The sequence below is a fragment of the Pseudomonas sp. Irchel s3a12 genome (genome assembly GCF_900187485.1).
Classification (GTDB): Bacteria; Pseudomonadota; Gammaproteobacteria; order Pseudomonadales; family Pseudomonadaceae; genus Aquipseudomonas; species Aquipseudomonas neuropathica.
In genome coordinates this window covers 1-56075 of sequence record NZ_FYDN01000007.1, presented here as the reverse complement: position 1 = coordinate 56075, position 56075 = coordinate 1, and the positions used below count along the sequence as shown (strand labels likewise).

Sequence of the window (56075 nt, the reverse complement as noted above, 5' to 3'; positions counted from 1 at the left end):
GAAGAGGGTGGTTACCTGACTGAGGCGGTGCGTCGCAAGCCTTATTCGGTGATCCTGCTGGACGAAGTCGAGAAGGCGCACCCGGATGTGTTCAACATCTTGCTGCAAGTGCTCGAGGATGGTCGCCTGACCGACAGCCATGGCCGTACGGTGGATTTCCGCAACACCGTGATCGTCATGACTTCGAACCTGGGGTCGGTACAGATCCAGGAACTGGTCGGTGATCGTGAGGCTCAACGTGCTGCAGTCATGGATGCGCTGACGTCGCACTTCCGTCCGGAGTTCATCAACCGGGTCGACGAAGTGGTGATCTTCGAGCCTTTGGCGCGGGATCAGATCGCGGGCATTACCGAGATCCAGTTGGGCCGTCTGCGCAGCCGTCTGGCCGAGCGCGAGCTGAAGCTGGAACTCAGTCCAGAGACGATGGATAAGCTGATCGCCGTTGGCTACGACCCGGTGTATGGCGCACGTCCTTTGAAACGGGCAATTCAGCGCTGGATCGAAAACCCGCTGGCGCAGTTGATCCTCTCGGGTCACTTCATGCCGGGCGACACGGCAACCGGCACTGTCGAGAACGACGAAATCGTTTTCAACTAAGCCTGAGCGCCAATGAAAAAAGGAGGGCCCCACATTGTGGGGCCTTTTTTTTCGTTAGGCTGTTGAACTCAAAGGAAAAGGCTTGTAAAGTGCGCCCCGCAGTCAGTCGCCAAGACGGTCTCAGCTCACTGAGTTGAAATCTGAAATAAGTTGCAAATCATTAACTTGAAAGCAATTTAGGGGGTTGACAGAGGTGTTCTAGGTTGTAGAATAGCGCGCCTCAGACACACGAACGCAGCGATGCGAACGAGTGGCTAGATGCAGTAAGTTTCACCGTTGTAAATTGAAATATGTAGTTCCGTGATAGCTCAGTCGGTAGAGCAAATGACTGTTAATCATTGGGTCCCAGGTTCGAGTCCTGGTCACGGAGCCAATTTCAAGCCGGGGTATAGCGCAGTCCGGTAGCGCGCCTGCTTTGGGAGCAGGATGTCAGGAGTTCGAATCCCCTTACCCCGACCATTTTTGGGTCGTTAGCTCAGTTGGTAGAGCAGTTGGCTTTTAACCAATTGGTCGTAGGTTCGAATCCCACACGACCCACCATTTTTGAAACCAGTTTGCGCTGGGATCGAATCTTAAGATCAGAGGCCAAAAGCGCTGATCGAAGAAGGCGATCTTTGAAAGGTCGCCTTTTTTTTACCGGGGTATAGCGCAGTCCGGTAGCGCGCCTGCTTTGGGAGCAGGATGTCAGGAGTTCGAATCCCCTTACCCCGACCATATTAAAAATCCTCGTATCGAAAGATACGGGGATTTTTTTTGTCCGACAAAAACTCATTTCCCCTTCAGGTCATCATACAACCTGCCGATAGCCCGCTAACACGAGGGGACTGCCATGGCTTTCGCCCCTTGAATCTGGCCAATACAAGAATAAGGGCGTTCGTCATGTTGCTTCGTCAGTTGAATATTGCTCCCCGGGCGGCCCTGGGGTTCGCCTTGATCGCGGTGTTGGTGGCCTTGCTCGGCGTGTTTGCGCTCGGGCAGATGTCGAGTATTCGCGACAGTGAAGTCGCGGTGGAAAATCAGTGGCTGCCGAGTATTCGTGGCGGCGACGAGATTCGCGAGATCATGCTGCGCATCCGCACCATCTCGCTGCGCATGGCGCTGGATCAGGATCCGGCCAACATTGCGACTTACCGCAGCCAGATGGACACCCGCGACAAGGAGCTGAGCGAGAAAATCGCCGCCTACGACAAACTGGTCAACACCCCGGAAGGCCAGCAGCTATATGACCAATTCAAAAAGACCTTCGCCGCTTATCGCAGCGGTATCGCTCAATCCTTCGCCCTCGCCGAGCAAGGCAAACGTGATGAGTTGACCCGGTTGTTGCTGGTCGACATGAAAACCGTCGTCGATGGCTCCGGCAAACAACTCAACGACCTGGCAGACCTGTTCGCCAAACAGGTCGCCGCCGAAAGCCAGAAGTCCGCTGCGCACTATGAAAACTCGCGCACGATTGTCAGTTTGTTTATTGCGTTGGCCGCGCTGGCCACGGTGGCACTGGCGATGATGCTCACCCGCAGTATCGTTCGTCCGCTCAGCAGCGCCGTCAGCGCAGCAGAAAGTGTCGCGCAGGGGGATCTGACCCGGCCGATCGAAACCCATGGCAACGATGAAGTCAGTCGCTTGCTCAAAGCCTTGGCGACCATGCAGCAAAACCTGCGAGAGACGCTGCAAGGCATCAGCGGTTCGGCCACGCAGCTGGCGACCGCTGCGGATGAACTCAATGCGGTGACGCTCGACAGCACCCAGGGACTGCAACAACAGAACAACGAAATCGAACAAGCCGCGACGGCCGTCAACCAGATGACGGCAGCAGTGGAAGAGGTCGCACGCAATGCGGTGTCGACGTCTGACGCGACCCGTCAATCCAGCGAGTCGGCGCATCTGGGCCAGGTGCGGGTCAGTGAGACCGCCACGGCCATCAATGCACTGGCCAGCGATGTGCAACAGACCGGTGAGTTGGTGCAATCACTGGCCAATCAATCGCAGGACATCGGCAAAGTGCTGGACGTGATTCGGGCGATTGCCGAGCAGACCAATTTGCTGGCGCTCAACGCGGCGATTGAGGCGGCGCGGGCCGGTGAGAGCGGGCGAGGCTTTGCCGTAGTCGCCGATGAAGTACGCGCGCTGGCGTATCGCACGCAGCAATCGACGCAGGAGATCGAGCAGATGGTCCAGGGCATGCGCAGCGGTTCGAGCCTGGCGCTGGATTCGATGCAGGCCAGTACCGCACGGGCAACGACCACGCTGGCCTTGGCTGAGCGTGCCGGTGAGGCGCTGCAAACCATTACCGCGTCGGTGCATGAGATCCATGAGCGCAATCTGGTGATCGCCAGCGCAGCTGAAGAACAAGCGCAAGTAGCCCGGGAAGTGGATCGCAACCTGGTGAATATTCGTGATTTATCGGTACGTTCTGCCGCAGGTGCTGACCAGACCAGCGCGTCCAGCCATGAGTTATCGCAACTGGCCAATGCCTTGCAGGGCATGGTACGGCGCTTCCAGTTGTAAACGGGCAGACGTGAAAAAGCCGCGTTTCTTTCAGGAGAAGCGCGGCTTGTTTTTTATTGTCGATCAGGCGCCGTCTTGGTCTTTCAGGTGTTCGAACAGGCCTTTCGGCATCTTCTTGCCGTTGGCCTCAAAGTTGGCCTTCACGTTGTTGTAGGCCTCTTGCTCGTCGATGAAACCGTCATGGTTGGTGTCGATCTTGTCGAAGTCGGACTTCGGCGCGACTTTCAGAAATTCGGCGCGCGAGACCTTGCCGTCACCATCGCTGTCAGTCTTGGCCATCGAAGCATCGCCACATTTGCCTTCACCGCATTTGCCTTCCGGCGCTTTCACCGAGGTTTCCGCCGAGGCAACCATGTAGCCCTGCGCCAGTGGCTGAGCGGCAAACACCGAACCGGACAACATCAGGCCGCCCGCCAGCGCGGCGCCGATCAGGCCAATGGATTTTTTACCGAGGGTCGAAGTACGGGACATTTACATTCTCCTGGGCTGCACTGCGCAACCACACGTTAAGGACGATTGCCTGAGCAGGTGTTGCTCGGGTGTGGCCATTAAGCGGTGGCGGTGTATCGCGACTGTGTCGCGGAGCGGGGGAGTTTGTAAGCGAAGGAGGGAAAAGCGGGGCGGGGATACAGTAAGAAACAGATCTTTCGATCAACACAAAACATTGTGGGAGCGAGCCGGCTCCGGGCAGCGATCCGACGAAGAGGTTGTATCAGTCGACATTTTTGTCGTTTGACACGCCGCATTCGTCGGATCGCCGCCCGGAGCCGGCTCGCTCCCACAGGTTTTAGTGCAGTTTCAGACGCGGTTCAGTACCACGGCCAATCTTGCTGCCCAGCATCAGCATCGCTGTGCGGAATGGCCCGTACAGCGCCATCTGGTGCATGCGATACAGCGACACGTAAAACATCCGCGCCAGCCAGCCTTCGAGCATCACGCTGCCGGTCAGGTTGCCCATCAAGTTACCCACCGCCGAAAAACGCGACAGCGAGATCAGCGAGCCGTAGTCGGTGTACTTGTACTCCGGCAAGGTCTTGCCTTCGATGCGCAGTTTCAGCGATTTGGCCAGCAGCGACGCCTGTTGGTGTGCGGCTTGGGCACGCGGCGGCACATTGCGATCGGTACCCGGTTGCGGGCACGCGGCGCAGTCACCGAAAGCAAAGATGTTCTCGTCGCGGGTGGTTTGCAGTGTCGGCAGCACTTGCAGTTGATTGATGCGGTTGGTTTCCAGGCCGTCGATGTCCTTGAGGAAACCCGGCGCGCGAATGCCCGCTGCCCAGACTTTCAGGCTGGCCTTGATCTCGTTGCCATCGGCGGTGATCAGGCTGTCGGCGGTCACTTCGCTGACCGAAGCGTTGGTCATCACGTTGACCCCGAGTTTTTCCAGGGTCTTGTGCACCGGCCCGCTGATGCGCTCCGGCAGGGCGGGCAACACCCGTGAACCGGCTTCGATCAGGGTGATGTGCATGTTTTCCGGTTTGATCCGGTCCAGGCCATAAGCCGCCAGTTCATGGGCGGCGTTGTGCAGTTCTGCCGCCAGTTCAACGCCTGTGGCGCCGGCACCGACAATCGCCACGCTGATCTGCTCGACCACATCGGTTTGCCCGGCGTGTGCACGCAGATAGTGATTAAGCAATTGCTGGTGGAAGCGCTCGGCCTGTTTGCGTGTGTCGAGGAACAGGCAGTGCTGCGCCGCGCCCTGAGTGCCGAAGTCGTTGGTGGTGCTGCCGACGCTGATCACCAGCGAGTCGTATTGCACTTCACGTGCAGGCACCAGTTCTACGCCGTTTTCGTCGTAGGTGGCGGCGAGCTGGATTTTCTTCTGTGCGCGATCGAGCCCGCTCATGCGCCCTAGCTGGAACTCGAAGTGGTTCCATTTTGCCTGGGCAACATAGTTGAGTTCGTCTTCGGAGGAGTTCAGCGATCCGGCGGCTACTTCGTGCAGCAGGGGCTTCCAGATGTGCGTCAGGTTCGCGTCGACCAGCATCACACTGGCCGTGCCGCGCTTGCCCAGAGTCTTACCCAGACGGGTAGCCAACTCCAGACCGCCGGCGCCGCCGCCGACAATAACAATACGATGGGACATAGGGATAACTCGCAAGGTTTTTAAAGGAAATCTTTGTCGTCATTACCCAAGCGAGCGCCAGGCTGCTCATAGCGTCAGGTAACTGATAAATCGGCTCAACAGGCCCAGACCAATGGTCACTGCCAGCACCAGCACGAGGAGCATCCACGGCCGGAAAGGCCGGCGCTCGACTCGGTGTTGGGACAGTTGCAGGTACTCTTCGACATGTTTCTGGTCTTCGGGGTTCAGGCGGCTGGTCATATTTGCCTCGTCAGGTAGACGTTGCTGAATGGGCAGAAGCTACAGCGGTTTTTATCCGGGGTTGAACGCAGCATAGCCGCTGTCCGGAACCGGTTCGACGCTCACCCGATCTTCGAGGCGAATGATCCCGCTTTGTAACACCCGCGCGGTAATTCCGCCATGGCCGCGCACCGCTTGAAAGGTGCCCGGGCCGAGGTTGTTCTGCAGGCGTGCGCAGGGCTGACACCAGCCCGTGGTTTCGAATATTGCCTGACCGATGCGAAAGCGCCGACCCTTGAGGCTAAACAAATTGATACCGCTGATAACCAGATTGCGCCGCAGATCTTCAGGCCTGACGGGTTGATCGTCGGGGCGACCCATCAAGGCGCTGATTACCGCCAGATGTTCCCACTGGATCAGGGTCACCTGTCGCGCGTTACGCACACCGGGACGGGCGTGATCGCCGGTCAGTCCAGCTTCCAGCCGCGCCTCGACGGCATCGAGTTCGATCATCGGCCCGCGCGACTCGGGGCGCACGCCAATCCAGCGCACACATCCGGTCTGCGGTACATCGGCGATCAATTGCTGAAGGGGGGTCACAGGCTGATTCCCACATCAAAAACGATGCTGCGACCGAGGTTGCTGCGCAGAAAATCCGGCGCGTCCGGGTGGGCGAACAGCACGCGGGCGAAGGTCGGGCCGACGAGCGACAGCGAGCGCCAGCCCTGACGTAGGTATTCGGTGGGCGGGGGGAAATGGCTGTTCAAATCCAGTACTTCTCGTTTGAGGCTGGCGAAGGCGATGATGTCCAGTTCGCCGAGATCCATGCCGCGCTCTTTGTAGTTGTGTGCTTTTTTGCGCAGGGTCGGCGCCAGTCGCAGCAGGAATTCATTGGCCGGGATTCGTTTCGGCTTGGCTTCACGGCGGACCAACTGACTGAGAGAAAACGCGCTACGCCGCCGCTGCAATTCATCGCGCCATTCGTCGTTGAGCCGGCGCCCCTCGTCGAGCACGAAGAATACCTCGAAATTGGCATCGCGAAACAATACGTCCGGCGGCTCGCCGGCCGGCGCGAATTCGTCGGCGCGGTAGGGAATGTTCAGGCCTTGCAGCAGGCGCTGGCAAACCCAACGCTCACGCTCCCATTTGCGGGCATTGGACAGAAAGGCGTTGGCCTGCTCGGCCGCGATGGTCAGCAGGCGTAAATAATCTGAGTCATCCATAAGCCCAAGCTTAGCGTTCAAATGCGACAAGCTGAAAGCGTTCCGCGGCAAAGTGCATCAGTGGGTAGTGGAGAAGGGCGGTGTAGACTCATGGAAATCGATTATTTGCGCCAAACCGTGAGGACTCATCGTGAAATTTCGCTGGCTGCTGCTGTTTGCTGTTTTTCCGCTGTGTGCCCATGCACTCGAAACCGGTGAGCGTCTGGCTCCCTGGACGTTGCTCGATCAGTACGAGCAACCCTTCACCCTCGACAACAGCACCAACACGCTGCTGGTGGCACGGGATATGGACGGCGCCAAGCTGATCAAGGAAGCGTTGAAGGACCAACCCAAGGGCTATCTGGAGGCCCGTCACGCGGTGTTCGTTGCCGACATCCAGCGCATGCCGGCGCTGATTGCCAAAATGTTTGCCGTACCGGCCATGCGCGACTACCACTATCGGGTCATGCTGGATCGAGAAGGACGGGTTGCGTCGCGCTATCCCGGCGCGGAAGGCCAGGTGTTGTGGTTGCAACTCAAGGACGGTCGATTGCTCTCGCAACGTGAGTACGCCAACGCGGGTGATCTGCGCGAGGCACTGGAGAAGGCGCGCCCATGATCGGCGTTGAGGTGCTGGCGACCGAAAGTCTGTTGCTGGGCTGGCTGATTTATCTGCCGGTGCTGCTTTGGGCGATCGTGCGGGCGCCGTGGGTCGAGTTGTTCAGCGACAGCCGGCGTCAGCATCTGCTGTTCGGCACCGTGTTTGCGTTGTTTCTCTTGTGGTTGATGCGCAGGGATTTCGACACAGGCGTGTCGTATCACTTCCTCGGCATGACGGCGGTAACCCTGTTGCTGGACTGGCCGCTGGCGATCGTTGGCGGACTGGTGGCGCAAATCGGCCTGGTGCTGCTCGGGCGTCAGGATCTTGCGGCGATGGGGGTCAATGGCGCCTTGTTCATTTTGCTGCCGGTGCTGGTCACCGAGTGCGTGGCAATCCTTGTCGAGCGTGCTCAACCGCGCAACCCGTTCGTGTATATCTTCTGTTCCGGTTTTTTTGCCGCCGCGTTGTCGGCCTTGTTGTGCCTGATCCTCAGCCTGACGCTGCTGTGGTACGACGGCCTTTTCGCCATGCCGGAGTGGCTGGAAGACTTCATCGGTTACGTGTGGCTGATCATTTTCCCCGAAGCGTTCATCAACGGCATGATCATCAGTGCGCTGGTGGTATTCAGCCCGGAGTGGCTGGAGACCTTCAACCGCACGCGCTACCTTTCGGCGCCGTGGAAGGACGACGATCCGAAGTCTTGATCCACATCAAATCCGCCACGCGCGGGAAATTTCATGCTCACGCAAATCCCTTCAGGAGCAGCGGCATGAGTGTTTACGAGTGGGCAAGGCAGGAGACCCGGCAGAGTCTGGACATGGCGCAGGAGGTGGGCTTTGACCCGGGGTTGAGTTTGCGTGCCTTGCTCAGTGCGGTGGTGCAGCAGAGCAAGGCCGTGCGCAACGCCGAAGACCTGGCCGACGAGTTGCGCTTTCTGGCGGAAAACCTCGACGACGATCAGGACTACGGCTTTATGCGGCCCTGATCGAGATCAGTGACGCGGATCGAAGTCGCCGGAAAACAGTTCGTCCTCGGCATCCGGTGCGACCGGAATCTTGTGTTCTTCCGACGCCCAGGCGCCGAGGTCGATCAGCTTGCAGCGATCAGAGCAGAACGGCCGAAACTTGTTTTCGGGGATGAATTCCACGGGGGCGCCGCAGGTCGGGCATTCAACGGTGGGGATCTGGCTCATGCTTGGCCTCCGGATAAAGTCAGGTAAAAGTGATGCAGACGCTCGACTTCGCTGTGCAGCCAGGCGAGGTCGCGGTCGTTGACGACCACGTCGTCGGCGCGGCTCACACGCTCTTCGCGGCTCGACTGGGCCTTGAGGATCGCCTGAACCTGCTGCTCGCTGGTCTGGTCACGCTGCAAAGTGCGTTCGATCTGCAATTGTTGCGGAGCGTCGATCACCAGAATGCGCTGGGTCATCGCGTATTGCCCGGATTCGATCAGCAGCGGCGACACAAGAATCGCATAAGGCGATTTTGCCTGCGCCAGGTGATGAGCGATTTCCTCGGCGATCAACGGATGCAGCAGGGCTTCGAGCCAACGGCGTTGCTCCGGCTCTTCGAAGATCAGTTTGCGCAGGGCAGCGCGATCCAGCGTGCCATCGGCCTGCAACACGTCGGGGCCGAAGTGTTCGGCAATCTTCGCCAGCGCCGGGCGCCCCGGTTCAACCACCCAGCGCGCCGCGTGATCGGCATCCACCACGTGGATACCCAGATCAATGAAGTGCTGAGCCGCCGCGCTTTTGCCGCTGCCAATGCCGCCGGTGAGGCCGAGAATCCAGGGTTTTTGCACAGGGGTATTCATTTCAAACCGACAAACTGCCAATAGAAGGCGGTTATTTGACCACCCCAGAGCAAGGCAATCCAGCCGGCAATTGCCAGATAAGGGCCGAAGGGGATTGGCGTCGAGGTTTTTTGCTCTCGCAGGCGCAACAAAATCACCCCGATAATGGCGCCGACCAGTGATGACAACAGAATCGTCAGCGGCAGAATCTGCCAGCCGCCCCATGCCCCCAGCAGCGCCAACAGCTTGAAGTCACCATGACCGATGCCATCCTTGCCGGTCAGCAGCTTGAACAGCCAGAACACTGACCACAGCGCCAGATAACCGGCCACCGCGCCCCACAACGCATCGTGCAAGGTCACGAACAGGCCGAAACTGTTGACGATCAACCCCAGCCACAGCAACGGCAACACCAGCACATCAGGCAATAGTTGATGCTCGGTGTCGATCAGACTCATCGCCAGCAGACCCCAGGTGAGGACGATCAGCAAGCACGCCGGCCAACCGAAACCCAAGTGCCAGGCGATGAAGGCCGAGAGCAGCCCACAGGCCAGCTCGGTCAACGGATAACGTTTGCTGATCGGTGCGGAGCACGCTGAACAGCGCCCACGCAGCCACAGATAACTGAGCAGGGGAATGTTTTCCCACGGGCGAATACGGTGGGCGCAATGCGGGCATTCGGAGTGCGGCAGCATCAGGTTGTAGACGGGTTGCGAGGCTTCGCCGGGCAAACCGAGCACATCGTGTGCCTGCTGGCGCCAGTCGCGTTCGAGCATTTTCGGCAGGCGCCATATCAGCACATTGAGGAAGCTGCCGACCACCAGGCCCAGCAGCAGGGCGGTGCCGACAAACGCTAGCGGATACACGGCAAACAGTTCGTCGATAGGCATGTCAGATCGCTGAGCCGAGTTGGAAGATCGGCAGGTACATGGCCACCACCAGCCCGCCGACGATTACCCCCAGCACGACCATGATGAACGGCTCCATGAGGCTGGTGAGGTTGTCGACCATGTTATCCACTTCTTCCTCGTAAAAGCCCGCAACCTTGTCGAGCATGTCATCCAGGGCGCCGGACTCTTCGCCAATCGCGGTCATTTGCACGGCCATGCTGGGAAAGACCCCGGTGCTGCGCATCGAGAAATTCAGCTGCATACCGGTGGACACGTCCTGGCGAATGCGCAGCACGGCTCGCTTGAAGACCACGTTGCCGGTGGCGCCGGCCACCGAGTCAAGCGCTTCGACCAACGGCACACCGGCGGCAAACGTGGTGGACAAGGTTCGAGCGAATCGCGCCACGGCGGACTTGTACATCAGCGTGCCCACCAGTGGCAGTTTCAGCAGCCAAGTGTCTTTGCGATCGCGCAGTGCCTGGGAGGTTTTCAGCGCGTGGCGGGTGCCGAAAATGGCCGCGACCAGCGCAGCGAGAATGGCCCACCACCATTGCTGCATGAATTCCGACAGGCTGATCACCATCAGGGTGAACGCCGGCAGTTCGGCGCCGAAACCGGAAAACACTGACTGAAATTGTGGCACTACTTTGACCAGCAGAATCCCGGTGACAACAGCCGCGACCAGCACCACGGCGGTGGGATAGGTCATGGCTTTCTTGATCTTGGCTTTGAGGCTTTCGCTTTTTTCCTTATAGGTCGCGACGCGTTCGAGCAAGGTGTCGAGGGCGCCGGACTGTTCGCCGGCATCGACCAGGTTGCAATACAACTCGTCGAAATACTGCGGTTTCTTGCGCAGGGCTGCGGCGAAGCTGTTACCGGCCGCGACCTCCTGTTTCACGTCGTCCACCAGTTTGCGCATGGCCGGGTTATCAAAGCCTTCGCCAATAATGTCGAACGACTGCAACAGCGGTACGCCGGCTTTCATCATGGTCGCCATCTGCCGGGTGAACAGGGCAATGTCCCGGGCCTTGATGCGTTTGCCAAAGCTCAACAATGACGCGGATTTCTTGCGCACCTTGCCGGGATTGATCCCCTGTTTACGCAATTGTGCCTTGATCAGCGCCGGGTTCTGTCCGCTCAATTCACCGGTGACTTTGCTGCCTTTTCTGTCCGTGCCTTCCCAGGCATAAATACTGATTTTTGCTGCCTTGACCGCCATGTTCAGTCCTTGGTGACCCGGTTGATTTCTTCAAGACTGGTGATGCCTTGCATGGCCTTGTGCAGTCCGGAGGTGCGCAGGTCGTCGAAGCCGTCGCGGCGCATCTGCAGGTCGATTTCCAGCGAATTGCCTTCGGCCATGATCAAGCGTTGCAGCTCCGGTGTGTTTTTCACCACTTCATAAATCCCCACGCGTCCTTTGTAACCGCCGTTGCAGTGATCGCAACCGACCGGCTCGTAGATCGTGAAATGGCCGATGCGTTCCTCGGGGAAGCCTTCCTTGAGTAAGGTTTCGCGCGGGATCTCGATGGCTTTTTTGCAGTGGCTGCACAGTTTGCGCGCCAGGCGCTGGGCGATGATCAGGCTGACCGAGGTAGCGATGTTGAAACCGGGAATACCCATGTTGTGCAGGCGCGTCAGGGTTTCCGCAGCGCTGTTGGTGTGCAGGGTCGAGAGCACCAGGTGACCGGTCTGCGCAGCCTTGATCGCAATCTCGGCAGTTTCCAGATCACGAATCTCGCCGACCATGATCACGTCCGGGTCCTGACGCAGAAACGAGCGCAGTGCCTGGGCAAAGTCGAGCCCTTGCTTGGGATTGACGTTGACCTGGTTGATGCCTTCCATGTTGATTTCCACCGGGTCTTCGGCGGTGGAGATATTGATGTCGACGGTGTTGAGGATGTTCAGGCCGGTATACAGCGAAACGGTTTTACCCGAACCGGTCGGCCCGGTGACCAGAATCATGCCCTGTGGCTGCTTGAGTGCGGCCATGTACAGGTCTTTCTGCTCTGGCTCATAGCCGAGCGCGTCGATACCGATCTGCGCGCTGGACGGGTCGAGAATCCGGATCACCACTTTTTCGCCCCACAGGGTCGGCAGCGTGTTGACCCGGAAATCGATCGACTTGCTTTTCGACAGGCGCATCTTGATCCGCCCGTCCTGAGGTTTGCGCCGTTCCGAAATATCCAGGCTGGCCATGACTTTCAGGCGTGCGGCGATGCGCCCGGCCAATTGAATCGGCGGTTTGGCAACCTCGCGCAGGATGCCGTCGGTGCGCACCCGCACCCGGTAGTTTTTTTCGTAAGGCTCGAAGTGCAAGTCGGAAGAGCCACTCTTGATCGCATCCAGCAACATCTTGTGCACGAAGCGCACCACCGGCGCATCGTCGGCGTCGAGCCCGCCGATGGCGTCCTGCTTGCTGTCGTCGACGGATTCGACATCGACCCCGTCGAGATCGACATCGGCCATGTCCTCCAGACCGCTGGTGTGGGTGTCGAAGAATTTCTCGATGGCATCGGTAAGTTTGTCGTCCTCGACCAGAATGGCTTCGGTGCTCAGCCCGGTACTGAACTGGATGTCGTTGATTGCTTGATGATTGCTCGGGTCGGAAATGCCCACGAACAGCTTGTTGCCGCGACGCCACAAGGGCATGGCGTGATGCTGACGCACGAGTTTTTCGCTGACCAGACCTTTGGGCTGGGTTTCCTTGTCCAGGCAGTTGAGATCAAGCAAGGCCATGCCGAAATGCTCGGAGGCGATCTCGGCGACCTGTGAGCTCTTGACCAGTTTGTTCTGCACCAGATAGCTGACCAGCGACAGACGATTGCGTTGGGCCTGTTGCCAAGCTTGCTGGGCGCTTTTTTCCGTGAGCAGTTCGGCCTGGACCAATTGCTTGGCCAGACCGCTCAGAGCGATGTCATTCATGGGGATTCCGCACGCTTGCCGTTCATGACTTATAGCCTAGTCAAGTGACAGCGCCAAACACGGCGGGTGCAGGTGACAAAAAGTGTCAGATAGTGCGGTTGCAGGTTGTAGGAATTGGCGTTGCAAGCGCTTCGCGCCCCAATGGGCGGGTCTTGAAGGCATTGGCATGGCCTATGCTGCGTCACTTTCAGATCATGAGATTTCGACTCATGCATGGAGCGTGTCTATGAAAAAACAACAAGGGTTTACGCTGATCGAACTGCTGATCGTGGTGGCAATCATCGGGATTCTGGCGACCATCGCCTTGCCGCAGTATTCCAAGTATCAGGCGCGGTCGAAGGTGACGGCGGGGCTGGCGGAAATCAGTGCGATGAAAGTGCCGTTTGAGGATGTGATCAATCAGGGCACCGATCCTACCAATACAAACGTGGCTGGCAGTGCAACTGTTTTAACCTCCAACTGCTCAGTGTCTGCAACAGGTACCGCATCTTCGGGTGCAGGTTCGATCGTCTGCACGATTAAAAATGCGCCAGGTCCGGTGCTGGATAAAACCATCACGCTTACTCGTTCCTCCGGAACCGGTGCGGGCGTATGGACTTGCGGTACGACCGTTGCACCGGACTATTCGCCAAAAGGATGTACTGCCAGCGGTACCTGAGTTGTTGATGGACTGCCAAATGCCCCGCAATGCGGGGCATTTTTCTTGGTTCACACTTCTAAAAAGCTTCAATAATTTCAGCGTCTTAGGAACTTTCCCAAAAACCGCAACTTGCATGCGAACATTGGCCAGTTCATGCAAATTGCATGATTTCGGAAATTGGTGATATCTGTAAGTTATTGATTATTAAGAATATTGTTCGTTCGAAAAAGTTGGCACAGCGTTCGCAACTACCTTGGTAACCCTGCTGACAAGACAACCAGCAGACTTTCCAGAAAAACAGGAGTTACTCGTATGAAGAAGTTCGCTATCACTGCCGCTGCTGCTACCGCGCTGACCCTGACCATGGCTTCCGGTGCATTCGCACAATCCACTCAGGCTACCCAGGCTCCAATGACTCTGGCTGCCGGTGAAGTCACCCAGGCTAAAGAAGCTACTTCCGACACTTGGATCACTACCAAAGTCAAAGCTGACCTGGTCACCGAAAAAGGCATTCCAGGTACTGACATCAAAGTAGAAACCAACAAAGGCGTTGTATCGCTTTCGTCGACTACTGCTGTAACTGAATCGCAGAAAGACGTTGCTGTTGCGATCGCTAAGAAAATCAAAGGCGTTAAAGCGGTCTCCGCTGACGGCCTGAAAGCCGAGTAAGGCATGACTTCTCGCCTGGACCGGGAGAAGACGCGACAGACGGGCCGAGCAATACGTCTGCCGCAACTTTAGAGTTCATGCGAACGGTCACACGGATGTGACCATTACGGGCCCCGGCACTTGTGTCGGGGCCTGTTCTATTTCAGGGACGAAAGAATCAAATGGCACCACAAAACAACTGTAGGAGTGAGCCTGCTCGCGATAGCGGTGTATCAGCCGATTAATGTGTTGACTGACACACCGCTATCGCGAGCAGGCTCACTCCTACAGGGGGGATCGGTTTCGGGTCAGTTACCGCGTTTGCTGTTGATCTGCCGCAGGCGATTGCCTTCGAAGCGCAGGTATTGGTACATGCCGTTGCTCGGTCCGTAGGTCCACTCCTCGACCTGAAACTCTTCGCGGCGATTGGCGCTGCGCTTGTAGCCCAACACATCACGGCTGACCGGCTCACCGCATTTCTGCAGGACTTCGCTGGGCCGGTCGCCAAGGCTGATCAATTGACTGCCGCAGCGCAGCGTATCGGACGCCGAGGCGTGACTGGCCGCGAGCGTCATTGCGAGCAAGGCCAGCCACTTTAGTTTCATCATTCGGCGTCCAGATGCATTTGCGTGACCACGCGGCCATCGCTTTCGGCCTCGCCCAGGTTGGCGTCGATGAAGTACACGCGGTCGTCTGCCAGTTGGCCTTTATCGACCAGATAATCCTTGATGCTGCTGGCACGGTCCTGACCCAGCTGACGCAGCAGCACATCGCTGCCACTCCAGAACTGGATCACGCCTTCACGCATCTTCGCCGTGCGTTCTTCCTTGCCCAGATCCTTCCATTCGGCTGGCGGCTGGGTTTTCAGACGGGTGCGGTAAATGCCTTCGAGCAGTGGACCTTTTTCGCTGTCTGGCACTTGCAGCAACGAAGCTTGGGCCGGGACTTTATCGCCGCGACGTTGGAGCATCTTGTAGTAGTTGTACTGGTATTCACGTTCCAGACGTTGCTCGGCGAGTAACGGGCCGTCACTGCTTTTGGCGGCAGTGCCTTCGATCTCTAGACGCAGTGCCGGACGCTCCTTCAGCGCTTGAGACAGTTTGATCAGCGCCGCTTCGGCATCCTTGCTCAACTCGCTGGAACCCGGAGCAAACGACACGGTGCCAAGGTCTTGCGAACTGCCACCACTGATCAGCCCGCCAATCATTTTGAAGGGTGCGGCAGCGGCTTTGACGATGAGATTGCGCAGGGTCTGCCAGACAATCGGCATCACGCTGAATTGCGGGTTGTTCAAGTCGCCGGTCACCGGCAACTCGATGGAGATCTTGCCGTCGACGTCCTTGAGCAAGGCAATCGCCAGTTTCAGTGGCAGGCTCACAGCATCCGGGCTGTCGACTTTCTCACCGAGCTGCAATTGCTCGACCACCACTTTGTTTTCGGCTTTTAGCTGGCCCTTGGTAATCAGGTAATGCAGGTCGAGGTTGAGCCGGCCCTTGCGGATGCGGTAACCGGCGAATTTGCCGGAGTAGGGCGTCAACGTGGTCAGCTCGACGCGTTTGAAACTGGTGGCGATGTCGAGGCTGGCCATCGGGTCGAACGGATTGACCGCGCCCTTGATGGTCACTGGAGCATAGCGATCGACCTTGCCTTTGATGTCGACGCTGGCCGGTTTCGCCTGACGGCTGTCGATGGTGCCGATCTGGCCGTTGAGCTGCTGCACGGCGGTGGCGAAGTTCGGCGTCAGGCTGAAGTCGGCGAAGTTGGCCGAACCGTCGTTGATGGCGATGCCGCCGATGTGAATGCCCAGCGGTTTCTCGTTGCTGGCCGGTTTCGCTGCTGCGCTTTTGGTGCCGCTGTCGGCGGGCTGCGGGATCAGCAGATCATCGATGTTGGTGGTGCGATCATCGTTGATCATGAACCGCACATACGGCTGGAACAGGTTGACCTTGTCAATCGACAGGCTGTCGCCGTGCTGATAGTTCAAGCCTTCGACCACCACCTGCTGCCACTTGAGGAAATCGCGGGTTTTCAGGGTGTCGAGGGTGTGCAGTTGATCGATCTGCGCGCGCCCGGTGACGCTTAGGGCCAGCGGCTCGGTGCTCTTGAGATTGACCTTGAGATCACTGCCGAGCATGCCGCTGCGCAGTTCCAGGCGAATGAATGGGTTGATGTAGGACTGCGCGACGCGCAGGTCGATGTCCTGGGTTTTTACATTGAGCTGGGCGTTGACCGGGGCGAGATTGACCGTGCCGTCAGCCGTGATCTTGCCTTGTTTGCCCACGCCGCTATCGAGCTTGAGCTTGAAGGGCGAGCCGTTGAGGCTGTCGAAATCCTGCAGATCGACATTCAGCGGGGTGATGTCCAGTGCTACTGCCGGTTTGGCCGAGCGGTCGGCCAGATGCACGGTGTAATTGCGCAATTGCACGTCTTTGAGCAGCACCTGCCACGGTTTGCTCGGCGCCGGTGGGGTTTTCGGCGAGTCGGCAGCTGCCGGTGTGTTCGCCGGTTCGGCAGCCGCTTTGGCAGCCGGTTTCGATGGCTGGCTGGCAAACAGTTTCTGCCAGTCGAGTTGGCCGTCGGCTTCGAGCGCCGCCCAGGTTTCCAGTTTGTTGCTGCGGATCTTGCCGACTACGACTTGTTGTTTGGCCAGATCCACCGAGGTCTCGCTGACGTCGAGGCGTTCAAGTTTCGCCAGTGGCCGCCCGTCCGGAGCCTTGATGGCGAATGGCGCGATGCTCACTGCGACATTGTTCAACTGCAGTTCGGTTTCTTTCGACAGATTGAGTTTGTATTCGCTGCTGAGGCTAATCACACCATCTTCGAGTACCAGCGGTACCGAGTCACGCACGTAGGGCCAGAACGCTTTCATCTTGCCGTCAGTGACTTTCAGGGTGCCTTCGGAGGTGAACGGGATCATGCTGAAATTGCCGCTCCAATCGATCCGGCCACCGGCGGGGCCGATGGCGACCAGGGTCATGTTGGCGCTGTCTTCGGGCAGGGTGCTGAGGTTTTTCAGCTCGAAGCTGAGGTCATCGTAGAGAAACTCGATGGGTTCGCTGGGGCGCACGTCCTCAAAGTGCACGACGCCGCCGGCCAGTTTGATGTTGTCGATGCGCAGTGGGAAGGGCTTGGCGTCCGGGTCGGCCGGTGTCGGCTCGCTGGCCGGGACATTGAACAGGCCGAGCAGGTTGAGCTTGCCGTCTTTGGCGAAAAGGATTTCGGTCTTTGGCTTGTCCAGCTCGATGTTCGCCAGATGCAGAGCTTTGGTCCACAGACTGTCGATTTGCAGGTCGGCGTACAGGCGATCGAAACCGACCTGCTCCTTGCCCGGCTCGCCGATCACCAGTCCCCACAAGGTAACTTCAAGGCTGAACGGGTTGAGCTCGATACGCTGGATATGCGCAGGCACCGTTGCGTAATTGGCCAGTTGTTGATTGGCCACACGCAGGGCGATGCCCGGCAAAATCAGAAACCCCAGCAGGCTGTAGAGGGCCAGAGCAGTCAACAAGGCGCCAATCGCGCGAATCAATCCTTTGGGCATGTGCGGCTTCATCTGTCTGAATCGGAGTGCCTTGGAGTATGGCACGCGATTCTGGTTCCGAAGTACCTCGCGTGGGGCAGGATTGTTCAGATTTGTCTCAAAACACAGAACCCCTGTGGGAGCTGGCTTGCCAGCGATGAGGGAATACCAGTCGACAACTTTGTTGACTGACCCACCGCAATCGCTGGCAAGCCAGCTCCCACAGGGTTGTTTATAGCTGGAGGATCAGGGTTTTCAGCGGCGGTTGCTGATCCATCGACGGGAAGTCGGCGCCTGGGGTCATCACGCTCCACTCACGCACCGGTCGCCCGGCCTTCTCGGCGCAGCGCAGCACTTGCTCGCGCCAGTCGTCCATGCTGACTTTCGCCAGATTGTTGCAGCAGATCAACACGCCATTGTCGGCGGTGGTCAGCAGGGCCGGTTTGAGCAGGCTCTGATAGTCGCGCAGCAGGTCGACGGTGCCGAATGCGCTCTTGGCCCAGGCGGGCGGGTCGAGCAGGACCAGATCATATTGGCGCTGATCGAGGCGCTGGTAGCTCGGCAGTTTCTGTCCCCGGCGCTGACTGATTGGCAGACCGGCGAGTTGCCGGATCGCCGGAAAGTAATCGGACTGAATGAACTGCATCTCGGGCAACTGCGGATTGAGCAGACCGTTTTCGCGACCGACCGCCAGATTACCCTCGGCGAAATCCAGGTTGCACACTTCGCGCGCGCCACCTGCGGCCGCACTGAGGCCAACGCCGCAGGTGTAGGCGAATAGGTTGAGCACGGATTTGCCTTGGGCGTGATCCTTGACCCAGCCACGGGTGTTGCGCAGGTCGAGGAACAGCAGCGGATCCTGTCCAGCATGGCGTCCGCGCACCCGGTAGTTGAGGCCCCATTCGTGGCCGACCAGATCGGCCAGTGCCGCGTCTTCAGCTTTGTAGACGCTGTCTTCCCGGTCGATGCGCGAGTTGCCACGGGAACGGTCGTTGTAAACCAGCAAGGTTTCCATCCCCAGGCTCTGATTAACCATGGCGTGCAGTTGCAGCAGGTCGTCACGCTCCAGCGTCTGGTGAAAGCTTTGCACCAGCAGTTGCGGGCCGTAGCGGTCGATGGTCAGGCCGCCGGCGCCTTCCTGGCTGCCGTGGAACAGCCGATAGCAATCGGTGCCCTGGCTGTGCAGCTCAGCGAGCAAGTCCTGGCGTTGATCGAGGGCGGCGCGCAGCGCCTGATTCAAGGAAGACATGCGGGCGCCTTGCTGGTGAGAATTGGGGCGCGGGAGTTTAGCAGCTTGGCGGGCAATCGAGTTGCGCCCTTCGCGAGCAGGCTCGCTCCCACATGGGAATGCATTCCAAATGTGGGAGCGAGCCTGCTCGCGAAGCTTTTAGGTCAGCAAACCCATTCGTCGTTTAGCCCGTTGCACCGAACCATTGCGCATCGCCCAGCGCAGCATCGGTGCGCTGCGCCGGACGCTGGCGCGAATCAATTGCCGTTGCAGCGAACTCTGTCGCACATCAAGCATGTCGCTGGCCCAGTCCGGCAACAGGTCGATACCGGCCTTCATCATCAGATCGCCAAACGGCCGGGCCAGAACACTCGGCGCCGGCGCGTCGAGCAGCAGGCGCAAGACTTCGCGGCTGCGCTCGTCGCACAGCAACTGCGGGCGCATGCGTTGCAGATACTCGGCCACGGCTTGCCGCGATTTCGGCACATCCCGCGCGCCCAAACGTTCAGCCACCACGGCGATTTCCGCGTAATAGCGATCCTGATCCATGCTTGACAACTGCGGGTTGCGATAGCGCAAATGCGCGGCAAGAAAGTTGCTGACTTCCGCCACATGCACCCAGGTCAGCAAATCCGGATCGCTGGCCGCGTAAGGTCGTCCGTCCGGCGCGGTGCCGACCACTTGCAGGTGAATGGTGCGCACTTTCTCGATCAGCCAGTCGGCGTCTTTTCTTGAGCCAAACGTAGTGCCGGAGACGAACTGACTGGTACGCCGCAAGCGCCCGAGCATGTCTTCACGAAAGTTCGAATGATCCCAGACCCCGGCCAGTGCCAGCGGATGCAAAGCTTGCAGCAACAGCGCGCTGATGCCGCCGATCAACATGCTGCTGAAATCGCCGTGCACCTGCCAGCTGATCGAATCCGGGCCGAACAGGCCGGGATCGCCCTTGGGGTTTTCCAGGTCGAGCTGACCGAGCGACAGCCCGGTCAGGCTCATGAGTTGCTGTTCGATACGGCTGCGGATGAATTCCATGAACACTCAGTGAAGAAGGGAGGGCGCGGCCGATGGACCGCGCCCGGGGTGTTACTGATTGAGGCGCTTGTCGATCAGGCCTTGCACCACACTCGGATCGGCCAGGGTCGAGGTATCACCGAGGCTGTCGAGTTCGTTGCAGGCGATCTTGCGCAAGATGCGCCGCATGATCTTGCCTGAACGGGTTTTCGGCAAGGCCGGCGCCCACTGGATCAGATCCGGTTTGGCGAAGCTGCCGATTTCCTTGCTGACGTGGGCCAGCAATTCTTTCTTCAACTCGTCATTGGGTTCGGTGCCGTTCATGGGTGTGACGAAGGCGTAGATGCCCTGACCTTTGACGTCGTGGGGGTAACCAACCACGGCGGCCTCGGCGATGCTGTCGTGCAATACCAGTGCGCTTTCCACTTCGGCGGTACCGATGCGGTGGCCGGAGACGTTGATCACGTCATCGATGCGCCCGGTTATCCAGTAATCGCCGTCCTCATCGCGGCGTGCGCCGTCGCCGGTGAAGTAGTAGCCGGGGTAGGGTTTGAAATAGGTGTCGACCATGCGCTGCGGGTCGCCATAGACGCTGCGGATCTGCGCTGGCCAACTCGACTTGATCGCCAGCACGCCACTGCCGGCGCCTTTGATTTCCTTGCCGTGCTCATCGAGCAGCACCGGTTGCACGCCGAACATCGGTTGCGTGGCGCAGCCAGGCTTGATTCGCTGGGCGCTGACCAGCGGGCTGAGCATGATGCCGCCGGTTTCGGTCTGCCACCAAGTGTCGACGATGGGGCAGCGCTGTTCTCCGACGACATTGAAATACCATTCCCACGCTTCCGGGTTGATCGGCTCACCGACGCTGCCGAGTAATCTGAGGCTGGCGCGCGAGGTTTCCTTCAACGGTTCGGCACCTTCACGCATCAACGCGCGCAGGGCGGTCGGCGCGGTGTAGAAGATGTTGACTTTGTGTTTGTCGATCACCTGCCAGAAACGTGAACTGCTCGGATAGCTCGGCACGCCTTCGAACATCAGCGTGGTCGCACCATTGGCCAGCGGGCCGTAGACGATGTAGCTGTGGCCGGTAACCCAGCCGACGTCAGCGGTGCACCAGAACACTTCGCCGTCGCGGTAATCGAGCACGTACTTGAAGGTCATCGCCGCTTGCAGCAGGTAGCCGCCGGTGGTGTGCAGCACGCCTTTGGGTTTGCCGGTGCTGCCGGAGGTGTAGAGGATGAACAGCGGGTCTTCGGCGTCCATTGGCTCCGGTGGGCAATCGTCGCTGACCTCGCGCACGGCCTGGTGATACCAGAGGTCGCGACCCTCGACCCAATCGACTTTGCCCTGGGTGCGTTCGACCACCACGACAGTACTGACGTCGGGGCAACTTTGCAGGGCTTTATCGACGTTCTGCTTCAGCGGCACGAACTTGCCACCGCGCACGCCTTCATCGGCGGTGATCACCGTGCGGCAGTCAGCATCAAGGATGCGGTCACGCAGGGAATCGGGGGAGAAACCGCCAAACACCACCGAATGGATTGCGCCGATTCGCGAACAGGCAAGCATGGCATATGCGGCCTCGGGGATCATTGGCATGTAGATGCACACCCGGTCGCCTTTCTTCACACCACGGCTTTTCAGCACGTTGGCCAGGCGGCAGACGTGGTGATGGAGTTTTTTATAAGTGATTTGCGCTGATTCTGCCGGGTCGTCGCCCTCCCAGAGCAGGGCGGTCTGATCGCCGCGCTTGTCCAGATGGCGGTCGATGCAGTTGTAGCTGACGTTCAGCTTCGCACCGACAAACCAGGCGGCTTCACCGGTTTTCAGGTCGTAGCGCTGAACGGTCTGCCACGGCGTGCTCCAGTCGAGGAACCGCGTGGCCTGTTCGGCCCAGAAGGTGCTGGGGTGTTCAATGGATTCGCGGTACAGGCGCCGATAGTCATCCTGACTCAATTGCGCAGCCCGGCGGACGGCATCGGCTTTGGGGAACGTGCTGATATCGAACATGACGGTTCCTTATTCTTGTTGTGCGACAAGAGGGGAGCTGTACGACCCTCGTAGGAGCTGCCGAAGGCTGCGATCTTTTGATCTTGTTTTTTAAGGTCAAGATCAAAAGATCGCAGCCTTCGGCAGCTCCTACAGGGATCGTGTACGCCACCGATTCTGCGATTAGCCCGGTGCCGTGGAACTGTCGATGTTGCAAGCTGTAGGGGCAGGCAAACCGCCCCTTCAGCCTATCACCCGCGGTGACGACCGCGGAAGTAGTTGATCAAGCCCTGAGTGGAAGGGTCATCAGCAGTGCTTTCATCGCTGCCGACCAGACGGTTGTAAACGCCTTTGCCCAGTTCCTTGCCCAGTTCCACGCCCCATTGGTCGAAGGCGTTGATGCCCCAGACCACGCTTTGCACGAACACTTTGTGTTCATACATCGCCACCAGTGCGCCGAGACGACGCGGGCTGATGCGCTCGACCACGAGGGTGTTGCTCGGACGGTTGCCCGGGATCACCTTGTGCGGCGCGAGCTTGTGCACTTCATCTTCGCTCATGCCCTTGTCGCGCAGTTCCTGCTCGGCTTCCGGCAAGGTCTTGCCGAGCATCAGCGCCTGGCTCTGCGACAGGCAGTTGGCGTACAGCCACTGGTGGTGGTCGGAGACCGGGTTGAAGCTGACGATCGGCACGATGAAATCGGCCGGAATCAACTGCGAACCTTGATGCAGCAACTGGTGGTAGGCGTGCTGACCGTTGCAGCCGACGCCGCCCCAGATCACCGGACCGGTATCGGTCGACACCGGCGTGCCGTCCTGACGCACGCTCTTGCCGTTGGATTCCATGTCCAGCTGTTGCAAGTGCTTGGTGATGTTACGCAGATAGTGGTCGTACGGCAGGATCGCGTGGCTTTGCGCGCCCCAGAAGTTGCCGTACCACACACCGAGCAGGGCCAGCAGCACCGGCATGTTCTGTTCGAACGGTGCGGTCTGGAAATGCTGGTCCATGGTGTAGGCGCCGGACAGCAGTTCCTTGAAGTTGGACATGCCGATGGCCAGGGCGATCGGCAAACCGATGGCCGACCACAGCGAATAACGACCGCCGACCCAATCCCACATCGGGAAGATGTTTTCTTCGCGGATACCGAACGCAACGGCCGCTGCGTTGTTGCTCGATACGGCGATGAAGTGACGATACAGCTCGGCTTCCGAACCGCCCTGCGCCAGGTACCAGGCACGAGCAGCCTGAGCGTTCTTCAGGGTTTCGAGGGTGTTGAACGACTTCGACGAAACGATGAACAGTGTGGTCTCGGCGCGCAGTTTCTGCGTCAGCTCGTGGAATTCGCTGCCGTCGATGTTCGCCAGATAATGGCAACGCACGCCTTTCTGCGCGTACGACAGCAGCGCTTCGGACACCAGCTCAGGGCCGAGGAACGAGCCACCGATGCCGATGTTCACCACATCAGTGATCGGCTTTTCGGTGTAACCACGCCACAGACCGTCGTGAATGCGGCCAACCAGATCGGTGATCTGGTTCAAGACCTTGTGGACTTCCGGCATCACGTTGACGCCATTGACCGACAGTTTGTCTCCTACCGGGCGGCGCAGGGCGGTGTGCAGCGCCGGGCGGCCTTCGGAGGTGTTGACGATTTCGCCGTCGAACAGCGCTTTGATCGCGCCCTTCAGATCGACTTCATTGGCCAGACCGACCAGCAGGTTGCGGGTCTGGGCGTTGATCAAATTCTTCGAATAATCGAGAAACAGTCCGCAGCTGCTGAGGGTGAATTGATTGAAGCGCTGCGGATCGGCGTTGAAGGCTTCGCGCATGCTGAAATCCTGCATGGCTTGGCGGTGGTCTTTCAACGCTTGCCAGGCGGGCAGAGCGGTAACGTCTTGAGGAGTGAGGTAATACGCCATCGCTGCGGTTTTCCTTTTTACTTGAACGGCCTTTTGAACACTGAACAGACCCGGCACGCCATGTTTGGGCATGGGATCAACTGCGTCGACACGATTTCTGGACACAGGGCGAATACAGTAAACCTCGCGCTGCGTTCTGTCTTGACTTTGTCTGACCAGATCCCTGTACTTTTTTAACATCGAGACCGGGAACTGGCCGACAAACGGAGGGGGCGGGGCGAAATCGGGATCAGGCGAGCTGAACCGGGATGGCGTTGCTGGTGTGGCTCAGTTCATTGCCCGGCGCCATGTAAAGCATGCGCGGCTTGAAATTGACCAGATCGGCTTCGCTGTAATGGGCGTAGGCACAAATGATTACGCGGTCGCCAACCTTGGCCTTGTGCGCAGCGGCGCCATTGACCGAGATCATCCGCGAACCTTCTTCGCCACGGATCGCGTAGGTGGTGAAACGCTCGCCGTTGTCGACGTTATAAATCTGGATCTGTTCGTATTCACGAATGCCGGACAAGTCCAGCCACTCACCATCGATGGCGCACGAACCTTCGTAATCGAGCACTGCATGAGTGACTTCGGCGCGGTGCAGTTTGGCCTTGAGCATGATCGCGTGCATGAGGGTTTTCCCGGGTTGGAATCGAACGGCGGGCAGTGTGCCCGAAGGCTTTAGGGGCGGCAATAAGGCTTGAAACGCAATTTTCATAACACCGAAAACCACTGTAGGAGTGAGCCTGCTCGCGATAGCGGTGTGTCATTCAACACTAATGCTGACTGACTCACCGCTATCGCGAGCAGGCTCACTCCTACAGGGGGTATTGCGGTGTTTTTAAGCGGGTTTATCGAGATTCAGGTGCAGGTTGTCGATCAACCGAGTAGTGCCAAGAAACGCCGCCACCAGAATCACCAGATCGCGATCCTCCGCCGTCGCCGGACGCAAGGTCAGTGCATGGCGTATTTCCAGGTAATCCGGACGCAGGCCCGCCGCTTCCAGCTGCTGTACCTGGGCACTGATCATTGCCGGGAAGTCGCGTTGGCCTTGCTTGATCGACTCGGCAATGTTGCTCAGCGAGCGATAGACCACCGGAGCCACCGCGCGCTGTTCCTCGTTGAGGAAGCCATTGCGCGATGACAGCGCCAGGCCATCGGCTGCACGCACGGTCGGTTCGCCAATGATCTGGATCGGCATGTTCAGGTCATGCACCAGCGCGCGGATCACCGCCAGTTGCTGGTAATCCTTCTGACCGAAAATCGCCAGATCCGGCTGGACCATGTTGAACAGTTTGCTGACGACGGTCGCCACACCCTCGAAATGCCCCGGACGGCTGGCGCCGCACAGGCCTTCGGACAACTGCGGCACGCTGACCCGAGTCTGTCCGGCCATGCCGTCGGGGTACATTTCTTCGACAGTCGGCGCGAAGAGGAGAGAACAACCGGCTTCGAGCAACTTCTCCTGATCCGCTGCCAACGTGCGCGGGTATTTATCGAGGTCTTCGCCGGCGCCGAACTGCAGCGGGTTGACGAAAATACTCGCGACCACGAAGTCCACACGTTGGGTGGCTTTGGTGATCAGTGCAACGTGACCGCTGTGCAGGTTGCCCATGGTCGGCACAAAGCCGATGCGCTTGCCTTCGCTGCGGGCGCGGGCTACGGCGGCGCGTAGTTCGCGTACGGTTTTAACGGTGTTCATGCAGAGAATCCGTGTTCGATGCCAGGGAACGTGGTGGCTTTGACTTCGTTGACGTAAGCCTTTAGCGCGGACTGGATGCTGTCCTGGCCGTGCATGAAGTTTTTGACAAATTTCGGCACGCGGCCGGTGATCGACAGGCCGAGCATGTCGTGCAGTACCAGGACCTGGCCGTCGGTGGCGTTACCGGCGCCGATGCCGATGACTGGAATCTTCACCGCCTGGCTGATTTCGGCAGCTAGTTCGCTTGGTACGCATTCGAGCAGCAGCATGGCGGCGCCGGCCTGTTCCAGCGAGATCGCATCGGCACGCATCTGCCGCGCCTGGTTCTCGTTGCGACCCTGCACTTTGTAGCCGCCGAGGATGTTCACCGCTTGTGGGGTCAGACCCATGTGCGCGCAAACCGGTACCCCGCGCTCGGCAAGCAGACGGATCGACTCGGCCAGCCACAACTGACCTTCGACCTTGACCATGTGCGCACCGGCCTGCATCAGCATGGCGCTGTTAGTCATGGTTTGTTCAAGGGTGGCGTTAGCCATAAAGGGCAGGTCGGCCAGAATCAGGGCATCAGTGTTGCCGCGTTTGACGCACGCGGTGTGGTAGGCCATTTCTGCGGTGGACACCGGCAAAGTGCTGTCGTGACCTTGCAGGACCATGCCGAGGGAGTCGCCCACCAGCAGCACTTCGACACCAGCTTCGTTGCAGGCGTGGGCGAAGGTCGCGTCATAGCAGGTCAGCATGGTGATCTTTTCACCTTTCTGCTTGAGGCTCTGGAGCGTGGTCAGGGTGATGGCTGGCATGTAAAAAATCCTCGTTCAGGCGCTCTGGAAACTACTGCGAGTAACGCGCGTGATTCTTCATCTACTCAGGCGCACGCTCTTTTGTCGTGCTTATAAGGCCTGGATTGCGCCCGTATGTGCCGGGTTGGCGGCAGCGGGACGCCTATAGTCGTGATGAGCCAACAGGAAGTCAATTGCGTGTGTTACCGCATTGTTACGAGGGGAGTGTTACCGGCGTTACTGATGCGATTCAGCGCTGCGGCGGGGCTGATTTGCGGGGTTTTTGTCGGACAATAAATCTGGATGTGGCGCAATCCCTGTGGGAGTGAGCCTGCTCGCGATAGCGTTCTGTCAGCTAAAGATTTATTGGCTGATCCACCGCTATCGCGAGCAGGCTCACTCCTACAAAGGGCGGATTTATGTCAGGCGTGGGGGAGGCGTTCCAGGCCGACGAACGGGCAGGCTGCCAGCAGCTCGGACAAGGTACGGCCATCGGCCAGACGCAGATCTTGCGGCGCCAGTTCGGCAAGGGGATAGAGCACGAACGCACGTTCCTGAATCTGATAATGCGGGACTTTCAGGCGCGGTTCGTCGATCAGTCGATCACCGAACAGCAGAATATCCAGGTCCAACGTGCGCGGGCCCCAGCGCTCCAGGCGCTCGCGGCCCTGATCATTCTCGATGGCTTGCAGCGCGTCGAGCAGTTCAATCGGCGCAAGATCGCTGTCGAGAGCAGCGACCGCGTTGGTGTACCGCGGTTGGCCTGGCAGCAACGAGTCGCTTTGATAGAAGGCGGAAACGCCCGCGAGTGTGGTCTGCGGCAATTGCCCAAGCGCTTCGACGGCGCTGCGTAACTGTTCGGCCGGGTCAGCGAGGTTGCTGCCCATGCCGATGTAGATGCGTTCCATGCCTTTATTCGCCTGTAGCGCTCGGGGCGCCGGCGCGTTTGCGCTTGGAGCCGCCGCTGCGGCGACGTTTACGTGGCGCGCCGCTAGCGTCATCGCCCTTGCCGCTGAGGTCGCGGATCATGTCGCGACGTTCGCTGTCGTTGGCGTCCTGATAATCAGTCCACCATTCGCCCAGGCCGTCCGTTTCTTCGCCCGCGCTTTCACGCAGCAGGAGGAAGTCGTAACCGGCGCGGAAACGCGGATTGTCCAGCAACAGGTCGGCACGTTTGCCGCTGCGGCGTGGCAGACGCTCCTGCATGTCCCAGATCTCGCGGATCGGCATGGTGAAACGTTTCGGAATCGCGATGCGCTGGCACTGTTCGGCGATCAGCTCGTGGGCGCCTTCCTGCATCGCCGGGATCGGCGGCATGCCACGTTCCTGCAAGCGCAACACGCGAGCCGGCAGGGCAGGCCACAGCAGCGCGGCAAACAGGAACGCCGGGGTCACCGGTTTGTTCTGCTTGATGCGCAGGTCAGTGTTGGTCAGCGCTTCGCTGATCAGTGTGTGGGTGTATTCCGGGTTGTGTTCCAGCGCATCGGCACTGGCCGGGAACAGCGGGGCGAACAGTTGTAGATCGACCAGCATTTCGAAGGTGATTGCGCCGTGTCCCGAAAGGAACAGCTTGAGCACTTCTTCGAACAGGCGTGCCGACGGGATCTCGCGCAGCATCGGCGCCAATTCACGGATCGGTTGCACGGTGTGCTTTTCGATGCCGAAGTTGAGCTTGGCGGCAAAACGCACGGCGCGCAGCATGCGCACCGGGTCTTCCTGGTAGCGCTGCTTCGGATCACCGATCAGACGGATCAGGTGATTGCGGATGTCGTGTACGCCATTGGCGTAATCGAGGATGCGCTCACTGACCGGATCGTAATACAGGGCGTTGATGGTGAAGTCGCGGCGTTGCGCGTCTTCTTCCAGGGTGCCGTAAACGTTGTCGCGCAGAATGCGCCCGCTCTCGTTACGCGAAGACTGGTTGCTGTCTTCGTCATCTTCGTTGACCGGGTGATTGGCGCGGAAGGTCGCGACTTCGATGATTTCGCGACCGAAATGGATGTGCACCAGTTTGAAGCGACGGCCAATGATCCGCGCATTGCGGAATTCGGCACGGACTTGCTCGGGGGTGGCGCTGGTGGCGACGTCGAAATCCTTGGGCGTGATGCCCAGCAGCATGTCACGCACGCAACCGCCGACCAGATAAGCCTGGTAACCGGCACCTTGCAGGCGTTCGACAATATTCACCGCATAGCGGCTGAATTGCGTTTTCTGCAGCGAATGTTGACCGCTGTTGAGCACTTCAGGGGTGCTGCGGATGTGTTGCGTACGACGCACGGGAGTTCGGAATGACTGGAACAACTTCTTCAGCATGGGATGCACTGTTTGAAGGAATGTTCGGCCATACCAAAGAATGACCGCATGATGGGCGCAGATTCTAGCATTTAGTCGGGGGATGGTGTAGGACACGGCCGATTTGAGCTGCAAGCCGCAGGCTACAGGCATCGCGCGCGAATAAAATGGAGGATTTTACCAGGGAGGAGAAACTACAAGGGGAGCCGAAGCTCCCCAAGAAGTAGTTGCGTGCTCTTTTTATTATTGATTCGGGCTTCTTGTTTTTGTTGAGTGCCCTCGCCACGAAGTGTGTCCTTCGTGACCCTCCCAATCGGGAGCCAAGAGCAAACGGATTGCTTTGGTCGCTGAATTGCAGTGATCTCTCGATCCAACCAGTACAGGCTCTGTCTTAGGACAGTTTTTGTTGTTCTCGGCCTGGTCGTGGGGCAAGCCCCAAATACAACGCCTCTCCAAAAGAATCAGTTAGCTGCGCCTCTCGCCGTCTTGTTTTTATTGTGCGTGAGTCGATTCGTCTTATTTTTATTGTCTTGTGCATTGCTTGTTATTGTTCTTGTACCAAACATATAGCAGGGGGCGTGCCAACTTTTGCGAAGCCCAATAAAACAAGGGGTTAGGTCGATATAACCGTTTTGTCGGGGCGAAAAAAAGCCGGGGTTTCGTTACCGATAACCCCGGCTTCTGTTACGTGAATCGACTGAGGTAACAGTTTTTTCACATCTTCAAGCGTTACCCGCACACTCGACAGGTAACGTTCAGCTCTCGCTGGCGACCCCGGTCTTGCGCCGTGGGATGCCTAGACGCTGACGGCGCTCCCACAGACATTTACGGCTGACGCCCAGTTTGCGCGCCAGTTCGGTCTCGGTCATGTGGTCCTGGTGCTCGAGAACGAAGTGCTGGAAGTAGTCTTCCAGCGACAGGTCTTCGGTCGGCTCATGGCTGCTGTTGCTGGCGTTACCCGCCGTTTGTGGCGGCAGACCGATGAACTCGTCGTCTTCCAGATCGCTCAGTTCGATGTCGATGCCCAGCAGATCGGCGGAGATTTCCGGGCTCTCGCTCAGAATCACTGCGCGCTCGACCGCGTTCTCCAGCTCACGTACGTTACCCGGCCAGGAATAATGACGGATCGCCTGTTCGGCATCCGCGGCAAACTTCAGGTCGGTACGGTTGATGCGTGCGCTCTGACGAGCGAGGAAGGCAGTAGCGATTTCGTTGACGTCAGCGCCGCGCTCGCGCAGGGCCGGTAGTTTCAGTGCGATCACGTGCAGACGGTAATAAAGGTCTTCACGGAACTGGCCGATTTTCGCCAGGCTCTTGAGATCCCGGTGAGTGGCCGCGATCAGGCGTACATCGACCTTCTGCGACTGCACCGAGCCAACACGGCGAATTTCGCCTTCCTGCAACACACGCAGCAGGCGAGCCTGAGCTTCCAGCGGCAGTTCGCCGATTTCGTCGAGGAACAAGGTGCCGCCGTCCGCCGCTTCGACCAGACCGGCACGCCCGGCGCTGGCGCCGGTGAATGCGCCTTTCTCGTGGCCGAACAGTTCGGACTCGATCAGGCTTTCCGGAATGGCTGCGCAGTTCACCGAGATCATCGGCGCCTTGGCGCGTTTCGACAGGTTGTGCAGCGCGCGGGCCACCAGTTCTTTACCGGTGCCGGACTCGCCCTGGATCAACACATTGGAATCGGTCGGCGCGACTTTACGGATCTTGCTGTACAGATCCTGCATCGGTGGGCAGGAACCGATGATGCCGATTTCACCGTTACTGTTGTCAACGGCGGATTTGCCGCTGCCATTGGTCGGTTTGCTGGCAACCGCTTCGCCGGCCGCCGGTGCCGATTGGCGATCACGCAGGATCCGTGCGACAGCCTGAAGCATTTCATCGTGGTCGAAAGGCTTGGCGATGTAATCCACCGCGCCCATCTTCATCGAGTCGACCGCCGAGCGCAGGCTGGCGTAACTGGTCATGATCAGCACCGGCGTGCCCTGGCCGAGCTTGATCAGCTCGGTGCCCGGAGCGCCCGGCAAACGCAGATCGCTGACGATCAGATCGAACGTAGGAATGGTGAAGCGTTCTTGTGCTTCCTGCACTGAACCGGCTTCGCTGACCTGGTACTGGTTGCGTTCCAGCAGGCGGCGCAAGGCGGAGCGGATAATTGTTTCGTCTTCGACGATCAAAATGTGCGGCATTGATTCGATACTCTCGACGGTCTCAGTTCACAGCGGACGTCGCTTCGACATGACGCGGTAAGGTCACCCGGATACGGGTGCCGCGTTGGCTTTGTACATCAGCCGGGCTGTCGATGGTGATTTGTCCATAATGCTCTTCAACGATGGAATAGACCAGTGCAAGGCCCAGACCGGTGCCTTCGCCAGGATCCTTGGTGGTGAAGAAGGGTTCGAACAATCTGTCCATGATGTTCTTCGGAATACCGCTGCCTTCGTCTTCGACGATCAGATCGACCGTGTGTTCGCCGGCTTCGCTCTTGACCCGTACCGCACTGTGCGGCGGTGAGGCGTCGCGGGCGTTGGAGAGCAGATTGATCAGTACCTGGGCAAGTCGCTGCGGATCGCCCTCGACCCAATGATCAGGATCGCAGAGGTTGTAGAACTGCACTTCGAAATTGCGTCGGTTCAGCGCCAGCAGACCAATCGCATCCTGCGCCACTTCGGCCAGGCAAACGGGCTCGTCACTGTGCTGGTGGCTGCCGGCGTGGGCGAAGCTCATCAGCGACTGGACAATGCGCGAGACGCGTTTGGTCTGTTCGAGAATCTGTCCGCTGATTTCCGTCAGCTCGCCGTCGTCTTCACGTTCTTCGCGCAGGTTTTGCGCAAGACAAGCGATGCCGGTGATCGGGTTGCCGATTTCGTGAGCCACACCCGCCGCGAGACGACCAATGCTGGCCAGACGCTCGGAGTGCACCAATTTGTCTTCGAGCATCTGCGTTTCGGTCAAATCTTCGACCAGTAGCACCAGGCCGCTGTTACCCGGTGCCAACGGTTCGTCGATTGCCGCTTTGTGCAGGTTCAACCAGCGGGTTTGGCCATCGAGGGCCAAATGCTGTTTGTGCAAATGCTCGTCCGGCAGATCGATGAAACCTTGCAGCAGGCCTTTCCATGGCTCGCCGATGGTACTCAGGCGCGAACCGACCACGCGCTGTGCGGCGATTCCGGTGAGTTCTTCCATGGCCTTGTTCCACATCAGGATCTCTTGATCCTTGGCCAGCGAGCAGACGCCCATCGGCAGTTCTTGCAAGGTTTGGCGGTGGTAACGACGCAGGGCATCGAGTTCGGCGGCCAGGCCTGTGAGGCGCGAGTGGTAATCCTCGAGGCGGCTTTCGATGAAGTGGATGTCTTCGGTCACGTAGTTTTCGCCGCCGGCCTTGTACGGCAGGAAGGTTTCCACCATGTCCTGGGCCACGCTCGGGCCCATCAGGCCGGAGAGGTTGGCTTCGATGCGGTCACGCAAACGGCGCAAGGCGTACGGACGGCGTTCGTCGAACGGCAGATAAAGATCGCGCAGGGCCTGCTCGACTTCTTTCTGCGCAGCCTTGGCGCCCAACGGTTTCGCCAGTTGTGTGGCGAATTCCTGTGGCGAAGCGGCATGCAGCTCACGCCGCTGCGGGCGACGAACGTTATCCACAGCGCAGGCTTCGGCAGCGCTGGCCTCTTCGGGACTGGCGTTGGTGAACAGCGAGATCAGGGTGAACATCAACACGTTGGCAGCGAGCGAAGCGATGGCCGCCATGTGCCAACTGGTGTCGTCGAGCACGTAAATCATGTTCAGCAGCGGGATGTAGAAACCCTGCAGATTGCCGACCAGCGGCAGCAGCATGGTCACTACCCAGACCAGAATCCCCGCCAGCAGACCGGCGATAAAGCCGCGACGGTTGGCGGTCGGCCAGTACAACACCGACAACACCCCAGGCAGGAATTGCAGGGTTGCGACAAACGCGACGATGCCGAGGTTGGCCAGATCCTGCTCGGCGCCAAGCATCAGGTAGAAACCGAAACCGGCCATGATGATCGCGACGATCAGCGCGCGGCGGGTCCACTTCAGCCAACGGTAGATGTTGCCTTCGGCCGGCGGCTGGTAGAGCGGCAAAACCAAGTGGTTCAGCGCCATGCCCGACAGCGCCAGCGTGGTGACGATGATCAGCCCGCTGGCCGCCGATAAACCGCCGACATAGGCGAGCAACGCCAGCGGTTTGCTGTTGGCGGCGATGCCGATGCCGAGGGTGAAGTATTCCGGGTTGGTTGTGGCGCCGAGTTTGAGGCCGGCCCAGAGAATCAGCGGCACCGCCAGGCTCATCAGCAGCAGGAACAGCGGCAGGCCCCAGCTCGCACTGACCAGCGAGCGCGGATTGAGGTTTTCGGTAAAGGTCATGTGATACATGTGCGGCATCACGATCGCCGAGGCAAAGAACACCAGCAACAACGTGCGCCACGGGCCTTCCTGCAACGGCGTGTGCAGAGCGGCGAGGGCGGTCTGGTTTTGCAGCAGCCACAGTTCCAGCTGTTGCGGGCCATCGAACACGCCGTACAGCGCATACAGACCGACGCCGCCGAGAGCGATCAGTTTGATCACCGACTCGAAGGCAATCGCAAACACCAGTCCTTCGTGCTTCTCACGAGTGGCGATATGCCGGGAGCCGAAGAAAATCGTGAACAGGATGATCAGCGCACAGAACGCCAGCGCCACGCGACTCTGGATCGGCTCGCCGGTCAGAATGCCGATGGAGTCGGCCACCGCCTGAATCTGCAACGCCAGCAGCGGCAGCACACCGATCAGCATGAAAATCGTGGTCAGCGCGCCGGCCCAGGTGCTGCGAAAGCGAAACGCGAACAGATCGGCCAGCGACGATAATTGATAAGTGCGGGTGATCTTCAGAATCGGATAGAGCAACACCGGCGCCAGCAGAAATGCGCCGGACACGCCGAGGTAACTGGACAGAAAGCCGTAGCCGTACTGATAGGCGAGGCCGACCGTGCCGTAGAACGCCCACGCACTGGCGTAAACCCCCAGCGACAAGGTGTAGGTCAGCGGGTGGCGAATGATCGCCCGCGGGATCATGCCCCGTTCGCTGATCCAGGCGACGCCGAACAGCACCGCCAGGTACGCGGCGCTGATCAGGATCATCTGGGTCAGGCTAAAGCTCATCGGCATCTTTTTGGCTCTGCAGGATGAAGGTCACGACAATCAGGATCAGCCAGAGCAGATAGGGGCGATACCAGGCGCCCGTAGCGTCGATCCACCAATCCATGATGGCGGGGGAAAACAGGTAGATCCCCACGACTAAAAGCAGGACCAAGCGATAGATGTACATCCCGGCCTCTCTTTTTTATGCGCGTGCCCGAAAACGTGCGGCGATGGTAACGGATGGGCGCACGACTGCAAGTGTCGTCATAGCAGTTGCGCTTCGGGCAGGGTCAGTGTGCGCGGGATCTTCGTGGCATCCCAGTGTGTGCTGCCCCACTTGAGTAATTCTTGCGGTGAGGCGTGGGCCAGTTCGGCGCCAGGGTTTTGCCCCAGAGCACGCAGGGCGCGCAGCAACAACGGTGTCGCTTGATCGGCTTGCAGCGGCGGCGAGCGATAGGACTTGCCGAGTTTGTTGCCGTCCGGTTGGGTAATCAGCGGCAGGTGCAGATAGCGCGGCTGGCGCAACCCCAGCAACTCTTGCAGATAGAGTTGGCGCGGCGTCGAGTCGAGCAGGTCGGCACCACGCACGATGTCGGTGATACCTTGCCAGGCATCGTCGAGCACCACCGCCAGTTGATAGGCGTAGAGACCGTCACGGCGACGGATCACGAAATCGCCGACGTCGCGACCCAGATGCTGGCGGTATTCGCCTTGCACGCGGTCGATAAAGTGGTATTCCAGTTCGGGTACGCGCAGGCGGATAGCGGCGTCTTGCTGATCGTGGCCGGCATTGCGGCACAGGCCCGGATAAATCCCGTTATACGCTTCGAGCTGTTTGCGCGAGCACGTGCAGGCGTAGGCCAAGCCGTGATTGAACAGGCTGTTGAGCACGTCCGCGTAGGCGTCGTGGCGATCGCTCTGGCGCACCATGTCGCCATCCCACTCGAAGCCGTAACTTTCCAGCGCCTTGAGAATCGCCGCTTGTGCGCCGGGTTCTTCGCGGGGTGGGTCGAGATCTTCCATGCGCACCAGCCAGCGACCGCCGACCGAGCGAGCGTCGAGGTAAGAGGCGAGGGCGGCAACCAGCGAACCGAAGTGCAAGTGGCCACTGGGGGTTGGGGCGAAGCGGCCGATGTAGGCGGGGGATGTTTTGGCAGTCATGGAGACGAAGCTACTTTTCAGGCTATACGCAGGTCAACCTGTGGGAGTGAGCCTGCTCGCGATAGCGGTGTGACATTCAACACCGATATTGACCGACCCACCGCTATCGCGAGCAGGCTCACTCCTACAAAAGGCAAAAGGCAAAAGGCAGAAACAAAAACGGAGCGTTCGCACGCTCCGTTTTTCGTTCAGGTCGAGGTTACTTGCCGACCTGCTTTTCCTTGATCTCAGCCAGGTTCTTGCAGTCGACGCACATGTCGGCGGTAGGACGGGCTTCAAGGCGCTTGACGCCGATCTCGATGCCGCACGAATCGCACCAGCCGTATTCGCCGTCTTCGATCAGTTGCAGTGTCTTGTCGATCTTCTTGATCAGCTTGCGCTCGCGATCACGGGCGCGCAGTTCAAGGGCGAACTCTTCTTCCTGACTGGCACGGTCGGCCGGGTCGGGAAAGTTGGCCGCTTCGTCCTTCATGTGATCAACAGTTCGGTCGACTTCCTGCATCAAGTCCAGTTTCCACTTGGTCAGGATCTTGGTGAAGTGCGCGCGCATGGGTTTGCCCATGTACTCTTCGTCTTTGGCCTGAACGTAAGGTTCGAAGCCACTGATCGCCGTTTGCTGCTGTTGCTTTGCTTGGGTGGGCATGAAATGGACCGCCTCTACTCTTGTAATCCATTGCGCAGGATTGCTCCATCACCGACACCTGCCGGCCCTGCGGCTGCAAGCGGGCGAACTTACCAGATCAATTCGGCCTGCGCTACTCCCGGATGTCGAGGCCCCGGCGGGTGGCGCTTGCAAATGTTTGGCAAGCCGTGTCTGGTGGTGCTGAAGACCTGTTCAATCACTGATTTTAGTCAATCCTGGAGCGTACGCTCATATCGTTACAGTCCAGCGTTCTTGAGGCTGTGACCGCTGCGGGTTCTCGCTCGTTCCGGCAGATGGGTAGAATCGTCTCTTTTTCCCTGCCGAAGGAAAACCAATGGCTCAGCCCTACAGTGCGCGCAGTCGTGCGATCGAACCGTTCCATGTGATGGCGCTGCTGGCGCGGGCCAATGAATTACAGGCTGAAGGCCACGACGTGATCCACCTGGAAATCGGCGAGCCGGACTTCACTACTGCCGAGCCGATCATCCGTGCCGGGCAGGCCGCTTTAACGGCGGGCAAGACCCGTTACACCGCTGCGCGCGGCATTCCTGAATTGCGCGAGGCGATTTCCGGTTTTTATCAATCGCACTACGGCTTGAACATCGATCCACGGCGGATTCTGATCACGCCGGGTGGTTCCGGTGCGCTGTTGCTGGCCAGCGCTTTGCTGGTCGATCCAGGTAAACACTGGCTGCTGGCGGATCCGGGTTATCCGTGTAACCGGCATTTTCTGCGCCTGGTGGAAGGTGCGGCGCAGCTTGTTCCTGTAGGGCCGGACGTGCGCTATCAGTTGACTCCGGATCTGGTCGAGCGTCATTGGGATCACGACAGCGTCGGTGCATTGGTTGCTTCGCCAGCCAATCCGACCGGCACCATCCTGACCCGCGATGAACTGGCCGGGTTATCCACCGCCATCAAGGCCAGGCACGGACATCTGGTGGTGGACGAGATCTACCACGGTTTGACTTACGGCACCGATGCCGCCAGCGTACTGGAAGTCGACGACAGCGCTTTTGTATTGAACAGTTTCTCCAAATATTTCGGCATGACCGGCTGGCGTCTCGGCTGGCTGGTGGCGCCGGACGCTGCCGTCAGCGAGCTGGAAAAACTGGCGCAGAACCTCTACATCAGCGCGCCGAGCATGGCGCAGTATGCGGCGTTGGCCTGTTTCGAGCCGGACACCATCGCCATTCTGGAAGAGCGCCGCACCGAATTTGGTCGCCGCCGTGATTTCCTCCTGCCAGCGTTGCGCGAGTTGGGTTTCAACATCGCCGTGGAGCCGGAAGGCGCGTTCTATCTTTACGCCGATATCAGCCAGTTCGGCGGCGATGCCTTCGCGTTCTGCCGTCATTTCCTTGAAACCGAACATGTAGCGTTCACCCCGGGTCTGGATTTCGGTCGCTATCAGGCCAGCCACCATGTGCGTTTTGCCTACACGCAAAACCTCCCTCGCCTACAGGAAGCAGTGGAGCGTATTGCCCGTGGCTTGAAGAGCTGGCAAGGCTGATGCGCTTTTATCCTGCTCTGGAAGAGGCGCGACTGATCCGCCGTTACAAGCGTTTTCTCGCCGATATCGAAACCGTTGACGGCGAGTTGCTGACCATTCACTGCCCGAACACTGGTTCGATGCTCAACTGTCAGGTCGAAGGCGGGCAGGTCTGGTTCAGCCGCTCAAATGACCCGAAACGTAAATTACCGGGCACTTGGGAAATTGGTGAAACCCCGCAGGGTCGGTTGTTTTGCGTGAATACCGCACGGGCCAACGGTTTGGTCGAGGAGGCGCTGCAGGCCGGCGTCATCAGCGAGTTGAACGGCTTTACCGCATTGAAACGTGAAGTCGCGTACGGGCAGGAAAAGAGCCGAATCGACTTCCGCCTCGAATACCCGAGCGGCCCGGCTTATGTTGAAGTGAAAAGCGTCACCCTCGGTTTCGACGGCACTGCCGTGGCGGCGTTTCCCGATGCGGTGACCCAGCGCGGCGCCAAGCATTTGCGTGAATTGGCGCATCTGGCGCGGGACGGAATTCGGGCAGTGCAGTTGTATTGCGTCAATCTGACCGGGATTGACGCGGTGCGACCGGCGAGGGAAATCGATTCGGCCTACGCCGATGCGCTTCTCGAAGCGGTGGCTTGTGGCGTTGAGGTGCTGGCGTATGGCGTGCGGCTGGACCATGAAGAGATGGTCATCGACCGGCGTCTCGAGGTGCTGCTTAACGGTTAAACATCGATCCACAGCCCTTGCGCGTCTTCCCGGCAAGGAATGGCGGTGAGTGCTTGCCCGGCGCAGGGGCCGGCGACGCATTCACCGTCCTCGATCAGAAACAGTGCGCCGTGGGTGGCGCACTGGATCAGGCTGTTGCTCGGGTCGAGAAACCGGTCGGGTTGCCATTCCAGACCCACGCCCCGGTGCGGGCAGCGATTGAGGTAGACATAGGCCTTACCATTGCGACGCACGGCAAACAGCTTTTTTCCGTCGATCTCGAAACCACGACTTTTCGCTTCGGCCAGATCGGCGCCCGCGCAGAGAAACTTCATGGCTATCCTCTAGTGTCCGCTCGTGTCTGGATATGTCCGAGCTTGACGTTTAAATGCAAACAATTATCAAATGGCGGCCTTCACCCGCAGGCATCTGGCAGATGTCGAGGATACTTGGCCTGCCATCCGGATGCCCGGGAAAAAACCTTATTCAAGGAAGCTGTGTATGCGCCTGAGTACCCGCGTTGCCGTGCTGTGTGTCGGACTTTTGGTCAGCCACCAGGCTGCAGCGGCCGATTTGCCGCAACGTTGGGTCAGTGCTGGCGGTGCGCTGTCGGAGTGGGTGAGTGCGTTGGGGGGCGAGTCGAAACTGGTCGGTGTCGACACCACCAGCCAGCATCCGGAGTCGTTGAAGGCGCTACCGAGTATTGGTTATCAGCGCAGTCTGTCCGCTGAGGGCATTCTCAGTTTGCGCCCAGATATCCTGATCGGCACCGAAGAAATGGGCCCGCCACCGGTACTGTCGCAGGTAAAAGCGGCCAGGGTTCAGGTGGCGTTGTTTTCGGCTCAGCCAGATCTGCCAACGCTGGAGAAAAACGTTACTCATTTGGCCCAATTGCTCGGCGCACAGGCTCAGGCCGCGCAACTGCTGCAAAGTTATCAACAGCAACTCGATGCGCAGAAGGCTCGGGTTACTGAAGTGCAGACTAAACAAAAAGCGCCGGGTGTGCTGCTGTTGCTTGGACATGCCGGTGGCAAGCCATTGATTGCTGGCAAGGACACCGCCGCCGACTGGTTGCTGCAACAGGCGGGCGGACATAACCTGGCCACGCACACGGGTTACAAGCCGTTTTCCGTGGAATCCCTCGCCAGTCTCGATCCTGAAGTGCTGGTGTTCGCCGACCGTGCATTGACCGGTGAGGCGGCGAAAGCGGCGCTGTTCAAGGAAAACCCTATTCTCAATTCAAGTCGCGCCGCGAAGACCGGGCGTGTGCTGGAGCTGGATCCGACCCTGCTGGTCGGTGGGCTCGGGCCGCGTTTGCCGGCAGCGCTGAAAACCCTGACTGACGGTTTCTACCCGGCCAAGAGCGGCCAATGACCACACTGGTAAAACCCCGTGGCTTGTTCATTGGCCTGACGCTCCTGTGTTTATTGGCGATCTGGCTATCGTTGGCACTCGGGCCCGTCAGTCTGCCGTTGTTCGACACTTTGCGTGCTGCGCTACGCATGCTTGGTGTGCCGTTGGCACCGGACGGACTGGAGCAGGCTGAACTGATCCTTGGGCAGATTCGTCTGCCGCGAACGCTGCTGGGACTGGCAGTGGGCGGTGTGCTGGCGTTGTCCGGCGTGGCGATGCAGGGCTTGTTTCGTAATCCGCTGGCCGATCCGGGACTGGTCGGTGTTTCCAGCGGCGCGGCATTGGGTGCAGCGATTGCGATTGTCGGCGGTGCTTTTTTTGGCGGCCTGCCGGAATGGTTCGGGCCGTATCTGCTGTCGGTCTGCGCGTTTCTCGGCGGCCTCGGCGTGACGGCGCTGGTGTATCGACTGGGTCGCCGTAATGGCCAGACCAACGTCGCGACCATGTTGCTGGCGGGCATCGCACTGACGGCGCTGGCCGGTTCGGCGGTGGGGCTGTTCACTTATCTGGCGGATGACGCGACCTTGCGCACGCTGACGTTCTGGAATCTCGGCAGTCTCAACGGCGCTAGTTACGCGCGGCTGTGGCCATTGCTGATCATCAGCGCCGGCGTGGCGTTGTGGTTGCCACGTCGCGCCAAAGCGCTGAATGCCTTGCTGCTCGGGGAATCCGAGGCTGGTCATTTGGGCATTGATGTCGAGCGGCTCAAGCGTGAATTGGTGTTTTGCACGGCGCTGGGGGTTGGCGCAGCAGTGGCGGCAGCCGGGATGATCGGTTTTGTCGGGCTGGTGGTGCCGCATCTGGTGCGCTTGCTGGCGGGACCGGATCACAAAGTGTTGCTGCCGGCCTCAGTGCTGGCGGGGGCGAGCCTGTTGCTGTTGGCTGATCTGGTCGCGCGGCTGGCGCTGGCGCCGGCAGAGTTGCCGATCGGCATCGTCACCGCGTTTATCGGTGCGCCGTTCTTTCTCTATTTGCTGCTGCGAGGGCGTGCCTGATGTTGCGTGCGCAGAATCTGCACATCCTTCGGGGTCGCAAGGCTGTGCTCAGCGATGTCTCGTTGCAGGTCGAACCGGGTGAAGTGCTCGGTGTGCTTGGGCCGAACGGTGCTGGCAAAAGTACGTTACTCGGTGCCTTGTGCGGTGAGCTGGCAGCGAGCGCGGGCGGGGTTTCGCTCGACGGGCAAGCGTTGAGCCACTGGACTGGCCCGCAGCGCGCGCAACGACTGGCGGTGTTGCCTCAGGTGTCGACCCTGGATTTTGCTTTTCGCGTTGAGGAAGTGGTCGGCATGGGCCGCTTGCCTTGGCAAAGCGGGCGGGTGCGGGATGCCGAAATCATCGCACAGGCATTGACGGCAGCTGATGCCGGGCACTTGAGTGGTCGCAGTTATCTGGCGCTGTCCGGGGGCGAGCGTCAGCGTGTGCATCTGGCGCGGGTGCTCGCGCAGCTTTGGCCGGGGCAGGCCGGGCAGACACTGTTGCTGGATGAGCCGACTTCGATGCTTGATCCGCTGCATCAACATACGACACTGCAGGCCGTACGCGAGTTCGCCGATCGTGGCGCGGCGGTGTTGGTGATCCTGCATGATCTGAATCTGGCGGCGCGTTATTGTGATCGCATTCTGCTGCTGGAGGGTGGGCGTCCAGTGGCGCTGGATACACTGCAGCAGGTTTTGCGTCCGGACACGCTTCAGGCCGTATTCGGTCTCGAAGTGTTGGTGCAGCCGCACCCGGAGCGCGGGCATCCGCTGATCATCGCCCGCTGACAGGATCCTTGAGGTGATGGCATGCGTGGGTTGTGGTTGTTGGCGGTGATGTTACTTGCGGGGTGTCAGCATGTTGCGGCGCCACCGCCGATCAGTGGCGAGATTCGCGACCTGCGCAACGGTCAGGTGCTGACGGCACAGCAGTTGCTGACGCGTCTTGTCGAGTCTGAACGGCTGATTATCGGTGAACAGCATGACAACGCCGATCATCACGCCGCGCAATTGTGGCTGTTGCGCTCGCTCGGTGAGCAGCGGCCGCAGGGCAGCCTGTTACTGGAAATGCTCACGCCGGATCAGCAGCCTCGCATTGATCAAGTGCGCCAGGCTGCAACGCCGCCCGCGGACTTCCCAGCCGCATTGGCCTGGAAGGACGGCTGGGACTGGAATCTCTATGGACCCATTGTCCGCTTCGCGCTGACTCAGCCGTATCCACTGCTGGCGGCGGATTTGAACAGCGCTGAAATCCGGACCTTCTATCGTGATCCGCCTGTGCTTAACGGGGAGAGCAGCAATACAGCATCCGTGAAAGCTGTTTTGCTGGAACAGATCAGCGATTCCCATTGTGGCCTGCTGCCCGAATCACAGATGCCGGCGATGCTCGCCGTTCAGCAACAACGTGATCGGCGTATGGCCGAGCGTCTGCTGGCGGCTCCTTCACCTTCAGTCCTGCTGGCCGGTGCGTGGCATGCGCGCAAGGACGTCGGCGTGCCGTTGCATGTTGTTGATCTGGGCGCCGCCCAGGCACCCACCGTGTTGCTGTTGGCGGAGCATGGCTCCGAGGTAACGGCTGCGATGGCCGATTACGTTTGGTACACGCCGGCCACGCCAAAACAGGATTACTGCGAGCAGATGCGTAAACAGTTCGGCAAATGACTTTTCCACAGGCAAAAAAAGACCCGGTAAAAACCGGGTCAAATAACCGTGATTAGCCTGATGAGGAGATAATCTGAGAGTCCGAACCAAGGGCTTTTCAGAATATCGACTGATCTCGCGACCAGTTGTGATAATCATAGCGATTCTCATTACCGAGTCAACAACTGTTTTTCCGTTTCTTTGAAATCGTCCGGAAAATGGTCGGTACGCCCCGCAAACAAAGACTTTTAGCGTTGACCTTCAGTCGGTGTCATTTGCGTGATCTGCCGATTCAACTGGCCGATCCGCCGTGCCATGCTCTCGATCAGGCTGTGGGCGATCTTTGGATTGGTGCGGGTCATGCTCAAAAAATGATCACCGGGAATCAGCATCACCGTGCTCGGTTCTCGTGCTATCACCGTGGCATTGCGTGGCTCGCCGGTAAACACGGCCATGGCACCGAAAATCTCGTCTTTGGCCACATCTCCCACCTTATGCCCGTCGACAAACGCTTCGGCATGCCCGTCGATGATCACGAACACGTGATCAGCCGCGTCCCCTTGGTTAATCAGGATTTCACCCGCCTCGACCCGTTTGAAGCCATTGGTGCTGCGAAACTCACGCGGTTTCAGTTCCGCGACGGCATGGGCGAGGATCGCCATCTGCCCCAGCAGATACTCTAGAAACTGGTCTGTCCGATGAGCGTCGGCATACACATGCTGGAAAACCTCACGGCGCCAATAGGGCGTCAAGCGCAACGCCCCGTCACTGCACAAACGGCAATCAGCCCAGTCCTCACCTTGCTGAAGGCCGATCAAATCGCCGTCCTGCCAATAAAACAGCGGACGGGCGCCGATACAGCCGTTGATCATCCCTTCATTCAGCATGAATAGCTGATCGGCGGGTAACTGCGTCAGCAAATCGTCCGCCGCCTCCAGTTCCAGCATCGGCCCGCAAGGCGCCAAATCGCGCAGCCACAGTGCGGGCAAGCTCTGCAAACGGTTGATCAAGGCATCGGCGCAGGCCGATTGTTCCCCCAGTAAATACATGACGGTCAATGCCCGTTCAGTTCTTGTGGCGCGAGGAAATGGCTTCGAGTTGCTTGTTGAGGGCGTCCTTGCGTTCAGCGGGGATGTCGTTCCAGTGCACATCCATCAGCGCGCCTTCGATCGCATACAGCAACACCTTCGATGCGCGAAACCCGCGGGTACGCACGGCCCGGTAGGCGTCCACCGCGCCCAGGCGACGCAAGTCCGAGGCGCTGTGGATGCCCACGGCATGCAGCCATTGCGCCGACGTCTTGCCAAGATTCTTCAGGTGTTGCAGTTCATCATTCATCAAGCCTCCTTGCGACGGCCGAATGGTGCGTGGGCGAGCTTCTCAGGAGTGTAGCCATCAGTAGGAAAAGCGTGATTGTTTGGTCGGATTCAACGCAAACGCTTCTAAGAAAGGGCGCTTGAAAGGCCTGCGAACGCAGAAAGAAGGGGAAAAAACACATATCAATGTAGGAGTGAGCCTGCTCGCGATAGCGGACTGGCAGGCACACATGTGTTGAATGTTAGACCGCTATCGCGAGCAGGCTCACTCCTACAGGGTGGGCGTCGTGTCAGAGGGGAGGCAACTATCAGCGGGTGCGATAGCGCAGGCGCGTGCCGAAATTCATCGACATCAGAATCTCGTCAGCGCTCAGTTCCGGCGGGAAGTAAGCCCCGGAAATCTGCGCGTGAGCCAGGCTCGCGCCTTCCAGCGACGCATTGCGGAAATCGATGCCTCGCAGATCGGCAGAACGGAAATACGCGTCCCTGAAATCCACGCCATCGGCATTCAGTTCACGCAAATCAAGACCACGGAAATCGCCGCCGACCATGTCGATCGGGCCATCTTGTGGGCGCTCTTTGTTGAAACCTGTGATGTCGTCTTTGTGCAGCAAGGCATATAGCGGGGTGTCGAGAAGTTTCGGCTGGCTCATGTCATATCACCGTTGGTTTTATGACGCCAGTATAGTGCCACTATTTGACGGCCGTGAAGCAAGCGAGGGCTTCACGGCCGAAATAGTTTCTTACAGGCCTGGCAGGCGCTGACGAATCTGCGCGACCACGGTGTCCAGCGTGCCGGACTCATTGGTCTGTACGCGTTTGCTGCGCAGGATTTCTTCCGGCGTCAGCGCTTCGCGATTGGCCTGCTGCGCTTCGATCACCGCCAGGGTGGCGTCGGACGGATCCTTTTGGTCGGCCTGACGGATCGCCAGCCAGCTTTCGATCACCGCTTGTGGCGCGTTGCAATCGAGGATAAGGAATGGCGTGCCGGTGGCTTCGGCGATCTTTGCCGCGTTGTCGCGTTGTTCGCGTTTGAGGTAAGTCGCGTCAATGACCACCGGGAAACCAGCGTGCAGGATCACTTCAGCGATTTCATGCAGACGCGCGTAAGTGGCGGCGCTGGCGTCGGCACTATAGATACCGGCCTGCACGTCGTTGGCAACGGTTTGCTCACCGAACAGACGCTTGCGCTCGACATCGGAACGCAGGCGAATTGCGCCCAGCGCTTCGACCAGACGCATGGCCACGTGGCTCTTGCCGACAGCGGAAACGCCGTGGGTAATCGCCATGAAGCGCGAAGGAATGGTGCTGTAGCTTTCGGCCAGGTTGGCGTAGTTGCGGTACTGGCGCAGGGTGGTGGCGCGCTGCACCGGGGTCGCGTCCGCCGGCATGCTGAACAGGGCAACCTTGGCGCGCACCAGTGCACGGTAGGCTTTATAGAAGTTCAGCACTTCCAGGCCCTGATAGTCGCCAGTCAGTTCCAGATACTGGCTGATGAAGCGGCGCGCCAGGGATTTCAGACCACGGTCTTCCAGGTCCATCGCGAGGAAACCGGTGTCGGCCCAGACGTCAGTGAAGCGGAACGGTTCGTTGAACTCGATGCAGTCGAAGATCACCACTTTGCCGTCGATGACCGTGGCGTTGCCCAAGTGGATATCGCCGTGGCATTCACGGGTGAAACCCTCGGTCTTGCGCTGAGCGAACAGTGGCTTGAGACGTTCGAAGCTGCTTTCGGCCCAGGCTTTCAGTGCATCGAGTTGCAGCAGATCGTTTTTGTCGCTGAGAAACGGCAGGATCTGTTCGAAGTTTTGCGAGACCGGCGCCATCACGCTGTCCGGGGTGCCGGCGTCGTGTTCGGCCGGGACCTTTGGCGCGGTGAGGTGGAAGCGTGCGATCTGCTCTGCCATCTCGTCGATGTGCCGAGTCGTCAGCTCACCGTTGGCTTGCAAGGTGCTGAGCAAACCGCTCTGCGGGAATTGACGCATTTTCAGTACGTATTCGATGGCCGGACCGTCGCCGCCCAGTTGCGGTGCTTCAAGGCTGCCGGTGACTGGCAACACTTCCAGATACAAATCATCGGTCAGGCGCTGGTTCAAACGCAGCTCTTCCGCACAGAAATGCGCGCGCGATTCGAGGCCAGTGAAGTCGAGGAAGCCGAAATTAACCGGCTTCTTCATTTTATAAGCGAAGGGACCGGTGAGGATCACCCACGAGATATGGGTTTCGATGACCTGAAACCCTTCGACAGGGTGCGGGTAGAGGGCCGGGTTTTGCAGGGCAGCGATCAGAGACTGGCTCACGGGCGATCCTTCAGAGACTGGGGGAAATTCGAGGCCGCCATTATGGCCGCTCGCCAGCCCGACGCAAACCTCGGAGCGCTCCTGTTGAGGATGAATAAAGTGCGTATAATCCGCCGCCATGACTCGAACTCGATCCCCCCGTACCAAGAAAAAACCACCCTCCAAGGGCCTTAGCCCATGGTTGAGCTGGGCCATTAAACTCAGTCTGGTCGGCCTTGTCGTGCTGGCTGGCTTCGCCGTTTACCTCGATGCCGTGGTGCAGGAGAAGTTCTCCGGCAAGCGCTGGACCATCCCGGCCAAGGTTTACGCGCGGCCGCTCGAGCTGTTCGTCGGACAAAAGCTCAGCAAGGACGACTTCCTTACCGAACTCGATGCCCTCGGTTATCGCCGCGAAGCCGTGAGCAATGGTCCCGGCGCGGCAGCCGTTAGCGGCAACACCGTCGATCTGAATACCCGTGGCTTCCAGTTCTATGAAGGCTTGGAGAAACCGCAGCCGGTGCGCGTGCGTTTCTCTGGCGATTATGTGGCTGAGCTGTCGGCGACCAACGGATCGAAATTGTCTGTGGTGCGCCTCGAACCGCTGATGATCGGCGGTATTTATCCGAAGAATCTTGAAGACCGCATTCTGATCAAGCTCGATCAAGTGCCGCCGTATCTGCTCGAAACTCTGATCGCTGTCGAAGATCGCGACTTCTATAGCCACTGGGGCGTGTCGCCGAAGTCGATTGCCCGGGCTATCTGGGTCAACACCTCGGGCGGCAAGATGACGCAGGGCGGCAGTACGCTGACCCAGCAGTTGGTGAAAAACTTCTACCTGACCAATGAACGCAGCCTGACCCGCAAGCTCACCGAAGCGATGATGGCGATGCTGCTGGAGCTGCATTACGACAAAAAGGAAATCCTTGAGGCCTACCTCAACGAAGTCTTCGTCGGGCAGGATGGTCAGCGCGCGGTGCACGGCTTCGGTCTGGCCAGCCAGTTCTTCTTTGGCCAGCCATTGTCCGAGCTGAAGCTACATCAGGTGGCGATGCTGGTCGGCATGGTCAAAGGTCCGTCCTACTACAACCCGCGTCGCAATCCTGAGCGCGCGCTGGAGCGGCGTAACCTGGTGCTCGACGTGCTTGAGCAGCAAGGCGTGGCGACGGCCGAACAGGTTGAAGCGGCGAAGAAAATGCCGCTGGGCGTGACTACTCGCGGCAAGCTCGCCGACAGCTCGTTCCCGGGCTTTATCGATCTGGTCAAACGCCAGTTGCGTGAAGACTATCGCGACGAAGACTTGACCGAAGAAGGTCTGCGCATCTTCACCAGCTTCGACCCGATCCTGCAGATGAAAGCCGAGGCCTCGGTAAACGACACCTTTAAACGTCTGTCCGGGCGCAAGGGCTCCGACGATGTCGAAGCGGCGATGGTCGTGACCAATCCGGAAACCGGCGAGGTCCAGGCAATGATCGGCAGTCGTCAGGCCAGTTATGCCGGTTTCAACCGCGCACTGGATGCCGTGCGACCGATCGGCTCGTTGATCAAGCCTGCGGTTTATCTGACTGCGCTGGAAAAGCCGAGCCAGTACACCCTGACCAGTTGGCTGTCTGATGATCCGTTGTCGGTCAAAGGCGCGAACGGTCAGGTGTGGAAACCGCAGAACTACGACCGTCGCTCCCACGGCACCGTGTTCCTCTATCAAGGCCTGGCGCATTCCTACAACCTGTCGACCTCGCGTCTGGGCCTGGAAGTGGGCGTACCTAACGTACTCAAGACCTTGGGTCGTCTGGGCGTAACGCGTGAGTTCCCGGCATTCCCGTCGATGTTGCTTGGCGCCGGTGGCATGACCCCGATCGAAGTCGCGACCATGTACCAGACGCTGGCCAACGGTGGTTTCAATACGCCGATGCGCGGCATTCGCAGTGTGCTGACCGCCGAGGGCGAACCGCTCAAGCGTTATCCGTTCCAGATCGAGCAGCGTTTCGATCCGGCGTCCATCTATCTGATCCAGAACGCCATGCAGCGCGTGATGCGTGAAGGTACCGGCAGCTCGGTTTATAACGTGTTGCCCAAGACCCTGACGCTGGCGGGCAAGACCGGTACCAGTAACGATTCCCGGGACAGCTGGTTCGCCGGTTTCAGTCAGGATCTGCTGGCGGTGGTCTGGTTGGGGCGCGATGACAACGGCAAGACGCCGTTCACCGGGGCCACCGGTGCGTTGCAGGTCTGGACCAGTTTCATGCGCAAGGCCGATCCGCTACCGCTGGACATGCCGCAGCCGGACAATGTCGTACAGGCTTGGGTCGATTCGCGTACCGGGCAGGGTTCCGATGCCAACTGTCCGGGGGCGGTGCAGATGCCGTATATTCGCGGCAGCGAACCGCCACCCGGCGCCGCGTGTGCGGGCGAAACGCCTGCCTCCGGCGAGTCGGTGATGGATTGGGTCAAGGGCTGGATGAATTAAGCAAAGAGGGTTTCAAGTGAACAAGTGGTTGATTCCAGCGGTGACCGCCGTGGCTTTGCTCAGCGGCTGCTCTACCGTACAGCGTGGTTCGATTCCAGTGGTTGACTCCGGTACTGCGGTGTCCAACAGCGAACGTATTTCGGCCAATGGCGGCTTCCGTCAAACGACGGTGAAGCGTCCAGCACAGGGCCAGACCCAGGCGATTCCGCAAGGTGACACTGGCGTGGTGGTGATGGTGCCGGGTGGCGGCGCGACGACTTCTGCGCCGATCAGCTCCTCGCCAATCGTGCCGGGTCCGGCGTCCGGTGGTATCACGCCTGGGCCGTACAACCCATCAGCAGTTGAATCGGCGCCGATCAACTCGGGCACTTACAACATGCCTTCGACGCCGAGCGGAATTCCTTCGGCCAGCAGTGGCGGTGGACTTTCCGCCGACGAGCAACTGGATGGTCCGGTGCTCGCCTTGCTGACCACAGCGCAGCAGCAACAGGCCGGCGGCGACCTCAACGGTGCGTCCTCCAGCCTGGAGCGTGCTCAGCGAGTTGCCCCGCGTGAGCCGCAAGTGCTTTATCGCTTGGCGCAAGTGCGCATGGCCCAAGGTGATGCGCCGCAAGCCGAGCAGTTCGCCCGTCGTGCGCTGACCATGGCCAACGGTCGTCCGGACCTGCAGGCCAACCTGTGGGAAGTCATCGCTCAGTCCCGTGAGAAACAAGGCGATTCAGCGGGCGCCGCTCAGGCCCGTCAGAAGGCCAAGGTTTCGCTGTGATGGATGCCCGTTTCCCGAAAATCGCCGATCAGCTGTTGCTGATCGAGCGTGAACTGCGCACTCAAGGCTGGTGGGACGAGGTTCCGCCGTCGGCGGAAGCGTTGAGCAGTGTCGAGCCGTTTTCGGTCGATACGCTGGATTTCGAGCAGTGGCTGCAATGGATCTTCCTGCCGAAGATGAAATACATCCTTGAGGAGGATCTGCCATTGCCGAATGCCTCGGGGATTCAGGAAATGGCTGAAATGGTCTTCGCCCAGCGCAACCTGGGTGGCAAGGATCGGCAGCTTCAGGTGCTGCTTAAAGAGTTTGACCTGCTGATCACTGCCTCGCGCTAATACCGATTCTGTGTAGGAGCTGCCGAAGGCTGCGATCTATTGATCTTTAAAGTCAAAAGATCGCAGCCTCATTTCACTCGACAGCTCCTACAGTCCTGCAGATGCCTATTGGCAATTCTCGGCTATCTGTTTCTGAGCCTCGACAATGCGTTCCTGACGCTGCGCATCATCCAGCCGTCGCATCTGTCCCTCCACCTCTTCCCTCAAACGCGGATTGTTCTGCAATTGCGCAAGGTTCGTGCGTGCTTGCTCGCAAAACTGTTTGAGCTGCGCCTGTTGGTCGGCCACCTGTTTCTTCACCCTGTCATCAATCGCCTTCTGATCGCCCAATACACCGCTGCCCGGCATTGCCGCCGGTTTCGGTGGGGGCGAGGAGGGCGTCTGCAAGGTTGTCGACTGCTGACCCGGTGGCGGCTGCGCATCGAAGTGCGTGACCCCCTGGGCATCGACCCATTTGTAGATTTGAGCGGCCATGCACCATGGGCTGAGGCCGATCAGCAGAGTAAGGAGGAGCGTTCGCATGCTGATTCCTTGGCAAAATTGCGCAATTGACACTAACAGAGTAGCGGTTTTCAGGTTTTTTCTTGCGTTCTCATGTGCTTACCCACAATTAACCACACAGACGACTTGACTTGGAGAGGGCGAAACAGAAGAATCCAAAGTCCGCTGTAGAGGGACTGCCAGAAGCAGACCCACTCGGTAGATCATGAGGCGCACATCCGCGCCGACCTGTTACACCCGCAACGCGTTACCTCGCGCTGGGTGGGAAAGGCCCGCAACACTTGGGACGATCCCAATACTTGCTCAGTCAGTGCTGACGTAGTCGGCGACCACCGTCGCTCATGCTCTGCCGAGAAGTAAACCTATTAAGACCCGCCCCTTTTTTGTGGACGGTATTCTGGCGTTTTAGAGGTGAACAACGTGGAGCTTTTATCTGGCGGTGAGATGCTCGTCCGCTTCTTGCGTGACGAAGGCGTCAAATATATCTACGGGTACCCGGGTGGTGCTCTCCTGCATGTTTACGATGCCCTGTTCAAAGAACCGGAAGTGACTCACATTCTGGTTCGTCACGAACAAGCGGCAACCCATATGGCTGACGGTTATGCCCGTGCCACCGGTAAAGCCGGCGTGGTATTGGTGACGTCCGGTCCTGGCGCCACAAACGCCATTACCGGTATCGCGACCGCCTATATGGACTCGATTCCAATGGTGATCATTTCCGGTCAGGTGCCAAGCACCATGGTCGGCACCGACGCGTTCCAGGAAACCGACATGATCGGTATCTCCCGGCCGATCGTGAAGCACAGCTTCATGATCAAGCACGCCTCGGAAATCCCGGAAGTCATGAAGAAGGCCTTCTACCTGGCGCAATCCGGTCGTCCGGGGCCGGTCGTGGTCGATATCCCGAAAGACATGACCAACCCGGCCGAGAAGTTCGAATACATCTTCCCGAAGAAAGCCAAGCTGCGTTCCTACAGCCCGGCCGTTCGTGGTCACTCCGGGCAAATCCGCAAGGCAGCAGAAATGCTCCTGGCGGCCAAGCGTCCGGTCATGTACTCCGGTGGCGGCGTAATTCTCGGCAACGGTTCCGCACCGCTGACCGAACTGGCGAAAATGCTCAACCTGCCAGTGACCAACACCTTGATGGGCCTGGGTGGTTTCCCGGGGACTGATCGTCAGTTCATCGGCATGCTCGGCATGCACGGCAGTTACACCGCCAACCTGGCGATGCACCATGCTGACGTGATCCTGGCTGTCGGCGCACGCTTCGACGATCGCGTGATCAATGGCGCAGCGAAGTTCTGCCCGAACGCCAAGATCATTCACATCGACATCGACCCGGCTTCGATTTCCAAGACCATCAAGGCCGACGTGCCAATTGTTGGTCCGGTTGAGAGTGTTCTGACCGAAATGGTCGCGATTCTCAAGGAAATCGGCGAGACCCCGAACAAGGAGTCCGTGGCCAGTTGGTGGAAGCAGGTGGATGAATGGCGCGGTGATCGCGGCCTGTTCCCTTATGAAAAGGGCGACGGCAGCCTGATCAAGCCGCAGACCGTGATCGAAACCCTCTGCGAAGTGACCAAAGGCGATGCCTTCATCACTTCCGACGTGGGTCAGCACCAGATGTTCGCTGCGCAGTACTACACGTTCAACAAGCCGAATCGCTGGATCAACTCCGGTGGTCTGGGCACCATGGGCTTCGGTTTTCCGGCGGCCATGGGCATCAAGTTGAGCTTCCCGGATGACGACGTTGCCTGCGTCACCGGTGAAGGCAGTATCCAGATGAACATCCAGGAACTGTCGACCTGCCTGCAGTATGGCTTGCCAGTGAAAATCGTCATCCTCAACAACGGTGTTCTGGGGATGGTTCGTCAGTGGCAGGACATGAGCTACGGCAGCCGCCACTCACACTCCTACATGGAATCGCTGCCTGACTTCGTCAAGCTGGCTGAAGCCTACGGCCACGTTGGCGTACGCATCACCGAATCGAAAGATTTGAAGTCGAAGATGGCAGAAGCGTTCGCCATGAAGGATCGCCTGGTCGTGATCGATATTTCGGTCGACACCAGCGAGCACGTCTATCCGATGCAGATCAAAGACGGCTCGATGCGCGATATGTGGCTGAGCAAGACGGAGCGTACTTAATCATGCGGCACATTATTTCCTTGCTTCTGGAAAACGAACCCGGCGCTTTGTCTCGCGTAGTCGGCCTGTTCTCGCAGCGCAACTACAACATCGAAAGCCTGACCGTGGCCCCGACCGAAGATCCGACCCTGTCGCGTCTGACGCTGACCACTGTGGGCCACGATGAAGTCATCGAGCAGATCACCAAAAACCTGAACAAGCTGATCGAAGTGGTCAAGCTGGTGGACCTGTCGGAAAGCGCTCACATCGAGCGCGAACTGATGCTGGTCAAGGTCAAGGCCACTGGCGCCCAGCGCGCCGAGATCAAACGCACCACCGATATTTACCGTGGACAGATCGTCGACGTCAGCGCCAGCGTGTATACCGTTCAATTGACCGGTACCAGCGACAAGCTCGACAGCTTCATTCAGTCCATCGGCACCGCATCGATTCTGGAAACCGTCCGTAGCGGCGTGACCGGCATTGCCCGCGGCGACAAAGTACTCAGCATCTAAACCAAATTAGCGAATGGCCTGAACGGCCTGGATATAAAGGGGAAATTCATGAAAGTTTTCTACGATAAAGACTGCGACCTGTCGATCATCCAGGGCAAGAAAGTTGCCATCATCGGTTACGGTTCCCAGGGCCACGCCCAAGCGTGCAACCTGAAAGACTCCGGTGTCGACGTTACCGTTGGTCTGCGTAAAGGTTCGGCCACTGTTGCCAAAGCTGAAGCTCACGGCCTGAAAGTGACCGACGTTGCTTCCGCTGTTGCTGCCGCCGACCTGGTCATGATCCTGACCCCGGACGAGTTCCAGTCCTCGCTGTACAAAAACGAAATCGAGCCGAACATCAAGAAAGGCGCCACCCTGGCCTTCTCCCACGGCTTCGCGATCCACTACAACCAGGTTGTTCCGCGTGCCGACCTCGACGTGATCATGATCGCGCCGAAAGCTCCGGGTCACACCGTACGTTCCGAGTTCGTGAAGGGCGGCGGTATCCCTGACCTGATCGCTATCTACCAGGACGCCTCGGGCAACGCCAAAAACGTTGCGCTGTCCTACGCCGCTGGCGTTGGTGGCGGTCGTACCGGCATCATCGAAACCACCTTTAAGGACGAGACCGAAACCGACCTGTTCGGCGAACAAGCCGTTCTGTGCGGCGGTACCGTTGAACTGGTAAAAGCCGGTTTCGAAACCCTGGTTGAAGCTGGCTACGCGCCGGAAATGGCCTACTTCGAGTGCCTGCACGAACTGAAGCTGATCGTTGACCTCATGTACGAAGGCGGTATCGCCAACATGAACTACTCGATCTCCAACAACGCTGAGTACGGCGAGTACGTGACCGGTCCGGAAGTGATCAACGCCGAATCCCGTCAGGCCATGCGCAACGCCCTGAAACGTATTCAGGACGGCGAATACGCCAAAATGTTCATCAGCGAAGGCGCAACCGGCTACCCTTCGATGACCGCCAAGCGTCGTAACAACGCCGCTCACGGTATCGAAGTCATCGGCGAGCAACTGCGCTCCATGATGCCGTGGATCGGTGCCAACAAGATCGTCGACAAAGCCAAAAACTAAGTCGTTGTCCCTTGTATGAAAAAACGCGGCCTCGGCCGCGTTTTTTCGTTTGAGGCGGTGGTTCTGGTATAAAGCTGCAGCGTTTGTGGCCGAACTGTCGTCCTCAAGCATCTGTCGAATTTTCTTCAAACCGTTGCAAGGTAATGTCCATGAGCGAACGTCCCGAAGAGCCGAACAAGGCTTCTGACGCCGAAAGCCTGTTGCCCATCGATGAACACATCGAAGAAGGGCACGACGCAGAAGGTCGTAAAGTCCGGCATCGTGGTATCTATCTGCTGCCGAACCTGTTCACCACTGCAAACCTGTTCGCAGGGTTTTACTCCATCATCAACTCGATGAGCGCCCAGGCTGCGTTGAGTGCCGGTGATTCGGCGAACGCTAGCAAGTATTTCGCGTTCGCCGCGATCGCGATTTTCGTCGCCATGGTGCTCGACGGCCTCGACGGTCGTGTCGCGCGCATGACCAATACGCAAAGTGCCTTTGGCGCCGAGTACGACTCGCTGTCGGATATGGTCGCGTTCGGTGTTGCACCGGCGTTGCTGGCATTCGGTTGGGCGTTGGGCGACATGGGCAAGGTCGGCTGGATGGTTGCCTTCATCTATGTAGCAGGCGCGGCGTTGCGTCTGGCGCGTTTCAATACGCAGGTTGGCACGGCGGATAAACGTTACTTCATCGGTCTGGCCAGTCCGGCAGCGGCCGGTGTGGTGGCGGGGATTGTCTGGGCATTCAGTGATTACGGGATCCAGGGTTCGAAGATGTCGTTCCTGGTCGCGTTGATGGTGGCGGCTGCCGGCATGCTGATGGTCAGCAACATCAAGTACAACAGCTTTAAAGAGCTGGACTTGAAGGGGCGCGTACCGTTTGTGGCGATTCTTGCGGTAGTGCTGGTGTTTGCCGTGGTGTTTAGCGATCCACCGCGCATTCTGCTGTTGGTGTTCCTTGCCTACGCCGCTTCCGGCCCGGTGCAGTACTTATTGCATCTTCGTCGGCACAAAAAAGCCGAGTGATGTAATTTCCCGCATACTCCGCAGTCTATGGGTGCATCTGTCCTCCAAAGCTGCGGAGTTGCCATGTTGATCAAAGTCCCCAAAGCGTCCGACTGCCACGAGTCGGATGTCACGCCTGAAGCTATTTATCTTTCTCGCCGCCAATTATTGGGGGTCACTGCTGCCGGTATCGCCGTCAGCAGCCTGCCGCGCTGGGCCAATGCCGACGATGCGGCGCGGTATGCCGATGTCGAGCCGGGCAAGGCACCTGCATGGTTCACTGAGAAGCTGCCTTCTACTAAATGGGGAGCGGTCAACGTCAAGGATGAGGCGATCACGCCTTATAAAGACGCCACTCACTACAACAACTTTTATGAGTTCGGTACCGACAAGGGCGACCCGGCGGCGAATGCGGGCTCGCTGAAAACCGAACCATGGAGTGTGGTGGTCGACGGGGAGGTGGGTAAGCCAGGGCGCTATGCGCTGGAAGACTTCATGAAGCCGTACCAATTGGAAGAGCGCATCTATCGCTTGCGCTGTGTCGAGGCGTGGTCGATGGTCATTCCGTGGATCGGTTTTCCAATCTCGGCGCTGCTCAAGCAGGTCGAGCCAACGTCCAAGGCCAAATACATCCGTTTTGAAACCTTGCAGGATCCCAAGAGCATGCCTGGCCAGCGTTCAGGGTTTGCCCTGATCGATTGGCCTTATGTAGAAGGCTTGCGGTTGGATGAGGCGATGAATCCACTGGCGATTCTGGCGGTTGGTATGTATGGCCGCGAGTTACCGAATCAGAACGGTGCGCCTCTGCGCTTGGTGGTGCCATGGAAGTACGGCTTCAAGAGCGTTAAATCCATCGTCCGTATCAGCCTGGTCAGCGAGCAGCCGAAGACGACCTGGCAGAGTATCGCGGCAGATGAATACGGCTTCTATGCGAATGTGAACCCGACGGTTGATCACCCACGCTGGACCCAGGCGCGGGAGCGGCGACTGCCAAACAGTCTGTTCAAGCCAAATGTGCGGGATACGCAGATGTTCAACGGCTACTCGGATGAAGTCGCTTCTTTATACACAGGGCTCGATCTGCGGAAGAATTACTGATGCGATTCCCGTACTGGCGTATAGGCGTTTTCATTGCGGCGGCAGTCTGGCCGATGCTGTGGTTGTATCAGGCTCTCGGGGATTTGCTCGGGCCTGATCCTGGCAAAGTGCTGGTGGATCGGCTGGGCTTGGGGACGTTGGTGTTGTTGTTGATCACTCTGAGCATGACACCTATGCAGAAGCTCACCGGCTGGGCTGGGTGGATTGCAGTGCGCCGACAGCTGGGGCTCTGGTGTTTTGCCTATGTGGTTTTGCATCTGTGTAGTTATATGGCGTTTATTCTGGGTTTCGATTGGTCGCAGCTGACTGTCGAGTTGCGTAAGCGGCCCTACATAATAGTGGGGGCTTTGGGTTTTCTCGGATTGTTGGCGCTGGCGGTGACGTCAAATCGCTACAGTCAGCGTCGTTTGGGTTCGCGCTGGAAGAAGCTGCATCGTCTGGTCTATGTGATTCTTGGCCTGGGTTTGCTGCATATGCTGTGGATCGTGCGTGCTGATCTAGAGGAATGGGCGATCTATGCCTTTGTAGGCGCGATGCTTCTGGTGCTGCGTATTCCGCCAGTGATGCGTCGGATCCCGCGTTTGCTGGCTAAAAAGCAGGTTTTGCAAGAAAAGCGAAATTAACGGTTGACGGCGAATTTCAGATGTCTATAATTCGCCCCACTTCCGGCGCAGTCGAAACGGAAAACTCCTTGATATTCAATGAGTTATGTAGGTTTCGGCGGCAGGTTGCTTCAGTTCATCGAAGCCAGAAGGGAGTTGAAAAAGAGGTGTTGACAGCAGCGTGTAACGCTGTAGAATTCGCCTCCCGCTGACGAGAGATCGGAAGCGCAAGTGGTTGAAGTTGTTGAAGAATTCTTCGAAAACTTCTGAAAATAATCACTTGACAGCAAATGAGGCTGCTGTAGAATGCGCGCCTCGGTTGAGGCGAAAGATCTTAA

At 58.8% G+C, this 56075-nt stretch carries 54 protein-coding genes, 4 tRNA genes and 1 pseudogene (1 of these 59 running past the window's edge); 27 read left to right on the top strand and 32 right to left on the bottom strand.

Annotated elements, in window-relative coordinates; genetic code table 11:
* The 7 genes and pseudogenes from clpB to CKW14_RS30455 form a co-directional block, all read left to right on the top strand.
* Positions 1–597, top strand: partial view of an ATP-dependent chaperone ClpB gene (gene clpB, locus CKW14_RS13320; protein WP_095048690.1) — the 3' portion only. Its footprint begins 1968 nt before the window's first position; 597 of the gene's 2565 nt are visible here — the last part of the coding sequence; its start codon lies beyond the left edge, outside the window; it ends in the stop codon at positions 595–597.
* Positions 598–894: 297 nt separating this feature from the next.
* Positions 895–970, top strand: a tRNA-Asn gene (locus CKW14_RS13315).
* A gap of 9 nt (positions 971–979) precedes the next feature.
* Positions 980–1056, top strand: a tRNA-Pro gene (locus CKW14_RS13310).
* Positions 1057–1061: 5 nt separating this feature from the next.
* Positions 1062–1137 (top strand) — tRNA-Lys (locus CKW14_RS13305).
* Between the two features lie 97 nt (positions 1138–1234).
* Positions 1235–1311 (top strand) — tRNA-Pro (locus CKW14_RS13300).
* Positions 1312–1476: 165 nt separating this feature from the next.
* Positions 1477–2247, top strand: a pseudogene (locus tag CKW14_RS30460) (MCP four helix bundle domain-containing protein); the annotation flags it as partial.
* Positions 2239–3102 carry a methyl-accepting chemotaxis protein gene (locus tag CKW14_RS30455; protein ID WP_371044025.1) on the top strand — a complete coding sequence of 288 codons (864 nt, stop codon included), beginning with the start codon at positions 2239–2241 and terminating at the stop codon, positions 3100–3102. The pseudogene CKW14_RS30460 and the gene CKW14_RS30455, both read left to right, overlap by 9 nt.
* A gap of 63 nt (positions 3103–3165) precedes the next feature.
* Here the strand turns inward: CKW14_RS30455 and CKW14_RS13290 are convergent, their stop codons facing one another.
* The 5 genes from CKW14_RS13290 to CKW14_RS13270 form a co-directional block, all read right to left on the bottom strand.
* Entirely contained in the window at positions 3166–3573 is a 408-nt protein-coding gene (locus CKW14_RS13290; RefSeq protein ID WP_016986236.1) for a hypothetical protein, read from the bottom strand.
* A 316-nt stretch (positions 3574–3889) separates the two neighbouring features.
* Positions 3890–5188: an NAD(P)/FAD-dependent oxidoreductase gene (locus tag CKW14_RS13285; RefSeq protein ID WP_095125452.1), complete on the bottom strand. Its 1299-nt coding sequence runs from the start codon at positions 5186–5188 to the stop codon at positions 3890–3892.
* Between the two features lie 66 nt (positions 5189–5254).
* Positions 5255–5428, bottom strand: a complete 174-nt coding sequence (locus CKW14_RS13280) for a DUF3094 domain-containing protein (RefSeq protein WP_007909875.1) — start codon at positions 5426–5428, stop codon at positions 5255–5257.
* A 51-nt stretch (positions 5429–5479) separates the two neighbouring features.
* A complete protein-coding gene (locus CKW14_RS13275; RefSeq protein ID WP_095048688.1) occupies positions 5480–6007 on the bottom strand; it encodes an MOSC domain-containing protein in 528 nt (175 codons plus the stop codon).
* The gene (locus CKW14_RS13270; protein ID WP_007909887.1) at positions 6004–6630 is read right to left on the bottom strand and encodes a DUF1780 domain-containing protein; all 627 of its coding nucleotides are present in this window, start codon (positions 6628–6630) and stop codon (positions 6004–6006) included. The genes CKW14_RS13275 and CKW14_RS13270 overlap by 4 nt, the downstream gene beginning before the upstream one ends.
* A gap of 130 nt (positions 6631–6760) precedes the next feature.
* Here CKW14_RS13270 and CKW14_RS13265 point away from each other — a divergent pair, with 130 nt between their 5' ends.
* The 3 genes from CKW14_RS13265 (at position 6761) to CKW14_RS13255 (ending at position 8195) form a co-directional block, all read left to right on the top strand.
* A complete protein-coding gene (locus tag CKW14_RS13265) occupies positions 6761–7228 on the top strand; it encodes an FAD/FMN-containing dehydrogenase (RefSeq protein WP_095048687.1) in 468 nt (155 codons plus the stop codon).
* Positions 7225–7914 (top strand): energy-coupling factor ABC transporter permease, encoded by a 690-nt coding sequence (locus tag CKW14_RS13260; RefSeq protein WP_095048686.1) that lies wholly within the window; start codon positions 7225–7227, stop codon positions 7912–7914. Before CKW14_RS13265 ends, CKW14_RS13260 begins: the two co-directional genes overlap by 4 nt.
* A 65-nt stretch (positions 7915–7979) precedes the next feature.
* The gene (locus CKW14_RS13255; RefSeq protein ID WP_007909901.1) at positions 7980–8195 is read left to right on the top strand and encodes a hypothetical protein; all 216 of its coding nucleotides are present in this window, start codon (positions 7980–7982) and stop codon (positions 8193–8195) included.
* A gap of 6 nt (positions 8196–8201) precedes the next feature.
* Here the strand turns inward: CKW14_RS13255 and yacG are convergent, their stop codons facing one another.
* Genes yacG through pilB form a run of 5 tightly spaced genes read right to left on the bottom strand, consistent with a single transcriptional unit; the run spans position 8202 to position 12813 of the window.
* Complete coding sequence (gene yacG / locus CKW14_RS13250; RefSeq protein ID WP_095048684.1) at positions 8202–8402, bottom strand: DNA gyrase inhibitor YacG; 201 nt, start codon at positions 8400–8402, stop codon at positions 8202–8204.
* Positions 8399–9022, bottom strand: a complete 624-nt coding sequence (gene coaE / locus CKW14_RS13245) for a dephospho-CoA kinase (RefSeq protein ID WP_095048683.1) — start codon at positions 9020–9022, stop codon at positions 8399–8401. The genes yacG and coaE overlap by 4 nt, the downstream gene beginning before the upstream one ends.
* A complete protein-coding gene (locus CKW14_RS13240; RefSeq protein WP_095048682.1) occupies positions 9019–9891 on the bottom strand; it encodes an A24 family peptidase in 873 nt (290 codons plus the stop codon). The genes coaE and CKW14_RS13240 overlap by 4 nt, the downstream gene beginning before the upstream one ends.
* Position 9892: 1 nt before the next feature.
* Positions 9893–11110: a type II secretion system F family protein gene (locus tag CKW14_RS13235; RefSeq protein ID WP_093434875.1), complete on the bottom strand. Its 1218-nt coding sequence runs from the start codon at positions 11108–11110 to the stop codon at positions 9893–9895.
* 2 nt (positions 11111–11112) lie between these two features.
* On the bottom strand, positions 11113–12813 hold the full coding sequence (pilB, locus tag CKW14_RS13230; RefSeq protein ID WP_095048681.1) for a type IV-A pilus assembly ATPase PilB: 1701 nt from the start codon (positions 12811–12813) through the stop codon (positions 11113–11115).
* Positions 12814–13039: 226 nt separating this feature from the next.
* On the opposite strand from pilB, the gene CKW14_RS13225 reads away from it, so the two are divergent.
* Both CKW14_RS13225 and CKW14_RS13220 read left to right on the top strand, forming a co-directional pair.
* Positions 13040–13471, top strand: a complete 432-nt coding sequence (locus tag CKW14_RS13225; RefSeq protein WP_095048680.1) for a pilin — start codon at positions 13040–13042, stop codon at positions 13469–13471.
* Between the two features lie 294 nt (positions 13472–13765).
* Positions 13766–14122 (top strand): BON domain-containing protein, encoded by a 357-nt coding sequence (locus CKW14_RS13220; RefSeq protein ID WP_047600285.1) that lies wholly within the window; start codon positions 13766–13768, stop codon positions 14120–14122.
* A gap of 287 nt (positions 14123–14409) precedes the next feature.
* On the opposite strand, the gene CKW14_RS13215 is transcribed toward CKW14_RS13220, so the two are convergent.
* The 16 genes from CKW14_RS13215 to dksA form a co-directional block, all read right to left on the bottom strand.
* A complete protein-coding gene (locus CKW14_RS13215; protein ID WP_095125451.1) occupies positions 14410–14706 on the bottom strand; it encodes a DUF2845 domain-containing protein in 297 nt (98 codons plus the stop codon).
* Positions 14706–17654, bottom strand: a complete 2949-nt coding sequence (locus CKW14_RS13210; RefSeq protein ID WP_095125450.1) for a DUF748 domain-containing protein — start codon at positions 17652–17654, stop codon at positions 14706–14708. Before CKW14_RS13210 ends, CKW14_RS13215 begins: the two co-directional genes overlap by 1 nt.
* A 199-nt stretch (positions 17655–17853) precedes the next feature.
* Positions 17854–18870, bottom strand: a complete 1017-nt coding sequence (locus CKW14_RS13205) for a class I SAM-dependent rRNA methyltransferase (protein WP_095048677.1) — start codon at positions 18868–18870, stop codon at positions 17854–17856.
* 138 nt (positions 18871–19008) lie between these two features.
* A complete protein-coding gene (locus tag CKW14_RS13200; RefSeq protein WP_095125449.1) occupies positions 19009–19881 on the bottom strand; it encodes an oxygenase MpaB family protein in 873 nt (290 codons plus the stop codon).
* A gap of 51 nt (positions 19882–19932) precedes the next feature.
* Positions 19933–21870 carry an acetate--CoA ligase gene (gene acs, locus CKW14_RS13195; protein ID WP_095048675.1) on the bottom strand — a complete coding sequence of 646 codons (1938 nt, stop codon included), beginning with the start codon at positions 21868–21870 and terminating at the stop codon, positions 19933–19935.
* Between the two features lie 230 nt (positions 21871–22100).
* Complete coding sequence (pgi, locus tag CKW14_RS13190) at positions 22101–23765, bottom strand: glucose-6-phosphate isomerase (RefSeq protein WP_095048674.1); 1665 nt, start codon at positions 23763–23765, stop codon at positions 22101–22103.
* A 229-nt stretch (positions 23766–23994) separates the two neighbouring features.
* On the bottom strand, positions 23995–24375 hold the full coding sequence (gene panD / locus CKW14_RS13185) for an aspartate 1-decarboxylase (RefSeq protein WP_095048673.1): 381 nt from the start codon (positions 24373–24375) through the stop codon (positions 23995–23997).
* A gap of 210 nt (positions 24376–24585) precedes the next feature.
* Complete coding sequence (panC, locus tag CKW14_RS13180; protein ID WP_095125448.1) at positions 24586–25446, bottom strand: pantoate--beta-alanine ligase; 861 nt, start codon at positions 25444–25446, stop codon at positions 24586–24588.
* Entirely contained in the window at positions 25443–26243 is an 801-nt protein-coding gene (gene panB / locus CKW14_RS13175) for a 3-methyl-2-oxobutanoate hydroxymethyltransferase (protein ID WP_095048671.1), read from the bottom strand. The genes panC and panB overlap by 4 nt, the downstream gene beginning before the upstream one ends.
* A 401-nt stretch (positions 26244–26644) precedes the next feature.
* Positions 26645–27130, bottom strand: a complete 486-nt coding sequence (gene folK / locus CKW14_RS13170; protein WP_095125447.1) for a 2-amino-4-hydroxy-6-hydroxymethyldihydropteridine diphosphokinase — start codon at positions 27128–27130, stop codon at positions 26645–26647.
* Between the two features lie 4 nt (positions 27131–27134).
* The gene (locus tag CKW14_RS13165; protein ID WP_095048669.1) at positions 27135–28535 is read right to left on the bottom strand and encodes a polynucleotide adenylyltransferase PcnB; all 1401 of its coding nucleotides are present in this window, start codon (positions 28533–28535) and stop codon (positions 27135–27137) included.
* 734 nt (positions 28536–29269) lie between these two features.
* Positions 29270–30706: a sigma-54 dependent transcriptional regulator gene (locus tag CKW14_RS13155; RefSeq protein WP_095125446.1), complete on the bottom strand. Its 1437-nt coding sequence runs from the start codon at positions 30704–30706 to the stop codon at positions 29270–29272.
* 22 nt (positions 30707–30728) lie between these two features.
* Entirely contained in the window at positions 30729–33683 is a 2955-nt protein-coding gene (locus tag CKW14_RS13150) for a sensor histidine kinase (RefSeq protein WP_176471287.1), read from the bottom strand.
* Entirely contained in the window at positions 33667–33843 is a 177-nt protein-coding gene (locus CKW14_RS13145; RefSeq protein WP_003176118.1) for a hypothetical protein, read from the bottom strand. Before CKW14_RS13145 ends, CKW14_RS13150 begins: the two co-directional genes overlap by 17 nt.
* A 77-nt stretch (positions 33844–33920) precedes the next feature.
* On the bottom strand, positions 33921–34817 hold the full coding sequence (gluQRS, locus tag CKW14_RS13140; RefSeq protein ID WP_095048665.1) for a tRNA glutamyl-Q(34) synthetase GluQRS: 897 nt from the start codon (positions 34815–34817) through the stop codon (positions 33921–33923).
* A 199-nt stretch (positions 34818–35016) separates the two neighbouring features.
* On the bottom strand, positions 35017–35460 hold the full coding sequence (dksA, locus tag CKW14_RS13135; RefSeq protein ID WP_007909922.1) for an RNA polymerase-binding protein DksA: 444 nt from the start codon (positions 35458–35460) through the stop codon (positions 35017–35019).
* A 334-nt stretch (positions 35461–35794) separates the two neighbouring features.
* Here dksA and CKW14_RS13130 point away from each other — a divergent pair, with 334 nt between their 5' ends.
* Entirely contained in the window at positions 35795–36967 is a 1173-nt protein-coding gene (locus CKW14_RS13130) for a pyridoxal phosphate-dependent aminotransferase (protein ID WP_095048664.1), read from the top strand.
* Entirely contained in the window at positions 36967–37680 is a 714-nt protein-coding gene (gene sfsA / locus CKW14_RS13125; protein ID WP_095048663.1) for a DNA/RNA nuclease SfsA, read from the top strand. The genes CKW14_RS13130 and sfsA overlap by 1 nt, the downstream gene beginning before the upstream one ends.
* Here the strand turns inward: sfsA and CKW14_RS13120 are convergent.
* Complete coding sequence (locus tag CKW14_RS13120; RefSeq protein WP_095125445.1) at positions 37677–37994, bottom strand: Rieske (2Fe-2S) protein; 318 nt, start codon at positions 37992–37994, stop codon at positions 37677–37679. The two genes, sfsA and CKW14_RS13120, sit on opposite strands and share 4 nt — an antisense overlap.
* Positions 37995–38160: 166 nt before the next feature.
* Between CKW14_RS13120 and CKW14_RS13115 the strand changes: the two genes are divergently transcribed.
* Genes CKW14_RS13115 through CKW14_RS13100 form a run of 4 tightly spaced genes read left to right on the top strand, consistent with a single transcriptional unit; the run spans position 38161 to position 41707 of the window.
* A complete protein-coding gene (locus tag CKW14_RS13115; protein ID WP_095048661.1) occupies positions 38161–39033 on the top strand; it encodes a hemin ABC transporter substrate-binding protein in 873 nt (290 codons plus the stop codon).
* Complete coding sequence (locus CKW14_RS13110; protein ID WP_095048660.1) at positions 39030–40067, top strand: iron ABC transporter permease; 1038 nt, start codon at positions 39030–39032, stop codon at positions 40065–40067. Before CKW14_RS13115 ends, CKW14_RS13110 begins: the two co-directional genes overlap by 4 nt.
* Positions 40067–40834 carry a heme ABC transporter ATP-binding protein gene (locus tag CKW14_RS13105; protein WP_095125444.1) on the top strand — a complete coding sequence of 256 codons (768 nt, stop codon included), beginning with the start codon at positions 40067–40069 and terminating at the stop codon, positions 40832–40834. The genes CKW14_RS13110 and CKW14_RS13105 overlap by 1 nt, the downstream gene beginning before the upstream one ends.
* A 21-nt stretch (positions 40835–40855) precedes the next feature.
* Entirely contained in the window at positions 40856–41707 is an 852-nt protein-coding gene (locus CKW14_RS13100) for a ChaN family lipoprotein (protein ID WP_095125443.1), read from the top strand.
* Between the two features lie 227 nt (positions 41708–41934).
* Here CKW14_RS13100 and CKW14_RS13095 read toward each other — a convergent pair whose 3' ends face one another.
* From CKW14_RS13095 to CKW14_RS13080, 4 genes are all read right to left on the bottom strand, one after another.
* Complete coding sequence (locus tag CKW14_RS13095; protein ID WP_095125442.1) at positions 41935–42735, bottom strand: Crp/Fnr family transcriptional regulator; 801 nt, start codon at positions 42733–42735, stop codon at positions 41935–41937.
* A gap of 16 nt (positions 42736–42751) precedes the next feature.
* Positions 42752–43024, bottom strand: coding sequence for a TfoX/Sxy family protein (locus CKW14_RS13090; RefSeq protein WP_003228231.1), 273 nt, complete (start codon positions 43022–43024; stop codon positions 42752–42754).
* 286 nt (positions 43025–43310) lie between these two features.
* A complete protein-coding gene (locus CKW14_RS13085) occupies positions 43311–43655 on the bottom strand; it encodes a pentapeptide repeat-containing protein (protein ID WP_007909940.1) in 345 nt (114 codons plus the stop codon).
* A 90-nt stretch (positions 43656–43745) separates the two neighbouring features.
* Positions 43746–45302: a bifunctional aminoglycoside phosphotransferase/ATP-binding protein gene (locus tag CKW14_RS13080; RefSeq protein ID WP_095125441.1), complete on the bottom strand. Its 1557-nt coding sequence runs from the start codon at positions 45300–45302 to the stop codon at positions 43746–43748.
* Between the two features lie 118 nt (positions 45303–45420).
* Between CKW14_RS13080 and mrcB the strand changes: the two genes are divergently transcribed.
* The 3 genes from mrcB to CKW14_RS13065 are packed head-to-tail and all read left to right on the top strand — an operon-like array spanning position 45421 to position 48846.
* Entirely contained in the window at positions 45421–47745 is a 2325-nt protein-coding gene (gene mrcB / locus CKW14_RS13075) for a penicillin-binding protein 1B (RefSeq protein ID WP_095048655.1), read from the top strand.
* Between the two features lie 16 nt (positions 47746–47761).
* The gene (locus CKW14_RS13070; protein WP_095048654.1) at positions 47762–48511 is read left to right on the top strand and encodes a hypothetical protein; all 750 of its coding nucleotides are present in this window, start codon (positions 47762–47764) and stop codon (positions 48509–48511) included.
* Complete coding sequence (locus CKW14_RS13065; protein WP_095048653.1) at positions 48511–48846, top strand: YqcC family protein; 336 nt, start codon at positions 48511–48513, stop codon at positions 48844–48846. The genes CKW14_RS13070 and CKW14_RS13065 overlap by 1 nt, the downstream gene beginning before the upstream one ends.
* Positions 48847–48951: 105 nt before the next feature.
* Here CKW14_RS13065 and CKW14_RS13060 read toward each other — a convergent pair whose 3' ends face one another.
* Positions 48952–49368 (bottom strand): DUF4124 domain-containing protein, encoded by a 417-nt coding sequence (locus tag CKW14_RS13060; RefSeq protein ID WP_095048652.1) that lies wholly within the window; start codon positions 49366–49368, stop codon positions 48952–48954.
* Between the two features lie 399 nt (positions 49369–49767).
* Between CKW14_RS13060 and CKW14_RS13055 the strand changes: the two genes are divergently transcribed.
* The 6 genes from CKW14_RS13055 to msrQ all read left to right on the top strand — a co-directional run bounded on the left by CKW14_RS13055 (position 49768) and on the right by msrQ (position 55758).
* Positions 49768–51492, top strand: a complete 1725-nt coding sequence (locus CKW14_RS13055; protein ID WP_093434972.1) for an acetolactate synthase 3 large subunit — start codon at positions 49768–49770, stop codon at positions 51490–51492.
* A 2-nt stretch (positions 51493–51494) separates the two neighbouring features.
* On the top strand, positions 51495–51986 hold the full coding sequence (gene ilvN, locus CKW14_RS13050; RefSeq protein WP_003176102.1) for an acetolactate synthase small subunit: 492 nt from the start codon (positions 51495–51497) through the stop codon (positions 51984–51986).
* A gap of 48 nt (positions 51987–52034) precedes the next feature.
* Entirely contained in the window at positions 52035–53051 is a 1017-nt protein-coding gene (gene ilvC / locus CKW14_RS13045) for a ketol-acid reductoisomerase (protein WP_007909969.1), read from the top strand.
* A 149-nt stretch (positions 53052–53200) separates the two neighbouring features.
* A complete protein-coding gene (gene pssA / locus CKW14_RS13040; protein ID WP_016983477.1) occupies positions 53201–54058 on the top strand; it encodes a CDP-diacylglycerol--serine O-phosphatidyltransferase in 858 nt (285 codons plus the stop codon).
* 63 nt (positions 54059–54121) lie between these two features.
* The gene (gene msrP, locus CKW14_RS13035; RefSeq protein ID WP_095048651.1) at positions 54122–55135 is read left to right on the top strand and encodes a protein-methionine-sulfoxide reductase catalytic subunit MsrP; all 1014 of its coding nucleotides are present in this window, start codon (positions 54122–54124) and stop codon (positions 55133–55135) included.
* Entirely contained in the window at positions 55135–55758 is a 624-nt protein-coding gene (gene msrQ / locus CKW14_RS13030) for a protein-methionine-sulfoxide reductase heme-binding subunit MsrQ (RefSeq protein ID WP_095125440.1), read from the top strand. Before msrP ends, msrQ begins: the two co-directional genes overlap by 1 nt.
* Positions 55759–56075 lie beyond the last annotated feature (317 nt).

What these genes read in the sequence shown, in the direction of transcription:
- CKW14_RS13215 (WP_095125451.1), bottom strand. Translation starts at nt 14,706, where the DNA reads ATGAAACTAAAGTGGCTGGCCTTGCTCGCAATGACGCTCGCGGCCAGT.
- yacG (WP_095048684.1), bottom strand. Translation starts at nt 8,402, where the DNA reads ATGAGCCAGATCCCCACCGTTGAATGCCCGACCTGCGGCGCCCCCGTG.
- ilvC (WP_007909969.1), top strand. Translation starts at nt 52,035, where the DNA reads ATGAAAGTTTTCTACGATAAAGACTGCGACCTGTCGATCATCCAGGGC.
- CKW14_RS13150 (WP_176471287.1), bottom strand. Translation starts at nt 33,683, where the DNA reads ATGCCGATGAGCTTTAGCCTGACCCAGATGATCCTGATCAGCGCCGCG.
- CKW14_RS13105 (WP_095125444.1), top strand. Translation starts at nt 40,067, where the DNA reads ATGTTGCGTGCGCAGAATCTGCACATCCTTCGGGGTCGCAAGGCTGTG.
- CKW14_RS13220 (WP_047600285.1), top strand. Translation starts at nt 13,766, where the DNA reads ATGAAGAAGTTCGCTATCACTGCCGCTGCTGCTACCGCGCTGACCCTG.
- acs (WP_095048675.1), bottom strand. Translation starts at nt 21,870, where the DNA reads ATGTTCGATATCAGCACGTTCCCCAAAGCCGATGCCGTCCGCCGGGCT.
- panC (WP_095125448.1), bottom strand. Translation starts at nt 25,446, where the DNA reads ATGAACACCGTTAAAACCGTACGCGAACTACGCGCCGCCGTAGCCCGC.
- folK (WP_095125447.1), bottom strand. Translation starts at nt 27,130, where the DNA reads ATGGAACGCATCTACATCGGCATGGGCAGCAACCTCGCTGACCCGGCC.
- ilvN (WP_003176102.1), top strand. Translation starts at nt 51,495, where the DNA reads ATGCGGCACATTATTTCCTTGCTTCTGGAAAACGAACCCGGCGCTTTG.
- panB (WP_095048671.1), bottom strand. Translation starts at nt 26,243, where the DNA reads ATGCCAGCCATCACCCTGACCACGCTCCAGAGCCTCAAGCAGAAAGGT.
- msrQ (WP_095125440.1), top strand. Translation starts at nt 55,135, where the DNA reads ATGCGATTCCCGTACTGGCGTATAGGCGTTTTCATTGCGGCGGCAGTC.
- CKW14_RS13095 (WP_095125442.1), bottom strand. Translation starts at nt 42,735, where the DNA reads ATGTATTTACTGGGGGAACAATCGGCCTGCGCCGATGCCTTGATCAAC.
- CKW14_RS13110 (WP_095048660.1), top strand. Translation starts at nt 39,030, where the DNA reads ATGACCACACTGGTAAAACCCCGTGGCTTGTTCATTGGCCTGACGCTC.
- coaE (WP_095048683.1), bottom strand. Translation starts at nt 9,022, where the DNA reads ATGAATACCCCTGTGCAAAAACCCTGGATTCTCGGCCTCACCGGCGGC.
- pssA (WP_016983477.1), top strand. Translation starts at nt 53,201, where the DNA reads ATGAGCGAACGTCCCGAAGAGCCGAACAAGGCTTCTGACGCCGAAAGC.
- CKW14_RS13260 (WP_095048686.1), top strand. Translation starts at nt 7,225, where the DNA reads ATGATCGGCGTTGAGGTGCTGGCGACCGAAAGTCTGTTGCTGGGCTGG.
- CKW14_RS13090 (WP_003228231.1), bottom strand. Translation starts at nt 43,024, where the DNA reads ATGAATGATGAACTGCAACACCTGAAGAATCTTGGCAAGACGTCGGCG.
- CKW14_RS13155 (WP_095125446.1), bottom strand. Translation starts at nt 30,706, where the DNA reads ATGCCGCACATTTTGATCGTCGAAGACGAAACAATTATCCGCTCCGCC.
- CKW14_RS13065 (WP_095048653.1), top strand. Translation starts at nt 48,511, where the DNA reads ATGGATGCCCGTTTCCCGAAAATCGCCGATCAGCTGTTGCTGATCGAG.
- CKW14_RS13290 (WP_016986236.1), bottom strand. Translation starts at nt 3,573, where the DNA reads ATGTCCCGTACTTCGACCCTCGGTAAAAAATCCATTGGCCTGATCGGC.
- pilB (WP_095048681.1), bottom strand. Translation starts at nt 12,813, where the DNA reads ATGAATGACATCGCTCTGAGCGGTCTGGCCAAGCAATTGGTCCAGGCC.
- CKW14_RS13060 (WP_095048652.1), bottom strand. Translation starts at nt 49,368, where the DNA reads ATGCGAACGCTCCTCCTTACTCTGCTGATCGGCCTCAGCCCATGGTGC.
- CKW14_RS13165 (WP_095048669.1), bottom strand. Translation starts at nt 28,535, where the DNA reads ATGCTGAAGAAGTTGTTCCAGTCATTCCGAACTCCCGTGCGTCGTACG.
- CKW14_RS13200 (WP_095125449.1), bottom strand. Translation starts at nt 19,881, where the DNA reads ATGGAATTCATCCGCAGCCGTATCGAACAGCAACTCATGAGCCTGACC.
- CKW14_RS13210 (WP_095125450.1), bottom strand. Translation starts at nt 17,654, where the DNA reads ATGAAGCCGCACATGCCCAAAGGATTGATTCGCGCGATTGGCGCCTTG.
- CKW14_RS13115 (WP_095048661.1), top strand. Translation starts at nt 38,161, where the DNA reads ATGCGCCTGAGTACCCGCGTTGCCGTGCTGTGTGTCGGACTTTTGGTC.
- CKW14_RS13130 (WP_095048664.1), top strand. Translation starts at nt 35,795, where the DNA reads ATGGCTCAGCCCTACAGTGCGCGCAGTCGTGCGATCGAACCGTTCCAT.
- CKW14_RS13120 (WP_095125445.1), bottom strand. Translation starts at nt 37,994, where the DNA reads ATGAAGTTTCTCTGCGCGGGCGCCGATCTGGCCGAAGCGAAAAGTCGT.
- panD (WP_095048673.1), bottom strand. Translation starts at nt 24,375, where the DNA reads ATGCACGCGATCATGCTCAAGGCCAAACTGCACCGCGCCGAAGTCACT.
- CKW14_RS13145 (WP_003176118.1), bottom strand. Translation starts at nt 33,843, where the DNA reads ATGTACATCTATCGCTTGGTCCTGCTTTTAGTCGTGGGGATCTACCTG.
- mrcB (WP_095048655.1), top strand. Translation starts at nt 45,421, where the DNA reads ATGACTCGAACTCGATCCCCCCGTACCAAGAAAAAACCACCCTCCAAG.
- CKW14_RS13100 (WP_095125443.1), top strand. Translation starts at nt 40,856, where the DNA reads ATGCGTGGGTTGTGGTTGTTGGCGGTGATGTTACTTGCGGGGTGTCAG.
- sfsA (WP_095048663.1), top strand. Translation starts at nt 36,967, where the DNA reads ATGCGCTTTTATCCTGCTCTGGAAGAGGCGCGACTGATCCGCCGTTAC.
- CKW14_RS30455 (WP_371044025.1), top strand. Translation starts at nt 2,239, where the DNA reads ATGCAGCAAAACCTGCGAGAGACGCTGCAAGGCATCAGCGGTTCGGCC.
- CKW14_RS13085 (WP_007909940.1), bottom strand. Translation starts at nt 43,655, where the DNA reads ATGAGCCAGCCGAAACTTCTCGACACCCCGCTATATGCCTTGCTGCAC.
- msrP (WP_095048651.1), top strand. Translation starts at nt 54,122, where the DNA reads ATGTTGATCAAAGTCCCCAAAGCGTCCGACTGCCACGAGTCGGATGTC.
- CKW14_RS13225 (WP_095048680.1), top strand. Translation starts at nt 13,040, where the DNA reads ATGAAAAAACAACAAGGGTTTACGCTGATCGAACTGCTGATCGTGGTG.
- CKW14_RS13235 (WP_093434875.1), bottom strand. Translation starts at nt 11,110, where the DNA reads ATGGCGGTCAAGGCAGCAAAAATCAGTATTTATGCCTGGGAAGGCACG.
- CKW14_RS13240 (WP_095048682.1), bottom strand. Translation starts at nt 9,891, where the DNA reads ATGCCTATCGACGAACTGTTTGCCGTGTATCCGCTAGCGTTTGTCGGC.
- CKW14_RS13255 (WP_007909901.1), top strand. Translation starts at nt 7,980, where the DNA reads ATGAGTGTTTACGAGTGGGCAAGGCAGGAGACCCGGCAGAGTCTGGAC.
- CKW14_RS13270 (WP_007909887.1), bottom strand. Translation starts at nt 6,630, where the DNA reads ATGGATGACTCAGATTATTTACGCCTGCTGACCATCGCGGCCGAGCAG.
- dksA (WP_007909922.1), bottom strand. Translation starts at nt 35,460, where the DNA reads ATGCCCACCCAAGCAAAGCAACAGCAGCAAACGGCGATCAGTGGCTTC.
- pgi (WP_095048674.1), bottom strand. Translation starts at nt 23,765, where the DNA reads ATGGCGTATTACCTCACTCCTCAAGACGTTACCGCTCTGCCCGCCTGG.
- CKW14_RS13205 (WP_095048677.1), bottom strand. Translation starts at nt 18,870, where the DNA reads ATGTCTTCCTTGAATCAGGCGCTGCGCGCCGCCCTCGATCAACGCCAG.
- CKW14_RS13280 (WP_007909875.1), bottom strand. Translation starts at nt 5,428, where the DNA reads ATGACCAGCCGCCTGAACCCCGAAGACCAGAAACATGTCGAAGAGTAC.
- gluQRS (WP_095048665.1), bottom strand. Translation starts at nt 34,817, where the DNA reads ATGACTGCCAAAACATCCCCCGCCTACATCGGCCGCTTCGCCCCAACC.
- CKW14_RS13285 (WP_095125452.1), bottom strand. Translation starts at nt 5,188, where the DNA reads ATGTCCCATCGTATTGTTATTGTCGGCGGCGGCGCCGGCGGTCTGGAG.